52 protein-coding genes (2 of these 52 running past the window's edge) are annotated in these 56379 nt (G+C 69.0%); 25 read left to right on the forward strand and 27 right to left on the reverse strand.

What is annotated here, in order from left to right; all coding sequences use genetic code 11:
• Positions 1-1738, reverse strand: the beginning of a protein-coding gene (locus ACMGEZ_RS04825) for a hypothetical protein (RefSeq protein WP_436821107.1). It extends 2054 nt beyond the left edge of the window; the window shows 1738 of its 3792 coding nt (coding positions 1-1738); the start codon lies at positions 1736-1738; its stop codon lies beyond the left edge, outside the window.
• Positions 1739-2000: 262 nt separating this feature from the next.
• On the opposite strand from ACMGEZ_RS04825, the gene ACMGEZ_RS04830 reads away from it, so the two are divergent.
• Positions 2001-2675 carry a protein-L-isoaspartate(D-aspartate) O-methyltransferase gene (locus ACMGEZ_RS04830; RefSeq protein ID WP_436821108.1) on the forward strand — a complete coding sequence of 225 codons (675 nt, stop codon included), beginning with the start codon at positions 2001-2003 and terminating at the stop codon, positions 2673-2675.
• 19 nt (positions 2676-2694) lie between these two features.
• Here ACMGEZ_RS04830 and ACMGEZ_RS04835 read toward each other — a convergent pair whose 3' ends face one another.
• Genes ACMGEZ_RS04835 through ACMGEZ_RS04870 form a run of 8 tightly spaced genes read right to left on the reverse strand, consistent with a single transcriptional unit; the run spans position 2695 to position 12371 of the window.
• Positions 2695-4158, reverse strand: coding sequence for an N-acyl-D-amino-acid deacylase family protein (locus tag ACMGEZ_RS04835; protein ID WP_436821109.1), 1464 nt, complete (start codon positions 4156-4158; stop codon positions 2695-2697).
• Between the two features lie 40 nt (positions 4159-4198).
• Positions 4199-5239 (reverse strand): ABC transporter ATP-binding protein, encoded by a 1041-nt coding sequence (locus ACMGEZ_RS04840; RefSeq protein ID WP_436821110.1) that lies wholly within the window; start codon positions 5237-5239, stop codon positions 4199-4201.
• Positions 5236-6264 (reverse strand): ABC transporter ATP-binding protein, encoded by a 1029-nt coding sequence (locus tag ACMGEZ_RS04845; RefSeq protein ID WP_436821111.1) that lies wholly within the window; start codon positions 6262-6264, stop codon positions 5236-5238. Before ACMGEZ_RS04845 ends, ACMGEZ_RS04840 begins: the two co-directional genes overlap by 4 nt.
• A gap of 10 nt (positions 6265-6274) precedes the next feature.
• Complete coding sequence (locus tag ACMGEZ_RS04850) at positions 6275-7162, reverse strand: ABC transporter permease (protein WP_436821112.1); 888 nt, start codon at positions 7160-7162, stop codon at positions 6275-6277.
• A gap of 2 nt (positions 7163-7164) precedes the next feature.
• Positions 7165-8100, reverse strand: a complete 936-nt coding sequence (locus ACMGEZ_RS04855) for an ABC transporter permease (protein ID WP_436821113.1) — start codon at positions 8098-8100, stop codon at positions 7165-7167.
• 22 nt (positions 8101-8122) lie between these two features.
• Positions 8123-9709 carry an ABC transporter substrate-binding protein gene (locus tag ACMGEZ_RS04860; RefSeq protein ID WP_436821114.1) on the reverse strand — a complete coding sequence of 529 codons (1587 nt, stop codon included), beginning with the start codon at positions 9707-9709 and terminating at the stop codon, positions 8123-8125.
• Positions 9710-9733: 24 nt separating this feature from the next.
• A complete protein-coding gene (locus ACMGEZ_RS04865) occupies positions 9734-11185 on the reverse strand; it encodes a M81 family metallopeptidase (protein WP_436821115.1) in 1452 nt (483 codons plus the stop codon).
• Between the two features lie 31 nt (positions 11186-11216).
• Positions 11217-12371: an NAD(P)/FAD-dependent oxidoreductase gene (locus ACMGEZ_RS04870; protein ID WP_436821116.1), complete on the reverse strand. Its 1155-nt coding sequence runs from the start codon at positions 12369-12371 to the stop codon at positions 11217-11219.
• 199 nt (positions 12372-12570) lie between these two features.
• Between ACMGEZ_RS04870 and ACMGEZ_RS04875 the strand changes: the two genes are divergently transcribed.
• Complete coding sequence (locus ACMGEZ_RS04875) at positions 12571-13296, forward strand: helix-turn-helix domain-containing protein (RefSeq protein WP_436821117.1); 726 nt, start codon at positions 12571-12573, stop codon at positions 13294-13296.
• Between the two features lie 78 nt (positions 13297-13374).
• On the forward strand, positions 13375-13839 hold the full coding sequence (locus ACMGEZ_RS04880; protein WP_436821118.1) for a JAB domain-containing protein: 465 nt from the start codon (positions 13375-13377) through the stop codon (positions 13837-13839).
• On the opposite strand, the gene ACMGEZ_RS04885 is transcribed toward ACMGEZ_RS04880, so the two are convergent.
• The 10 genes from ACMGEZ_RS04885 to cyoA form a co-directional block, all read right to left on the reverse strand.
• Positions 13834-14682 carry a carotenoid oxygenase family protein gene (locus ACMGEZ_RS04885; protein ID WP_436821119.1) on the reverse strand — a complete coding sequence of 283 codons (849 nt, stop codon included), beginning with the start codon at positions 14680-14682 and terminating at the stop codon, positions 13834-13836. The two genes, ACMGEZ_RS04880 and ACMGEZ_RS04885, sit on opposite strands and share 6 nt — an antisense overlap.
• Entirely contained in the window at positions 14676-15281 is a 606-nt protein-coding gene (locus tag ACMGEZ_RS04890) for a carotenoid oxygenase family protein (RefSeq protein WP_436821120.1), read from the reverse strand. The genes ACMGEZ_RS04885 and ACMGEZ_RS04890 overlap by 7 nt, the downstream gene beginning before the upstream one ends.
• Positions 15282-15299: 18 nt before the next feature.
• Entirely contained in the window at positions 15300-15575 is a 276-nt protein-coding gene (locus ACMGEZ_RS04895; protein WP_496084674.1) for a sensor histidine kinase, read from the reverse strand.
• Between the two features lie 334 nt (positions 15576-15909).
• Positions 15910-16449: a response regulator transcription factor gene (locus ACMGEZ_RS04900; RefSeq protein WP_436821122.1), complete on the reverse strand. Its 540-nt coding sequence runs from the start codon at positions 16447-16449 to the stop codon at positions 15910-15912.
• Positions 16439-17734, reverse strand: coding sequence for an ATP-binding protein (locus tag ACMGEZ_RS04905; RefSeq protein ID WP_436821123.1), 1296 nt, complete (start codon positions 17732-17734; stop codon positions 16439-16441). The genes ACMGEZ_RS04900 and ACMGEZ_RS04905 overlap by 11 nt, the downstream gene beginning before the upstream one ends.
• Entirely contained in the window at positions 17718-18539 is an 822-nt protein-coding gene (locus ACMGEZ_RS04910) for an SURF1 family protein (protein WP_436821124.1), read from the reverse strand. Before ACMGEZ_RS04910 ends, ACMGEZ_RS04905 begins: the two co-directional genes overlap by 17 nt.
• Positions 18536-18943 carry a cytochrome o ubiquinol oxidase subunit IV gene (gene cyoD / locus ACMGEZ_RS04915; protein ID WP_436821125.1) on the reverse strand — a complete coding sequence of 136 codons (408 nt, stop codon included), beginning with the start codon at positions 18941-18943 and terminating at the stop codon, positions 18536-18538. Before cyoD ends, ACMGEZ_RS04910 begins: the two co-directional genes overlap by 4 nt.
• Positions 18940-19581, reverse strand: a complete 642-nt coding sequence (gene cyoC, locus ACMGEZ_RS04920) for a cytochrome o ubiquinol oxidase subunit III (protein WP_436821126.1) — start codon at positions 19579-19581, stop codon at positions 18940-18942. Before cyoC ends, cyoD begins: the two co-directional genes overlap by 4 nt.
• Complete coding sequence (gene cyoB, locus ACMGEZ_RS04925; protein WP_436821127.1) at positions 19574-21577, reverse strand: cytochrome o ubiquinol oxidase subunit I; 2004 nt, start codon at positions 21575-21577, stop codon at positions 19574-19576. The genes cyoC and cyoB overlap by 8 nt, the downstream gene beginning before the upstream one ends.
• Before the next feature lie 13 nt (positions 21578-21590).
• Positions 21591-22649: a ubiquinol oxidase subunit II gene (gene cyoA, locus ACMGEZ_RS04930; protein ID WP_436821128.1), complete on the reverse strand. Its 1059-nt coding sequence runs from the start codon at positions 22647-22649 to the stop codon at positions 21591-21593.
• 172 nt (positions 22650-22821) lie between these two features.
• Between cyoA and ACMGEZ_RS04935 the strand changes: the two genes are divergently transcribed.
• Both ACMGEZ_RS04935 and ACMGEZ_RS04940 read left to right on the forward strand, forming a co-directional pair.
• Positions 22822-24168, forward strand: coding sequence for an MFS transporter (locus tag ACMGEZ_RS04935; protein WP_436821129.1), 1347 nt, complete (start codon positions 22822-22824; stop codon positions 24166-24168).
• Positions 24165-24767: a 2'-5' RNA ligase family protein gene (locus tag ACMGEZ_RS04940; protein ID WP_436821130.1), complete on the forward strand. Its 603-nt coding sequence runs from the start codon at positions 24165-24167 to the stop codon at positions 24765-24767. The genes ACMGEZ_RS04935 and ACMGEZ_RS04940 overlap by 4 nt, the downstream gene beginning before the upstream one ends.
• A gap of 24 nt (positions 24768-24791) precedes the next feature.
• Here ACMGEZ_RS04940 and ACMGEZ_RS04945 read toward each other — a convergent pair whose 3' ends face one another.
• From ACMGEZ_RS04945 to ACMGEZ_RS04960, 4 genes are all read right to left on the reverse strand, one after another.
• A complete protein-coding gene (locus ACMGEZ_RS04945) occupies positions 24792-25307 on the reverse strand; it encodes a tetratricopeptide repeat protein (protein ID WP_436821131.1) in 516 nt (171 codons plus the stop codon).
• 98 nt (positions 25308-25405) lie between these two features.
• Positions 25406-26512 carry an alpha/beta fold hydrolase gene (locus ACMGEZ_RS04950; RefSeq protein ID WP_436821132.1) on the reverse strand — a complete coding sequence of 369 codons (1107 nt, stop codon included), beginning with the start codon at positions 26510-26512 and terminating at the stop codon, positions 25406-25408.
• Positions 26513-26571: 59 nt separating this feature from the next.
• Positions 26572-29913 carry an acetate--CoA ligase family protein gene (locus ACMGEZ_RS04955; RefSeq protein WP_436821133.1) on the reverse strand — a complete coding sequence of 1114 codons (3342 nt, stop codon included), beginning with the start codon at positions 29911-29913 and terminating at the stop codon, positions 26572-26574.
• Between the two features lie 135 nt (positions 29914-30048).
• A complete protein-coding gene (locus tag ACMGEZ_RS04960) occupies positions 30049-30972 on the reverse strand; it encodes a LysR family transcriptional regulator (RefSeq protein WP_436821134.1) in 924 nt (307 codons plus the stop codon).
• Positions 30973-31196: 224 nt separating this feature from the next.
• Between ACMGEZ_RS04960 and ACMGEZ_RS04965 the strand changes: the two genes are divergently transcribed.
• Both ACMGEZ_RS04965 and ACMGEZ_RS04970 read left to right on the forward strand, forming a co-directional pair.
• Positions 31197-32177, forward strand: a complete 981-nt coding sequence (locus ACMGEZ_RS04965; RefSeq protein WP_436821135.1) for a Bug family tripartite tricarboxylate transporter substrate binding protein — start codon at positions 31197-31199, stop codon at positions 32175-32177.
• Positions 32178-32272: 95 nt separating this feature from the next.
• The gene (locus ACMGEZ_RS04970) at positions 32273-33934 is read left to right on the forward strand and encodes a carboxylesterase/lipase family protein (RefSeq protein WP_436821370.1); all 1662 of its coding nucleotides are present in this window, start codon (positions 32273-32275) and stop codon (positions 33932-33934) included.
• Positions 33935-33955: 21 nt separating this feature from the next.
• On the opposite strand, the gene ACMGEZ_RS04975 is transcribed toward ACMGEZ_RS04970, so the two are convergent.
• Positions 33956-35911, reverse strand: a complete 1956-nt coding sequence (locus ACMGEZ_RS04975) for a helix-turn-helix domain-containing protein (protein ID WP_436821136.1) — start codon at positions 35909-35911, stop codon at positions 33956-33958.
• Positions 35912-36129: 218 nt separating this feature from the next.
• Between ACMGEZ_RS04975 and ACMGEZ_RS04980 the strand changes: the two genes are divergently transcribed.
• From ACMGEZ_RS04980 to ACMGEZ_RS05020, 9 genes are all read left to right on the forward strand, one after another.
• Positions 36130-36921, forward strand: coding sequence for an SDR family oxidoreductase (locus ACMGEZ_RS04980; RefSeq protein ID WP_436821137.1), 792 nt, complete (start codon positions 36130-36132; stop codon positions 36919-36921).
• A gap of 54 nt (positions 36922-36975) precedes the next feature.
• Entirely contained in the window at positions 36976-38217 is a 1242-nt protein-coding gene (locus ACMGEZ_RS04985) for a branched-chain amino acid ABC transporter substrate-binding protein (RefSeq protein ID WP_436821138.1), read from the forward strand.
• 49 nt (positions 38218-38266) lie between these two features.
• Positions 38267-39208: a branched-chain amino acid ABC transporter permease gene (locus tag ACMGEZ_RS04990; protein ID WP_436821139.1), complete on the forward strand. Its 942-nt coding sequence runs from the start codon at positions 38267-38269 to the stop codon at positions 39206-39208.
• A gap of 4 nt (positions 39209-39212) precedes the next feature.
• Entirely contained in the window at positions 39213-40496 is a 1284-nt protein-coding gene (locus tag ACMGEZ_RS04995) for a branched-chain amino acid ABC transporter permease (protein ID WP_436821140.1), read from the forward strand.
• Positions 40493-41248, forward strand: a complete 756-nt coding sequence (locus ACMGEZ_RS05000) for an ABC transporter ATP-binding protein (RefSeq protein ID WP_436821141.1) — start codon at positions 40493-40495, stop codon at positions 41246-41248. The genes ACMGEZ_RS04995 and ACMGEZ_RS05000 overlap by 4 nt, the downstream gene beginning before the upstream one ends.
• A 56-nt stretch (positions 41249-41304) precedes the next feature.
• The gene (locus ACMGEZ_RS05005) at positions 41305-42012 is read left to right on the forward strand and encodes an ABC transporter ATP-binding protein (RefSeq protein ID WP_436821142.1); all 708 of its coding nucleotides are present in this window, start codon (positions 41305-41307) and stop codon (positions 42010-42012) included.
• Positions 42013-42032: 20 nt separating this feature from the next.
• Positions 42033-42971 carry a 3,5-dioxohexanoate:acetyl-CoA acetone transferase gene (gene kce / locus ACMGEZ_RS05010; protein ID WP_436821143.1) on the forward strand — a complete coding sequence of 313 codons (939 nt, stop codon included), beginning with the start codon at positions 42033-42035 and terminating at the stop codon, positions 42969-42971.
• Between the two features lie 26 nt (positions 42972-42997).
• A complete protein-coding gene (locus ACMGEZ_RS05015) occupies positions 42998-43906 on the forward strand; it encodes an SDR family NAD(P)-dependent oxidoreductase (RefSeq protein WP_436821144.1) in 909 nt (302 codons plus the stop codon).
• Between the two features lie 187 nt (positions 43907-44093).
• On the forward strand, positions 44094-45815 hold the full coding sequence (locus tag ACMGEZ_RS05020) for a tannase/feruloyl esterase family alpha/beta hydrolase (protein ID WP_436821145.1): 1722 nt from the start codon (positions 44094-44096) through the stop codon (positions 45813-45815).
• On the opposite strand, the gene ACMGEZ_RS05025 is transcribed toward ACMGEZ_RS05020, so the two are convergent.
• Positions 45796-46869: a DUF72 domain-containing protein gene (locus ACMGEZ_RS05025; protein WP_436821146.1), complete on the reverse strand. Its 1074-nt coding sequence runs from the start codon at positions 46867-46869 to the stop codon at positions 45796-45798. The genes ACMGEZ_RS05020 and ACMGEZ_RS05025 overlap by 20 nt on opposite strands.
• 33 nt (positions 46870-46902) lie before the next feature.
• Positions 46903-48813, reverse strand: a complete 1911-nt coding sequence (locus ACMGEZ_RS05030) for a glycoside hydrolase family 3 N-terminal domain-containing protein (protein WP_436821147.1) — start codon at positions 48811-48813, stop codon at positions 46903-46905.
• Positions 48814-49280: 467 nt separating this feature from the next.
• On the opposite strand from ACMGEZ_RS05030, the gene ACMGEZ_RS05035 reads away from it, so the two are divergent.
• From ACMGEZ_RS05035 to ACMGEZ_RS05070, 8 genes are all read left to right on the forward strand, one after another.
• A complete protein-coding gene (locus ACMGEZ_RS05035; protein ID WP_436821148.1) occupies positions 49281-50741 on the forward strand; it encodes a sensor histidine kinase in 1461 nt (486 codons plus the stop codon).
• Positions 50738-51367, forward strand: a complete 630-nt coding sequence (locus tag ACMGEZ_RS05040; RefSeq protein ID WP_436821149.1) for a response regulator transcription factor — start codon at positions 50738-50740, stop codon at positions 51365-51367. The genes ACMGEZ_RS05035 and ACMGEZ_RS05040 overlap by 4 nt, the downstream gene beginning before the upstream one ends.
• 119 nt (positions 51368-51486) lie before the next feature.
• Positions 51487-52005 carry a GlcG/HbpS family heme-binding protein gene (locus ACMGEZ_RS05045; RefSeq protein ID WP_436821150.1) on the forward strand — a complete coding sequence of 173 codons (519 nt, stop codon included), beginning with the start codon at positions 51487-51489 and terminating at the stop codon, positions 52003-52005.
• A 14-nt stretch (positions 52006-52019) separates the two neighbouring features.
• The gene (locus tag ACMGEZ_RS05050) at positions 52020-52712 is read left to right on the forward strand and encodes an ankyrin repeat domain-containing protein (RefSeq protein ID WP_436821151.1); all 693 of its coding nucleotides are present in this window, start codon (positions 52020-52022) and stop codon (positions 52710-52712) included.
• A gap of 42 nt (positions 52713-52754) precedes the next feature.
• Complete coding sequence (locus tag ACMGEZ_RS05055; protein ID WP_436821152.1) at positions 52755-53402, forward strand: FMN-binding negative transcriptional regulator; 648 nt, start codon at positions 52755-52757, stop codon at positions 53400-53402.
• A 3-nt stretch (positions 53403-53405) separates the two neighbouring features.
• A complete protein-coding gene (locus ACMGEZ_RS05060) occupies positions 53406-53621 on the forward strand; it encodes a hypothetical protein (protein WP_436821153.1) in 216 nt (71 codons plus the stop codon).
• A 21-nt stretch (positions 53622-53642) separates the two neighbouring features.
• Positions 53643-54722 carry a tRNA adenosine(34) deaminase TadA gene (gene tadA, locus ACMGEZ_RS05065; protein WP_436821154.1) on the forward strand — a complete coding sequence of 360 codons (1080 nt, stop codon included), beginning with the start codon at positions 53643-53645 and terminating at the stop codon, positions 54720-54722.
• The gene (locus ACMGEZ_RS05070; RefSeq protein ID WP_436821155.1) at positions 54719-55657 is read left to right on the forward strand and encodes an LD-carboxypeptidase; all 939 of its coding nucleotides are present in this window, start codon (positions 54719-54721) and stop codon (positions 55655-55657) included. The genes tadA and ACMGEZ_RS05070 overlap by 4 nt, the downstream gene beginning before the upstream one ends.
• Before the next feature lie 73 nt (positions 55658-55730).
• Here ACMGEZ_RS05070 and ACMGEZ_RS05075 read toward each other — a convergent pair whose 3' ends face one another.
• Positions 55731-55967 carry a hypothetical protein gene (locus tag ACMGEZ_RS05075; RefSeq protein WP_436821156.1) on the reverse strand — a complete coding sequence of 79 codons (237 nt, stop codon included), beginning with the start codon at positions 55965-55967 and terminating at the stop codon, positions 55731-55733.
• 394 nt (positions 55968-56361) lie between these two features.
• On the opposite strand from ACMGEZ_RS05075, the gene ACMGEZ_RS05080 reads away from it, so the two are divergent.
• Positions 56362-56379 carry the 5' portion of an adenylate/guanylate cyclase domain-containing protein gene (locus ACMGEZ_RS05080; RefSeq protein WP_436821157.1) on the forward strand. Its footprint extends 930 nt past the window's final position, so 18 of the gene's 948 nt are visible here — the first part of the coding sequence; the start codon lies at positions 56362-56364; the stop codon falls past the right edge of the window.

A 56379-nucleotide genomic window follows, 5' to 3' on the forward strand; every position in this document is an offset into this window, starting at 1 on the left:
CCTGCCGCACGCTCTCGTAGAGCGCGGCCACGTCCTGCCGCAGCTTGCGCACGACCAGGAAGCTGCCGTTGTGGAAGAAGCGGATGCGTTCGCGCTCCGCGTCGCTGTCGCCCTGCGGGGCGGGGTCCGCCTCGTTCGGGTAGCCGAGCAGCAGCTCGCCCAGGTGCACCTGGTTGCGGTACACGGCGCCCTCGGGCACGGCGTCGAGCACCGGCTGGCCGTCGCCGTCGGCGAAGCCGAAGTGCTCCTGGATGCGCTCCCTGTCGTTGAGGTAGCGGCGCAGCGGCTCGATCGCCAGCAACCGCACGCCGGGACGCGTGCCGCCCTGGCCGAGGTTGCCGAAGAGCTTCCCGATGGTGCCGTGCAAGGGGTGGTTCCGGTCGGCCGGATCGCTCACGTCGTTGCCCGGCGTGCCGATGCGCAGCTGGATCACGAGGTGGACGGCCGTCATCTCGACGGCGGTGTCGTGCGCGGGCGCGCCGGCTGGCGCGAAGCGCTGCGGCAGGCGCCAGCGGCGCGGATGATTGACGCGGAAGTCCCCGAGCATGCTGGCCCGCGCCTCCATGCCCTCGCGGAATTCCTGCGGGAACCAGGCCAGCTGCTCCTCCGGCATGCCGAGGAAGCGAAGGCCCTCGTAGGTGAGCGCGACGTTGACGATCGGCCGCCCAGCCGGCGGCTGGCCGGTGGCGGTCGTCAACGATTTGCGCAGCTCGTCCAGCAGTCCCGCGGCGGCGCCGCGCGCGTCGAAGGCAACCAGCAGCAGGCAGCCGTGCGTGATGCTCTCGTAGGGCCGCAGGATGCCGCCCTGCACGTCGCCGGGGTCGTCCACCACCGCCCTCGGCGGCAGCTTGGGCACCTCGCGCGGCCGGGTCACCTCGGGTTCGTCCTGAGGCAGCAGCCAGCGCAGCTGGCGATCGAAGCGTACGCGCATCGCCTGCTTCAGCTCGGGCGGCAGGTCGCCGTCCTCCATGAGCGACACGAACTCACGCAGGATGTCGCGCCCGGCCCGCTGCAGGACCCGGCCGTCGCCCGTGCCGGGCAGGTACAGGTCGGTGAGCCGGAACAGCACGGCCAGCGACTGCAGCCCCTGGCGGCTGGCGTCGAGGGCGTGCGCGGGACTCGCGCTCGCGGTCTCCCACGCGATCTCCTCGGGCGTGCGCACGCGCAGGCGCGTTACCGCGAGCGCCTCGGCCGCCTGGGCGTCCGGCGAGGCGGGCGCCGGCGGCTGGCGATGCAGCCGCTCCTCGTCCCGGAGGTAGCGCGCGTCCTCGACCGTCAGCCCGTGCGTGTTGTAGTAGAAGGCGGTCTCGACCTGCACCCTGCGCACCCAGCCCGCCCAGGCCTCGAAGTCGGCGTCGTGCGAGACGACGTAGCCCTCGGAGTTGCAGAAGATCACGTCCAGCAGGCTGCCGACCTTCTGCCACAGCACGCGGATGTAGGCCTCCCAGGTGCCGTCGAAGGTGACGGCCAGCAGGATCTTGTCCTCCGGCTCGAGCACCGCCACGCGGAAGGAATGGATCTTGGCCACGCGCTCCACCGCGTCGGAGATCGGGCGCAGCAGCGTGTGCTCGTGCAGCGCGGCGCGGCCGCCCTGCAGCGTCTTGAGCAGGCGCTTGACGCGCGTCTTGTAGGTGACGGCGTCCAGCGACGGCACCAGGCCCGGCTTGATCGGTGCCAGGAGCGTCAGGTCGCTCGAGCCCGTCAAGCTCTTGCCCTTGATCACCAGTTCTGCTCGCATGCTGCCTCCCTGTGGGTCGGCCGCGCGAGGCGCCGCGGCAAGCGCGATGCGAGGCCCTTGATGTGGGTTCAAATTGTCGTGCGCGGCCGGCGTCCGATGCAAGGGTGGTTGCGCCCGGGCCCCGTTGTGACAGCCGGACGCACGATATCGCCGGCCCGCCCGAATCGCATCCTCTCGAAAGGGGAGAGGTGTCTCCCCGGTGTCACGCGTCCGCGCGCAGGCGTAGGATGGAATTTCCGCACCGCTTCCTCGAGGAGGCACCATGAGCGAACCGGATTTCACGACCCTGCACCAGCGCATGCTCGCGGAGATCGCGGCCAAGACGATTTTCTCGACCACGCACCTGGGCAAGGCGGCGCTCGACCCGCGGGTGATGGAGGCGCTGGGCAAGGTGCCGCGCCACCTCTTCGTGCCGATCGAGCTGCGGCCCTATGCCTACGTCGACACGCCGCTGCCGATCGGCTACGGCAAGACCATCTCTCAGCCCTTCATCGTCGCGGTGATGACCGACCTGCTGCGCGTGCGCCCGACCGACACCGTGCTGGAGATCGGCACCGGCCTGGGCTACCAGTCGGCGATCCTTTCGGAGCTGGCGCAGCAGGTCTACAGCGTCGAGCTCATCGAGGAGCTGGCCCGGCAGGCGCGGCAGCGGCTCGCCCGTCTGGGCCATGCCAACGTCGAGGTCAAGATCGGCAACGGCTGCCACGGCTGGCCCGAGCACGCGCCCTTCGACCGGGTGATCGTGACCGCGGCGCCGGAGCTGATCCCGCCGGCGCTCATCTACCAGCTCAAGCCCGGCGGGCGGATGGTGATTCCGGCCGGCCTGCCGGAGTCGCAGCAGCTGCTGCTGGTGGAGAAGGGCGCGGACGGCTCCATCTCGACGCGCGAGATCTTCCAGGTGCTGTTCTCGACGCTGGAGGACACGGAGGCCGATTGAGCGTGGTCGGCCGTGCGACTCAGGCGGCCTCCTTGTCCGTGCGCAAGATCACCTGCCCGTTGCGTGCACCGCTGTGCCCGCCGTGCTGCCAGGTGATCGCACCGTTGACGATCACCGCGTCGATGCCTTCGGCAGGCCGCGTCGGTGTCTCGTAGTTCGCGGCATCGCGCACCGTGGCGGCGTCGAAGATCACGATGTCGGCATGGTGGCCCGGCTTGAGCGTGCCGCGCTCGTGCAGCCCGAAGTTGCGCGCGGTCAGCCCGGTCATCTTCCACACCGCCGTTTCCAGTGGGAACAGGCCGACATCGCGCGCATAGTGGCCCAGCACGCGCGGAAAGGTGCCCCACAGCCGCGGGTGCGGCTTCTCGCCGACCGGAATGCCGTCGGAGCCGATCATGGTCTCGTCGAAGGCAAGAACACGCTGCACGTCGTCCTCGTCCATCATGAAATAGATCGCGCTGCCCGGCTGGAGCCGGATGGCTGCTTCTTCGCCCGAGACGCCCCATTCGGCGGCGATGTCCTTCAGGTCGCGGCCCGCGCACTCGGGGTGCGGTACGCTGGATGCGATCAGCACGCGGCCTTCCATCATTCCGCGGTCGGTGCGGATCATGGTCGACCCCGCCGTGTAGGGGTAGCAGTCGAGCGAGATGCACTGGTGCTGCATCGACTCCTTGATGAAGGGCAGCGTGACCCGGGTGCGGCCGTAGTTCTTCGCGTTCTGCACCTTGTGGTGCGAGACCACCACCGGGACACCGAGCGCGCGGCCGATGTGGAAGGTTTCTTCCAGCGACTCCATCACGTGGTCGCCCTCGTCGCGCATGTGGGTCACGTAGAGCGCCTTGCGCGCCGCGAGCGGGCGGGCGACCTCGATGATCTCCTCGGTCGTCGCCTTCACGGCAGGCGGGTAGAAGGTGCCGGTCGACAGGCCGATCGCGCCCGCCTGCATGGCTTCCTCGACCAGCGACTGCATCGCGGCAATCTCGGCCTCGTTGGCCGGCCGGTCGAGGTCGGACATGGTCACGGCACGCAGCGTCGAGTGGCCCACCATCGCCGCGACGTTGACCGACGACGGCGTGGCGCGCAGCGCATCGAGGTAGGCCGCGAAGGTGGTGAAGCGGCCCTCTGCCGGCGATTCGAGCAGGCTCAGCGGCATCGGCAAATCCATGCCGGCGCGCAGCGGCGCTGCGCTGATGCCGCAGTTGCCCGCGACCACCGTGGTCACGCCCTGCGAGACCTTGAACGGCATCTGCGCCTGCGAGAGCACGGCCTGGTCGTCGTGCGTGTGCGAGTCGATGAAGCCCGGCGCGACGATGCGGCCGGTGGCGTCGAGCGTCTGCCCTGCGGTCGAGCCGGAGAGATCGCCGATCGCTGCGATGCGGCCGTCGGTGACGCCGACGTCGGCTTCGAAGCGCGGCGCCTTCGTGCCGTCGATCACCGTACCGCCGCGGATCAGCAGGTCGAAGTGGGAGGAATCGATGCTCACGGCGGTCCTTTGTCTTTTGGTTTCAGGTGATGAATCCGTGTCAGCGGAAGTGGCAGGCAACCCAGTGGCCGCCGACGGAAGTCGAGGGCCGTTCGCTGAGCTCGGGCACCTTCTCCTTGCACACCGCCTGGGCCAGCGGACAGCGCGTATGAAAGCGGCAGCCCGAAGGCGGGTTGGCCGGGCTGGGCGGATCGCCCTGCAGAAGAATGCGCTTGCGCGGCGTGCGCGGGTTGGGCACCGGCACCGCCGACAGCAGGATCTCGGTATAGGGATGGCGAGGCGCCGAGAACAGCGTGTCCCGGTCGGCCACCTCGACGATGTGGCCGAGGTACATCACGGCCACGCGATGGCTGATGTGGCGCACCACGGCGAGGTCGTGCGCGACGAAGAGGTAGGCAATCCCGAACTCGGCCTGCAGGTCCATCAGCAGGTTGACCACCTGCGCCTGCACCGACACGTCGAGCGCCGAGACCGGCTCGTCGCACACGATCAGCTTGGGATTGAGCGCGAGTGCCCGCGCGATCCCGAGGCGCTGTCGCTGGCCGCCTGAAAACTCGTGCGGATACTTCTTCGTTGCTTCGGGCCGCAAGCCGACCTTGCCGAACAGCCACTGCACGCGTTCCCTGCGTTCCGCGCCCGAGCCCATGCCGAAGTTCTTCAGCGGCTCGGCCACGATGTCGCCGGCCGAGAGGCGCGGGTTCAGCGAGGCGTACGGGTCCTGGAAGATGATCTGCAGCTCGCGCCGGCGCAAGCGCATCTCGTGCGCCGACAGCGTGGTCAGCTCCTCGCCGTCGAGCCGCACCGAACCCGAGCTCGGCTCGACCAGGCGCATCACCGACTTCGCCGTCGTGGTCTTGCCGCAACCCGATTCGCCGACCAGCGCCAGCGTCTCGCCGCGCGCGACGGTGAAGGAGACGCCGTCCACCGCCTGGATCGGCGGCCGGGCCTTGGCGAGCCAGCGTTGCCGCGCCACGTAGTGCTTGGTGAGCTTCTGCACCTCGAGCAGCACGGGCGCATTCACTGAAGTACCTTCGCCTTCGGCTGCGGTGCTATTCGCCTTCGGGGCGGCCGCGCGTCTCATGCAGCCACCTCCTGCGCCCATTCGACGCGGCCTTCCTCGACCGCGAAGCAGGCGACGGCGTGGCCGGCATCCTGTTCGACGAGCGACGGCGTCTCGGCCGTGCAGCGCGCGTTGGCATGCGGGCAGCGCGCCGCGAAGGCGCAGCCGCGGCCCAGTTCGTCCGGCGCGGGCACCATGCCCGGAATCTCCGCCAGGCGCGCGCCGCTGCTGTTCATCGAGGGCATCGACGCCATCAGCGCGCGCGTGTACGGGTGCAGCGGGCGGTCGAAGAGGTCGAGCACGTCGGCTTCCTCGACCTTGCGCCCGGCATACATCACGACCACGCGGTCGCAGCTTTCGGCCACCACGCCGAGGTCGTGCGTGATCATGACCACGCCCATCCCCAGCTCCTTCTGCAGGCGCTTGATGAGGTCGAGGATCTGTGCCTGGATCGTCACGTCGAGCGCGGTGGTGGGCTCGTCCGCGATCAGGACTTCGGGGTTGCAGGCCAGGGCCAGCGCGATCATCACGCGCTGGCGCATGCCGCCCGACAGCTGGTGCGGGTATTCGTTCACGCGGCGCTCGGGCTCGGGGATCTGCACCACGCGCAGCATCTCCACCGCACGCTCGAGTGCCTCGGCACGGCCGAGCTTCTGGTGCAGCTGCACCGTCTCGGCGATCTGGCGGCCCACGCTCAGCACGGGGTTGAGCGAGGTCATCGGCTCCTGGAAGATCATCGAGATGCGATTGCCGCGGATCTGCCGCATCTCCTTTTCGCTCAGCTGAAGCAGGTCGGTGCCGCGAAGGCGCACCGCCCCGCTCATGCGCGCCGGCGGCATCGGCACCAGGCGCAGCACCGACAATGCCGTCACGCTCTTGCCGCAGCCGGATTCGCCGACCACGCCAAGCGTGCGGCCGGCGCGCACCGTGAAGGAGACGCCGTCGACCGAGCGCACCGTGCCGGCGAGCGTGTCGAAGTGCGTCCGCAGGTCTTGGACCTCGAGCACCGGCTCGCCGTCGGCAATGGAAATGCGGGACATCTTCATGGCGGGCGCCTCACAGCTGTCGCGCCAGGCGAGGGTCGAGCGCACCGCGCAGGCCGTCGCCGAGCAGGTTGATGGCGAGCACCGTCGCGGCCAGGAGCATCCCCGGGTACAGGATGATGTGGAACGCCACGGCCACGAAGTTGCGCCCCTCGGCCATCATGTTGCCCCAGCTCGGCGTCTGCGCGGGCACGCCGACGCCGAGGAAGGAGAGCACCGCCTCCGTCAGCACAGCGGCCGCGGCGACGAAGGTGGCCTGCACGATCAGCGGCGCCACCATGTTGGGCAGCACGTGCCGCAACAGGATCAGCGGCAGCCGCGTGCCGACGGCATGCGCCGCCTCGACGAAGAGCTGCTCGCGCAGCGTGAGCGCGAGCGAGCGCACCAGCCGCGCCACGCGCGGGACTTCTGGAATTGTGATGGCCACGATCACGGTCGTGAGGCTGGCCTGCGTGACCGCCATCAGCGCGATGGCGAGCAGGATGCCGGGGATCGCCATCAGCCCGTCCATCACGCGCATGATGAAAGGATCGGTCCAGCGCACGAAGCCCGCCAGCAGGCCGAGCAGCACGCCGAACACGGTCGCCAGGCACGCCACCGTGAGCCCGACCACCATGGAGACCCTGCCGCCCCACACCGCGCGGCTGAAGACATCGCGCCCCAGCGCGTCGGTGCCGAACCAGTGTTCGGCCGAGGCCGGCTGCATGCGCGCGAGCGGGTCGATGTCCTGCGGATGATGGGTGGCGATCCAGGGCGCCGCGATCGACAGCAGCGCCATCGCGATCAGCAGCAGCGCGCCGAGGACGAGCGTCGGATGCTTGCGCAACCAGCGCCAGCGCTTGGGCGCGGCAGGCGCGTCGTCCGCCGGCAGCGCCTCGTGCAAGGGAAGGGTGCTGGACATGCTCAGTACTGGATGCGGGGATCGAAGAGTCGGTAGCTCAGGTCGATCAACAGGTTGATCAGCACGTACACGCCCGCCGAGATCAGGAGCACGCTCTGGATCACCGGATAGTCGTGGCGCTGCACGGAATCGATCACCAGGCGTCCGACTCCCGGGATGGCGAACACGGTTTCGGTGACCACGACGCCGCCGATCAGGAGCGCGATGCCGACGCCGACCGTGGTCGCGATCGGGATCGCGGCGTTGCGCAGCGCATGGCCCAGCACGGGCAGCACGCCGAGGCCCTTGGCACGCGCGGTGCGGATGTAGTCCTCGTGCAGCACCTCGAGCACCGTGGCGCGCGTCATGCGCGTCACCAGCGCGATATAGACCAGTGCGAGGTTCACGCAGGGCAGCACCAGCGAGCGCAGCCAGCCCACGGGGTCTTCGGCGAGGCGCACATAGCCTTGCACCGGGAACCACGGCAGCTGGATGGCAAAGGTGTAGATCAGCAGGTAGCCGACCAGGAACACCGGCACCGAGAAGGCAAGCACCGCGAAGAGCATCACCAGCCGGTCGATCCAGCTGCCTGCGCGATGCGCGGCCAGCGTGCCCAGCGGCACCGCGACCACGAGCGTGATGCCCATCGTGAGCACCGCGATCGACAGCGTCGGCTCCAGCCGTTGCGCGAGCAGTTGCGCCACCGGCACCTGCGTGAAGATCGAGGTGCCGAGGTCGCCGGTGGCGAGCTTGCCGAGCCAGATCAGGAACTGCTGCGCGAGCGGCTGGTCCAGGCCGAGCGCGGTGCGCAGCTTGGCGATGTCGTCGGCCGTGGCGAGGTCGCCCGCGATCAGCGCCGCAGGATCGCCCGGAGACAGGTGGATCAGCAGGAACACGACCACCGCCACCACCGCCATCACGGGCAGGGTGGACGCGAGGCGCCGGAGAAAGTAGCCCATGGCTGCCAGTCGCCGCAGCGGCTTACTTGTCGAGCACCCAGACCGTGGGCATGCCGGCCCACAGCTTGTCGACGCCCTTGAGGCTGGCGCGTGCGGCGAAGGCGGCCGAGTACTGGCCCGCGCTCACGTACGGCACGGCTTCATACGCCCGCTTCTGGAAGGCGTCGAGCAGTTCCTTGCGCTTGGCCGGCACCGTCTCCCGGATCCATGCGGTGCGCAGCTCGTCGAGCTGCTTGTCGCAAGGCCAGCCGGGCAGGCTGTTGCCGCACGCGGGGCTCAGGTAGGCGTTGGTGATCGGCGAGTTGACGTCGAACTCGCCGGCCACGGTGACGTACATGTTCCAGCCGCCGGCCTCGGGCGCATCGCGCTTGGCGCGGCGCGCGCCGATCGAGGCCCAGTCCATGTTCTGCATGTCGACGTTCATGCCGATGCTGCGCATCGTCTGCGCGGCCATCAGCGCCTCCGCGTTGAGGTACGTGACGTCGCTGGGCACCAGCAGCACGACCTTCTCGCCCTTGTAGCCCGCTTCGGCAAGCAACTGCTTGGCCTTGGCGATATCGGGCTTGCGGAAGGGCTCGGCGCCGGCATGCGTCTCGTTGGGGCCGCCGCAGATGAAGTAGCTCGCGCAGTAGGTCACGCGCATGTCCAGCGGGTAGCCCATGGCGGCGGTGAAGCGCTCCTGGTTCACCGCGTGCAGCAGGGCCTGGCGTGCCTTCGGGTTGTTGAAGGGCGGATGCAGCTGGTTCAGCACCAGGAAGCCTTGCCAGGCGCCCGCCGCGCCGACCTTGATGCTCTTGTCGGTGCGAAGCGGCGCGATGTAGTCCGGCGGCAACTGCTCGACCAGGTCGACCTCGCCCGCCTTGAGCGCCGCGATGGCGCTGTTGGCATCGGGCAGGTAGAGCCACTCGACCCGCTCGAAGCTGGTCTTCTTGCTGCCCGCCAGGCCGCTGGGCGGCTCGCTGCGCGCCACGTAGTTGGGGTTGCGCACGAACACGGCCTTGTTGCCCGGCACCCATTCGTCGCGTTTGAAGATGAAGGGCCCCGAGCCCAGCACCTCGGTCAGTGGCGAGGTGGCGGGCATCCTGGCCAGGCGCTCCGGCAGGATCACCGGGGGAAAGCCGGAGGGCTTCGCCAGGGCATCGAGCACCATGCCGAAGGGCTCGTTCAAAGTGAGGCTGAAGCTCTGCGCGTCGACCGCCTTCCATTGGGCACCGGCCGCGCCCATCGCGCGGCCCAGGCTGTCGCGCGCACCCCAGCGCTGCAGCGAAGCGATGACGTCGGCCGAGGTGACGGGGCTGCCATCGGAGAACTTGAGGCCCGGGCGCAGCGTGAAGCTCCACTCCTTGCCGTCCTTGGAGCTGGTGTACTTGTCGACCATCTGCGGCTTGGGCGCGCCGGTCGCGTCCTGCGCGAACAGCGTGTCGTACACCATGTAGCCGAAGTTGCGCGAGATGTAGGCGGTGGTGAAGGTCGGGTCGAGGATCTTCAGGTCGGCATGCGCCACGACCTTCAGCGTCTTGGTCTGTGCCTGCGCCTGTGCCGGCAGGCTGGTTGCCGCCAGGGTCATCGCTCCAACGGCAGCGAGGGCTGCAAGGGTGCATCGTGTCATCGTCGGTTCTCCGGTCGGTTGGATTCAGGCAGCGACGTCGAGCGGCCACTTGGGCCGCCGGACCTTGCGGTAGGGAAGGGTCGTGAGGTCCAGCGTCACGGCGCCGGGCGCGCCGGCGTAGATCACGTGCTTTGCAACCTTCGAGAAGGAGGCATAGAAGTGCTGGGACGACTTGACCAGGATGATCTTCTTCGCCGCGAGATCGCAGCCGAGCTGGGTGAAGAGGTCGGTCCCCATGGCCTGGTTGCGCAGCGTGATCAGCACGATCTCGATGCCGTTGGCCTCGACCAGTGCGCTGTCGCCCATCAGCGTGGGCGTGTTGGACAGGCCGGTCATCACCAGGTCGGGCTGCAGCGCCTTGACCGTGCAGTCGAGGTCGATCGGATCCCCCGAGAGCGGGCTGATCTTGCCGCCGATGCGCATCGGCAGCCTCGCGCCGACGCCCGCATCGAAGGCGATGCGCACGGCGATCGGGTCCCACATCGGTCCGACCGCCGCATTGCCGATGCCGCGCTCGACCAGGCGCCGCAGGATGAAGGTCGCGTCGCTCGCCGCGCCGCCGCCCGGGTTGTCGGCGCCATCGGCCAGCACCACCGGCGCGCCGTCGAAGGCGAGCGCCTCGTCGAGCGAGGCGTCGATCCCGGGGTAGTGCACGCCGAGCGCTTCGCGCATGCCGATCAGCTCGTCGCCCAGCCGGCGCGCGAGCGCATCGGCCTTCGCGCGGTCGCCGTCGGTGTAGACCAGCACCTTGGTCCCCATCTCCGGCACGTCGCCCCAGGCGAAGCCATGCGCGACGGAGATCGAGAGCACGCCGTCCTTGCCTTCCATCGACTGCACGCGGTCGACGAAGCTGCGTGCCGGCTCGCGCGATGTGTGGACGGTCACGATCATCTCGCAATCGACCATCGAGGCGACCGGCCGGATCTTGCCCTCGACCTTGGCGGCGCACAGGTCCACCAGCTCGATCGCGCGCTCGAGCACGTCGGTGTGCGGGTATTCCTTGAAGGCGATGAGCAGGTCGGCGCTGTCCACCATCTCGCGTGTCAGATGGCTGTGCGGATCGAGTTCGGCTCCGACCACGACATCGGGGCCGACGATCGCGCGCACGCGCTGCAGCAAGTCGCCTTCGCAGTCGTCGTAGCCGTCGGCCACCATGGCGCCATGCAGGCCGAGCACCACCATGTCGACCGGCAGCGCGGCGCGCAGGTCGGCGAGCAGTTCCTCGCGCAGGGTCTCGTAGGCGTGCCGGGTCGTGGTGCCGCTGGGCTGCGCGCCGGCCACCATGCCTTCGACCAGGTCCCAGCCGCGCTCCTTGCCGCGCAGCCGCGCCGCCCACAGCGGGCCGGAGAAGAAGGTCATCTGCTCCGGATGTTTTCCTGCCGGAAAGTAGCCGCGGTCCTTGAAGGATGCAAGCCCGGTGGGCATGGGTCCGAAGGTGTTGGTTTCGGTGGCGAGGGATCCGCTGAAGACACGCACGAATGGACTCCTTGTGAAGGTGGAACGAGGTTCAGGCGGCGCGGCGCCGCAGGCGTTGCGGCCCCAGCATCTCGGCCGTGAGCCCGAAGGAAGCGACATGCGCCGGCACCGGCAGCCCGCGCGCAAGCGCAGCGCAGGTCTCTCCCATGGCGGCCGAGGTCTGGATGCCGTAGCCGCCCTGCGCCGCGATCCAGAAGAAGCCGGGCGCCGCGTCGTCGAAGCCGCCGACGAGGTCGCCGTCGGCGACGAAGGACCGCAGCCCGGCCCAGGTGCGCGCGGGCCGGCGGATCGCGAGCGTGGTCGCTTCCTCGATGCGGTGGATCGCGAGCGCGATGTCCATCTCCTCCGGTTGCACGTCCTGCGGCTCGACCAGGTCGGCATTGGCGGGCGAGCCCAGCAGCATGCCGGCGTCGGGCTTGATGTACCAGTCCTCGTCGGCCCCGTAGGCCATGGGCCAGCGGCCGATGTCCGTGTCCGGCGGCGGCGCGAAGGTGAAGGCCGAGCGCCGCCGCGGCTCGATGCCGATCGGCTGCACGCCGGCGAGCCGCGCGATGGCATCGACCCAGGCCCCGGCGGCGTTGAGCACCACGGGCGCCTCGTACACGCTGCCGCCCGCTTCGACACGCCAGTGCTCGCCCGTGCGTTCGATCGCGGTCACCTCGGCATCGCAAACCAGCTTGCCGCCCGCGTGGCGCATGCCGTGCAGGTAGCCCTGGTGGATGGCATGCACGTCCATGTCGGCGGCATCGGGCTCGTAGACCGCGGCTTGCACCTGGTCGGGGCGAAGCGCCGGGATGAGCCTGCGCGCTGCGTCCCCGTCGAGGCGCTGGGCGCCGCGGGCCGTTGCCTGCAGCACTCGCCAGTGCGCTTCGAGCTGCGGCATCTGCTCGGCGTTGGCGACCATCATCGCCCCGCGTGGCGTGAGCAGCGGGTAAGCGCCGAAGCACGGCGGCGGTGCCGAGAGGAAGGCGCGGCTTGCCATCGTGAGCGCGCGCACCTGCGCCGTGCCGTAGCTTTCCATGAACAGCGCGGCCGAGCGGCCGGTGGAGTGATAGCCGGGCTGCGCCTCGCGCTCCAGCACCACGGTGCGGCCATGCGGCGCGAGCCAGTGCGCGACCGACGCGCCGGCGATGCCGCAGCCGATGACGAGGTAGTCGACTTGCACCGGGGGAGCGAGGGAAGTCATCGGATGAGGCCGTGTGGAGAGCTCGGATGCGGCGCAGTTTAGTCAGGAATTTGCGGATACGAAAAAAATTTCACCACGTCTAGGGGAAAATACCTGCACCTGTTCCCCCCGAGATTTGCGTTCACGCAATTTGCGAATACGCAACTTTCGTGCCAGAAAAAGCGGCAGAATCCGGGCACAGCCACCAGAACTTCCCGCCTTGAAAGCACACCCCGCCCACCGGCATGACGCCGAATCCAACACGCTCGACCGGGAGGCCTTCGGCAAGCGCCTGCGCACCGCGCGCAAGGCCTTCGGCTGGACCCTGGCGCAGCTGGCGGAGCTTTCGGGTGTCTCGATCACCACCATCTCGCGTGCCGAGCGCGGCCAACTCGCGCTCGGGTACGAGAACTTCGCGGCACTCGGGCGTGCACTGCAGATGGACATGAATGCGATGTTCGCGGGCGAGGGTGTCAAGCCGGCGCAGCTCGACGGACCCGTCGTCACGCGCGCGGGCGAGGGCGTGGTCTACCGCGGCCTGTCCTTCGCCTATGAATTCCTGGGCACCACGGCGGCCGGCAAGAAGATGAGCCCGGTGGTCGGCACGGTGCATGCGCGCCGCATCCACGGCCCGGAGGATTTCGCGCGCCATGCGGGCGAGGAGTTCGCCTATGTGCTCGTGGGCGAGATGGACGTGCATTTCGAGAACGGCAACGTCGTTCACCTGGCGCGCGGCGACTCGATCTACTTCGACAGCCGCATCGGCCACGCCTACGTCAGCGTCAGCCGCCAGCTCGCGAAGATCGTCGGCGTGACCTCCACGGAGAGCAGCTTCATGCAGTGGGCGCGCGCCGGCGAGCAGCGCATGGCGGATGCGCCGGCAGCGACTCCAGCGCCGGCGAGGAAGGTTGCGAGGGCGAAGCGCGGCGCTGGGCGGGCGCGGTAAGGATCGTGGACTGGAATCAGGGGCCTCCGTGAGGAACTGCATATTTGCACTGCGGGCCCGAGATGCTGCAATGCGCCGATGGACCCATGCAATCGACACGAGGATACGGAAGACGAACGCTGCATTCGACGCGCGCTCCAGATTCTGGAAGGACGGATACGAAGCGGCCCCTGTTTCGGAAATCCCGCCGCCATCCGGGACTTCCTTCGAATCCGGCTTGCGCACCGCGGCTATGAAGTCTTCGCGGTTCTATGGCTCGACGCACACCACCGGTTGATCGAATTCGACGAGATGTTTCGCGGGACCGTTTCGCAGGCGTCCGTCTATCCACGCGAGATGGTGCGGGAAGCGATCAGGCACAACGCCTGCGCGTGCATCCTCAGCCACAACCATCCGAGCGGATGCTGCCAGCCTTCGCCCGCCGACATGCTTCTGACCCACATCCTGCGGGACGCCCTGGCCATGCTGGACGTCCGCGTTCTCGACCACATCATCGTGTCGGCGACCGGCGCATTCTCGATGGCGGAGCATGACCTGTCATGAGCCCGCGCGAAACGTCCCATGGAGGCCGATTGGCAACGCATAGGGCAGCATGGCTTGCGCCACAGGCCCCTCCTGGAGTGCGCCCGCGGCGAACACCGACAGCGCTGTCTGCGCCGTCCGCAGGTTGAGTGCCGTGCCAACGATCCATCGGGCCTCTGCAGTCGGTCTTGCCGCATCCGGCGCATACACATGCTCCTCGACCATCCAGTCGTCGCCGAAGCAGTAGGACTGCGCGCTGCCATCCTCGACGTCAACGGCGGTCAACCTGTCCCAGCCCGGCAGATCGACCGGTCGTCCAGGGCTGCGGCTGACGCATAGGAGTTCTCGGTATCGGTGCCCCACCACCCGCGGGTCGACGACGGGGAACTCGGCTTCGAGCGATGCATCCATCCTGGCCGCGCAGCTTCCGTTCGGATGCAACTCGATCCAGGTCAACGACGACCCTCGCACATGCGAATACAGGCCCCGCATCACGGACCAACCATGTAGCGCCCATTGGGCGTCGTGCCCGGACATGCAGTCGAACCGGATCACGCCGTCGTCGTCCTCCCAGGCGTTGCCGATATGGGAGAAGACGGCGGGCGGCAACTCGTACCATCGCAGTGCCCATGATCGTTTGTCGACGACGAGCACGCGCGCAGGACGCCCAGGCATCCAGACGATCGACGTACCGAAGGGGCGACCCGCCTCGAGCCGCTCGACAGCCATCTCCAAAGGTGGCAGCACGAACACCAGGTGGTGGCGAGTGACAGCGAAGTCGTGGACAGGCGGCAACCGGGGAATGTCGAAGCGGCGCTGCTGCTCGACCACGCCGGTCGCCGATATTGCGTAGATGCTCAGCACGCCCGCCACCGGGTCGCAGCCGAAGTCCAGAGCCGTCCATCCGGCTCCACCTTCGGATGTGCGGAAAAGGGGCGAAGCTGCGTGGGCGCATTCCATTGCTTCAAGCCCATCGTCTCCAGCGTGTCCGGATCCAGCGCATAGGCTGAGCCGGGCTCCCACAAGGCCAGCAGTTCCTGGCCATGAGCACAAACGCTGATGTTCGCGGCGTTCATCGCGTCGACATCGATCGTGAGCTCGCTTTGAGAGGCTATGGCGGAGCCGTAAGCGCTAAACAGGACGCGGCCCGCCTCGGATTCCATCTGGTACTTCGCGGTGGCGACGTAGCGCCCCTTGTGCGACACCATTCCATCGCCGAAGGCGAAGGCCTGAATCATGCCGTCGCCGTCCCATTTGTGGGCGTAGCGCGCTTCTGCGCGCTCGTGCCGCGCCGGCCCATTGCGATAGAAGGTGCCGCGCAGTTCGCGGGGGAGCGACCCTTCCACGTTTAGCGGGCCCGAGCACAGCTGGTCCTCGTTCATGGACGCATAGGCCAGAGTCCAAGGTTTGTCGCGCGCAGCCGCGAATTTCTTCCTCAGCGCACCATTCAACCAATCCACCATGCGCCTGGCTCCTCTTGATCATTCGTTGGGCAACACCAGCAGCGCCGGTACTTGAATTCGGAACACGGATCCCAGCCCGGGCCGGCTCGACACCGCCACCGTCAACCCGAGTAGATCCGCGAAGCGCTTGACCACAGCAAGGCCCAAGCCGACGCCGCGCCCATCTTGGAACGCGGCGTCCGGCGCCTGGTGAAAGGCTTCGAAAATTCGAGCCTGCTGTTCGGGATCGATGCCGATGCCCTGGTCCCACACCTCGATGGCGATGCCGCCCGCTCGCCGGCGCGCAGCCACCACGACGCGGGCGCCGCCGCATCGCACACTCTGGCACTCAGCTCAGGATGGATCTTGGCGATCAATGCCTTCGTCGCTTCCGCGACAAAAGGATGATCCTCGACGATCAATACCTCTTTCATGTCCGTTCCCTGTCGCGCGCTGTTGCGCGTCTGTTGATGTTCTTGCGAGGCCAGGAAGTCCGCTGCAGCCTGGAGGGTCATCGAGCGGAATCTGGCGGCGCAATGTAGCAAATGCCTTGGGCCGTGTCATCCGGCTTCGTTCGCCACACGCTTGCCTTGGCGTGTCTACCGCCCCAGTCTTCACCGAAGGGATGAGAGGGCATTGCGCCCACCCGCTACTTGACCTGCCGCTTCCCCAGCTTCCGCGCCAGCGTCCGCCGATGCATGCCCAGTCTCCGCGCCGCCTCGGAGATGTTGAAGCCCGTCTCGGCCAGCACCTCGTGGATGCGCTCCCATTCCAGCGTCTTGATCGAGGTGGAGCGCTCGGTGAGCGCGACCTCGGCATCGCCCTGCGCCCGGCCGAACGCAGCCTCGATGTCGTCGGTGTTGGAGGGCTTGGCCAAATAGTGGCAGGCACCCAGCTTGATGGCCTCGACGGCAGTGGCGATGCTGGCGTAGCCGGTGAGCACGACGATCAGCATCGTGGCGTCGTGCTGGTGCAGCATCTGCACGCAGGCCAGGCCCGAGGCGCCGCCGGCGAGTTTGAGGTCCACCACCGCATAGCCGGGGGAATGGTCCTGCAGCAGCGCCGTCACCTGCTCGGCGCTGGCAGCCACGAGCACCTGGTAGCCGCGGCGCTCGAAGGAGCGGCTCAGCGTGCGTGCGAAGGCGGCGTCGTCCTCGACGATCAGCAGCAGCCGTTGCTCAGCTTCCATGGCGCGGCATCTCCTCCAGGGTCAGTGCGGCCAGCGGCAGGCGCAGGGTCACGGCCGCGCCGCCTTCGGGGCGGTTCTCGGCCGACACGCTGCCGCCCAGCGTGCGCGCGACGTTGACGACCAGGAACAGGCCCAGCCCGCCGCCGGGCCGGCCCTTGCTCGACTGGTAGGGCTTGCCGAGCTGCGCCAGCATCTCGGGGGCGAAGCCGGGGCCGGTGTCGCTCACGGTCAGGCGCAGCCAGTCGCCTTCGCGCGCGGCCTCCAGGCCGACCCAGCGGGGCGAGGCCTCCAGCGCGTTGTCGAGCACGTTGTAGAGGGTCTGCTTCAAGGCCGAATCCGACACGATGGCGACATCGTCGCCGAACACGTTGGAATAGGCCAGCGCATCGGCCGAGCGCGTGGCGCGCCATTCGGCCACCAGCTCGTCGAGGAAGGCGTTGACGGTGGTGTGCGCCGGCGCCTCGCCGCGCGCCTCGCCGGCCGACAGCAGGATGCCGCTGACGATGGCCTTGCAGCGCGCAACCTGCGCCTGCATCTCCTCGATCTCCTGCCGCAGCTCGGGCTCGGCGGCGAAGGGCTGCATGCGCTGCCAGTCGCCCAGGATCACTGCCAGCGTGGCCAGCGGCGTGCCGAGCTCGTGCGCCGCGCCGGTGGCCAGCAGGCCCATGCGCACGATGTGCTCCTCCTCGGCGGCGCGCTGGCGCAGGCCGGCCAGGCGGGCGTCGCGCGCGCGCAGGTTGCGGTTGATGCGGGCGATGAAGATGGACAGCAGGGCGGCATTCAGCGCGAAGCAGACCAGCAGGCCCTGGATGTAGGGGCTGGCGAGGCCGCGGCCGTTTTCCGGCGGGATCTCCAGCGGCCGATGGAACAGGATCAATCCGACGAAGCAGGCCACCGTGACGCCGATCAGCGTGCGCGAGTAACCCGGCCCCAGCAGCACCGCGCCCAGGCAGACCTGCAGCAGGAAGAGAAAGATGAAGGGGTTGGTGACGCCGCCGCTCAGGTAGAGCTGCACGGTGAGCGTGCCGACGTCGGCCAGCAGCGCGACGAAGAGCTCCAGGTCGGTCACGTCCTCGTTGCGGTCCCAGCGCCACAGGCTGACCAGGTTGAAGATGGTGAGGAAGCCCAGCGCCCCGAGCATCGGTCCCAGCGGCAGCCGGATGCCCAAGCCGAAGTGCACGACCAGGATGGTCGCGACCTGGCCGACCACCGCGATCCAGCGCAGCTGGATCAGCTGCTGCATGTTCTTCAGGCCGGTGCCGTCGGCTTCAGTCCGCGGCTGCATCGTGCGTTGCGTCTGCGGCGCCGGTCGCGCCGGGTGCCTGCGCCCGGCGCAGGCGGGGCTCGGCGCGTGCCACCAGCCAGGCGGCCAGCGCGACCCCCAGGGCCAGGCCGAACCAGGTGAGGGCGTAGACCAGGTGGTTGTTGTGGAAGGCGATCACCGTCAGGCCGCCCACCGGCCATTGCGGCTCGGCGCCCGGGGGCTGCGGCGGGGCGGCATCCTCGTCCACGAAGAAAGGGGCGACCTCCGCCAGCCCGCGTGCCGCCGCGATGGCTTGCACGTCGCGCGAGAACCAGCGGTCGGCCGCTGGATCGTTGCGGCGCAGGAAGCCGCCGCCGGGTTCGCTGATGCGCAGCAGCCCGGTGAGGCGGACAACGCCCGCGGGCTCGTTGCCGCTGCGCGTGGCGCGCTCGCGGCGCTCGTGCGGCACGTAGCCGCGATTGACAAGTACCACGCCTTGCGCGGTGCGCAGCGGCGCCAGCACCCAGTAGCCGGGACCCAGCCGGGTCGAGGCCTGCACCAGGGCCTCGCGCTCATGGAGGAAAACACCTTCGAGCCGCACGTGCCGGTATTCGTGTTCGGCCGCGTTGATGCGCGGCCACTCGGCGGGCGGCGGGGCGTCCGCCGGCGGGGCATGCACGCGCGCCTCGACGCGCTCGATCAGTGCCAGCTTCCATGTCCGCCGCTCGAGCTGCCAGGCACCCAGCGCCGCGAACAGTGCGAAAAGAAGAACGCCGGCGAAGGCGAGCAGCGCCAGCGCCGGCGTGGAACGCGGTCCCCGGGTCAGGTCGGGCGGCGTGTCGCTCAAGGCATGTTGCGCATCTCGTGCATGGATGCCGGCATCATGTTGTGGTTGAGGTGGAACATCACCCACAGCGAGCCGCTGAGCGTGATCACCACCAGCACGATGGTGAAGATCAGCGCCAGCATGTTCCAGCCGCCTTCGGAGCGCGCATTGAGGTGCAGGAAGTAGATCATGTGGACCACAATCTGCACGGCCGCGAACCCCAGGATCACGAAGGCGGTGGTGCCCGGGCTTTCGAAGACCTTGCCCATCACCAGCCAGAAGGGGATGGCCGTGAGGATCACCGACAGGACGAAGCCCGTGAGGTAGCCCTTGGCGCTGATGTGCAGGCCGTGGTCGTCGTCATCGTCGTGACCGTGACCATGGGCGTGACCGTGGTGCTCGTCGTGATGCTGCGGCGCGCTCATCGCAGGCTCCCCATCAGGTAGACAAAGGTGAAGACGCCGATCCACACGACGTCCAGGAAGTGCCAGAACATCGAAAGGCAGAAGAGGCGCCGCTTGTTCTCGGCGATCAGGCCGTGCTTGCCGACCTGGATCATCAGCGTGATGAGCCAGATGATGCCGAAGGTGACGTGCAGGCCGTGCGTGCCCACCAGCGTGAAGAAGGCCGACAGGAAGGCGCTGCGCTGCGGCCCCGCACCCTGGTGCAGCAGGTGGGAAAACTCGTAGAGCTCGATGCCGATGAAGCCCGCGCCCAAGAGGCCGGTGACGGCCAGCCAGAGCAGCGTGCCGCCCTTGCGCTTCTTCAGCATCTCCAGCATCGCGAAGCCGTAGGTGATGGAGGACAGCAGCAGCAGCGCGGTGTTGACCGCCACCAGCGGCAGGTCGAACAGATCGGCGCCCGAAGGACCCGCCGCGTAGCTGCGGCCCAGCACGCCGTACATGGCGAACAGGCAGGCGAACACCAGGCAGTCGCTCATCAGGTAGAGCCAGAAGCCCAGCAGCGTGCCGTTCTGCGGGTGGTGCTCCTCGGTCACGAGGAACACCGGACGGTCCGCCAAGCGGGCCGCGACAGGGGTGGAGGGAGCGGTGATCTCAGGCATGGCCGGCCAGCAGTCGGGTGCGCGCCGCTTCCGTGCGGATGACTTCGTCCGCGGGGATGTGGTAGTCGCGCTTGTAGTTGAAGGTGTGGACGATGGTCGCGAGGATGAGCACGACGAAGGACACGCCGGCGATCAGCCACATGTGCCAGATCAGCGCAAAACCCATCACCGCGCTGATCACCGACAGCACGAAGCCCGCGGCGGTGTTCTTCGGCATGTGGATGGGCGCGAAGCCCTCCACCGGCCGCTGGTAGCCACGCTGCTTCATGTCCCACCAGGCATCGTTGTCATGGATGCGCGGGGTGAAGGCGAAGTTGTAGGCCGGCGGCGGCGAGGAGGTCGACCACTCCAGCGTGCGGCCGTTCCACGGGTCGCCGGTGGTGTCGCGCAGCGACTCGCGGCGCATGAAGCTCACCACCAGCTGGATGAGGAAGCTCAGGATGCCCAGCGCGATCAGGAAGGCGCCGAAGGCCGCGATCTGGAACCAGATCTGCAGCGAAGGGTCTTCGATGTAGCTGAGGCGCCGCGTCACGCCCATCAGCCCCAGCGCGTACAGCGGCATGAAGGCGAAGTAGAAGCCCACCAGCCAGAACCAGAAGGCGCACTTGCCCCAGAACGGGTCGAGCTTGAAGCCGAAGGCCTTGGGGAACCAGTAGGTGATCGCGGCGAAGGCGCCGAACACCACGCCGCCGATGATCACGTTGTGGAAGTGCGCGATCAGGAACAGGCTGTTGTGCAGCACGAAGTCGGCCGGCGGCACGGCCAGCAGCACGCCCGTCATCCCGCCGATCACGAAGGTCACCATGAAGCCGATGGTCCACAGCATCGGCACCTCGTACTTGATGCGGCCGTGATACATCGTGAACAGCCAGTTGAAGATCTTGGCCCCCGTCGGGATCGAGATGATCATCGTGGTGATGCCGAAGAAGGAGTTGACGCTCGCGCCCGAACCCATCGTGAAGAAGTGGTGCAGCCACACCAGGTACGACAGGATGGTGATCACCACCGTCGCGTACACCATCGAGGCATAGCCGAACAGGCGCTTGCGGCTGAAGGTCGACACGATCTCGGAGAAGGCCCCGAAGATCGGCAGGATCAGGATGTACACCTCCGGATGGCCCCAGATCCAGATGAGGTTGACGTACATCATCGGGTTGCCGCCGAGCTCGTTGGTGAAGAAGTTCGTGCCGACGTAGCGGTCCATCGACAGCAGTGCCAGCACGGCGGTCAGTACCGGGAAGGCGGCGACGATCAGCACGTTGGTGCACAGCGCGGTCCAGGTGAAGACCGGCATCTTCATCAGGCTCATGCCGGGAGCGCGCATCTTGACGATGGTCGCGATCAGGTTCACCCCCGAGAGCAAGGTCCCGACCCCCGCGATCTGCAATGACCATATGTAGTAATCCACCCCCACGTCCGGGCTGTAGAGGATGCCCGACAGCGGCGGATAGGCCAGCCAGCCGGTCTTGGCGAACTCGCCGATGAACAGCGACGCCATCACCAGCATCGCGCCCATGGTCGTCATCCAGAAGCTGAAGTTGTTGAGGAAGGGGAAGGCCACGTCGCGCGCGCCGATCTGCAGCGGCACCACGTAGTTCATGAGGCCGGTGACCAGCGGCATGGCGACGAAGAAGATCATGATCACGCCGTGCGCCGTGAAGATCTGGTCGTAGTGGTGCGGCGGCAGGTAGCCCGCGTTGTCGCCGAAGGCGATGGCCTGCTGCAGCCGCATCATGATCGCGTCGGCGAAGCCGCGCAGCAGCATCACCAGCCCCAGCACGATGTACATCACGCCGATCTTCTTGTGGTCGATGCTGGTGATCCAGTCGCGCCAGAGCGTGCCCCAGGCGCGGTAGTAGCTCATCGCGCCCACGATGCCGAGGCCGCCCAGCACCACGGCAGCGAAGGTCGCCACCAGGATGGGCTCGTGGTAGGGGAAGGCCTCCCAGGTGAGGCGGCCGAAGATCAACTTCGTCAGGTCGGGGGTGTCGGGCATCGCGGTTGCGGGGTTACTGGATCGTGATGCGCGCGGGCAGCGGCGCGCCGGTCGGGTTGTCGGCCGTGCAGAGCTCGGTGGCGACGGTGCGCATCGGCAGCCCCTGCTCGCCGCGCGGCACTGCGGTGAGGGCCTGGGGCGAGAGGCCGGCCTTGCCGGCGCCGCCGGTGGCATCGACGGCCATCATCTGCCGCATGCACATCTTGCCGGGCTCCACGCAGCGGTTGAGGATGGCGTCGTACAGCCCCGGCGCGACGCTCGCGTAGCGGCGTACCGGCTCGCGCTCGCTCGGGCGCTCGAGCTTCAGGTAGTCGTCGCGGCTGAGCGTCTTGCCTTCGGCCTTGGCCTTCTGCACCCAGCTCTCGAACTCGGCACCCTGCACGCCGTGGAACTTGAAGCGCATGCCCGAGAAGCCGGCGCCGCTGTAGTTGGCCGAGAAACCGTCGTACACGCCGGGCTGGTTGATGACCGCGTGCAGCTTGGTTTCCATGCCGGGCATCGCATAGATCTGGCCGGCCAGCGCGGGCACGTAGAAGGAGTTCATGACCGAGGAGGCGGTGATCTTGAACTGGATCGGCCGGTCCACCGGCGCGGCCATTTCGTTCACGGTCGCGATGCCCTGTTCAGGGTAGAAGAAGAGCCACTTCCAGTCGAGCGCGACCACCTCGACCACCAGCGGCTGCGCGCCCTCGGGCACCTTGCGGCCTTCGGCGATGCGGTCCAGCGGGCGGTAGGGGTCCAGCGTGTGGGTGCTGATCCAGGTCAGCGCGCCGAGCGCGATGATGATCAGCAGCGGGGCGGCCCAGATCACCAGCTCGAGCTGGGTGGAATGGTCCCAGTCGGGCTTGTAGGTCGCCTCGGTGTTGGACTGGCGGTAGCGCCATGCGAACAGCAGCGTCAGCGCGATCACCGGCACGATGATCAGCAGCATCAGCAGGGTGGAGATCACGACCAGCCGGCCCTGCTGGGCGGCGATGTCCCCCGACGGATTCAGCACCACCATGTTGCAGCCCGCCAGCAGCAGGGCGAGAACGAGCAGGGCCGACCGGCGGAGGATGGGTAGGAGTGACATGCCAGGATGGGATGAGAAGCACGCAGCGCGGGAAAACGCGGATGGCCAATGCGCGCAAAATGTATCCCCATCGGGGGCGCTTGGCGATTGGACGTTTTGTCCTATGGCGCAAAACTGCATCTGATGCGACCCTGAAGGCTCTTGCAAGGCTCCCTGAATCCATAGCACCGCGATGTCCAGCATCAGTCACACCCATCCCGAACCCTCGTCCGACGCCCTCGAGAGGGACGCCCGGCTCATCACCGCCGACCATTCCAAGGTCGCGCCCGGCGAGATCGCCGTCGGCGTGGTCATCGGCCGCGCGTCCGAGTATTTCGACTTCTTCGTCTACGGCATCGCTTCGGTGCTGGTCTTCCCGGCCCTGTTCTTTCCCTTCGAGCAGCGGCTGGAGGGCACACTTTACGCCTTCGTCATCTTCTCGTTCGCATTCATCGCGCGGCCCATCGGCACGGTGATCTCGATGCACGTGCAGCGCCGCTGGGGGCGCGCCACCAAGCTCACCATGGCGCTGTTCCTGCTGGGCACTTCCACGGTCGGCATCGCCTTCCTGCCGGGCTACGAGAGCGCGGGGGCGCTGTCCATCGTGCTGCTGTCGATCTTCCGCGTCGGCCAGGGCCTGGCGCTCGGCGGCTCGTGGGACGGCCTGCCTTCGCTGCTCGCGATGAACGCGCCGCCGAACCGGCGCGGCTGGTACTCGATGCTGGGCCAGCTCGGCGCGCCGCTGGGCTTCGTGGTGGCCAGCGGCCTGTTCGCGTTCCTGTGGGCCAGCCTGTCCTTCGACGATTTCCTCGCATGGGGCTGGCGCTATGCCTTCTTCGTGGCCTTCGCGATCAACGTCGTGGCGCTGTTCGCGCGCCTTCGGCTGGTGGTCACGCACGAGTACGAGCAGCTGATGGAAGAGGGCGAGCTCGAGCCCACCAGCGTGATCGAACTGGTGCGCACCCAGGGCGGCAACCTGCTGATCGGCGCCTTCGCAGCCCTCGCGAGCTACGCGCTGTTTCATCTGGTCACGGTGTTCCCGCTGTCGTGGATCCGGCTCTACTCGGACCAGTCCATCACCGAGTTCCTCATGATCCAGATTGCCGGTGCCTTCCTCGCGGCGGGCGGCATCGTCGCTTCGGGCTGGATCGCCGACCGCGTGGGCCGGCGCCGCACCCTGGGCACCCTGGCCGTGATGATCGCCGTCTTCAGCGGCTTCGCGCCGACGCTGCTGGGCGGCGGCACCCTGGGCCAGGACGTGTTCATGCTGGTCGGCTTCGTGCTGCTGGGCCTTTCCTACGGCCAGGCCTCCGGCACCGTGACCGCCAATTTCGCCCGCAAGTACCGCTACACCGGCGCCGCGCTGACCGCGGATCTGGCCTGGCTCATCGGCGCGGCTTTCGCGCCGCTGGTGGCGCTGGGCCTGTCGGCCAATTTCGGGCTGGCCTACGTCAGCGTCTACCTGCTGTCGGGTGCCGCCTGCACGCTGGCGGCGCTGAGCATCAACCGTGCGCTGGAGGCGCGCGGCGACGAGTCGTGACACCTGGGCGCGGCGCGCAGCAGCCCTCGCTGGAGGGCGTCGCGCCCGCGCCGCCGAACACCGACCGGCTGTTCTTCGCGCTGCTGCCGGATGCACCGGCCATCGCCCGCATCGAGCGCTTGATCGCGGACCTGCGCCACGACCATGGACTGAAGGGCAGGGCCCTCGGCACCTCGCGCTTCCACGTCACGCTGCTCCACCTGGGCGCCTTCCCGGGCCTGCCCCGGGAGCTGATCGATGCGGCCTGCGCGGCGGCCCAGGCGCTCGCGGTCATCCCCACGTTCAAGGTCGGCTTCGACCGCGTGGGCAGTTTCTCCCGCAGGCCGAGCAACATGCCGCTGGTGCTGCTGGGCGAGGAAGGCGTGATCGCCGCAAAGGCATTCCGGCAGACCCTGTGCAAGGCGATGGCGCGGGCCGGGGAAGACGACGGCGGTGCCGCCCAATACACGCCGCACCTGACGCTGCTGTACGACGACACCCATGTGGCCCGGCGCGCGATCGAGCCGATCACCTGGACCGTGAACGAGTTCGTGCTGGTGCGAAGCCTGATCGGCCAGGGCCGGCACGAGGTGCTGGCGCGCTGGCCCCTGCACGGCTGAGCGGAGCCTTTGCGCGAGATCCGTTCACTGCGCAGCGCGCGCGCTGCCTTGCGCGGACTCCCCGGGGTCCGGCACGTACTTGCCGGCGGCCTTGTAGCGCGCGATCGCCTGGGCCAGCCGGTCCTGCTCGAGGCAGGCGTTGTTGCAGACCAGCTTCAATGTCGTCAGCCGCTGCTCGGCTTTCGGCAGATTACCCAGCACCAGGTAGAGCTCGCCTGAATACGAGAGGGCGCCCCGGTGGCTCGGCTCGATGCGCAGGGCGGCGTCGTAGAAGCGCTCGGCCGCCACGTAGTCCGGCTTCTTCGCCTTGCGGTGGCTGAAGCCCATCAGGTTGTTCCAGTCGGCATCGTTGGGGGCATCCACGCCCTGCAGCTCGGCGATGGCACCTTTCCAGTCCTTGGCCTCGATCAGCGCCCGGGCATTGGCAAGGCGGATCGAGGAGGGCAGGGAGGCCGAATCGATGGCCTGCGCCGGCGGCGTCTGCAGCGCGAGCGTGACGAGAACGGCGACGGCGGCGAGGTGGATGATCCTGGTGAACATGGCGTGATCCGATCGAGGGCGAGGAAGGCGTTGAGGCCGAGGATAGGCAGCGCCGCCCGCGTGGTATTGAAGATTTGCGCCACGCGCCGAGGCTGCGCTCAGGCGTTCAGCTTGCCGAAGCCCGATTCGCGCGCCAGCACGATCGCGCGGCCGCGGCTGTCGACTTCCAGCTTGGCGAACACGCTGGTCAGGCGGTTGCGCACGGTCTTCTCCGACAGCCCGAGCGTCGCCGCGATCTGGGCGTTGTCGCGGCCCTGGGCCAGCAGTTCGAGCATCGCGCGTTCGCGGGCGGTCAGGGTCTCGAACATCGGGTCGCGCGCAGGCGCCGTCTCGCCCAGGAAGCGCCGCACCTCGGCCAGCCAGTGGGCCCAGGCCGGCTCGTGCGCGAGGATCAGGTGGTTGCCGCTGTCGATCGGCACGAAGCGCGCGTCGGGAATCGCGCTCGCGATCAGCCGCCCCTCGGCGAAGGGCACGCGGACGTCTCGCGTGCTGTGCAGCACCAGCGTGGGGCAGCGCACCTCGGCCAAACGGGCTACGACATCGATGTGGTCGAACTCGCGCATGAAGCGCGCGGCGTTGGCCGGCGAGGTGGAGATGCGCTCCAGCTCGTTGAACCAGCGATGCTGCTCGGGCGTGCCGCCGGGGATGAACTGGCTCGTGAAGAACTGGCGGAAGGCGGTGTCCTGCTTGCCCCAGCCCAGCTGGGCGAGCTTGCGCATCATCTCGGCCTCCTCGCGCTGCTCGGGCGTGGGGTTGCGCACCAGGCGCCCGCGCGCATAGCCGCCGTGCAGCACCAGGTGGCTTACCCGATCGGGATGCCGGGCGGCATAGGCGATGGCGATGGACGCGCCCTGCGAGATGCCCAGCAGGCCGAAGCGCTCGGCCCCCAGCGCGTCGACCAGCGTTTCGAGATCGCGCAGCCAGCTCTCGAAGCTCAGGTCCTCGACGTCCCAGTCCGACAGGCCGCAGCCGCGTTCGTCGTAGCGCACGAAGGTGGCGTTGGCGGACAGCCCGTCGAGCACGTGGCGCCACACCGGGCTTTCCCAGTCGAACTCGAGGTGCGACAGCCAGGTGGCCGCCTTGATCAGCAGCGGACCCTGGCCGCACACGGCGTAGGCCAGCCGCACGCCGTCGTGGCCGCGCGCGAAACGGATCTGCTGCCTGGCAGGCGGATGTGCCAGGGGAGGCGGGGGCGATTTCTGCACAACTGTTAGTGGAGAACCTTTGCCCCCGCAGGTCAATAAACCAGATGGCCGGCCATGCCTCAATCCACGCGCTGCACCGGTGGATAGCTGAAGGTGCCCTCCAGGTGGGCCCGGCGCGGCTGGTAGAGCCGCAAGGTCAGGTAGAAGCTCTCTCCCGCCGGCGCGGGCAGCCAGTTCTTTCCCGGGCCGGGATCGTCCGCCTGGATCGCAAGCGTCAAGCCGCCGTCGGCATCGCGAAGCAGGCCGCGTGTGCGGTCGCCGATGGAATGCCGGTTGATCGGGTTGCGTGCCAGCAGGCAGTCTTCACGGCGATAGAGCGTGATCGACCAGAAGGTGTCGACCTCCGGCATGCCCGTCCCCGGAAACCTCAGCGTGTAACGGTGTGCTCCATCCAGCACGCGGCCTTGCGCATCGACCTCGGCCATCACGTACATGGCTTCCTCGATGCCCAATGTGCCGATCCAGTTGCGGGCGACGCGGGCGCGGGTGGCGAAGTCCTCGCCGAAATGCGTGCGCACGTGCACGGCCGTGGTCCAGCCGCCGCCCAGTTCGGAACGTGCGTCCGCCTCGCGCAGTTCGGCGTAGACGCGGGGAAGCGCCTCCTCGAGCGCCGCGGCGGCAGGCGGCCAGCCGGGGACGGGCCGCGGGGGAGGGTTGCGCTCCAGCATGCGCTCGATGACGCGCAGGTAATCGTCGGCGTCCGGCACGCCCGGACGCCGACCGTCGAGCAGCACATCGAGCCGAGTCAGCGCGGATGACCCATCCGGCCGGGAGATGCCGAAACGGTCCTGGAGCGCATGAACGCGCGCCAGGTCCTCGTCGTCGTGATCGACCAGGATGCGCCCGATGACCCACACGTCGTGGCCCGGCGCGCTGATGCGATGCATCCCGTCCGGCACCGGCCCCTTCCAATCGGGGCCGTGCACGAACAGGCGCTGCTGCGCACCGCCGGTCGTGCGCCGGCCGGCATAGGCCCAGGGGTTGGTCCATGCGTCCAGGAAGCCGAGCACCCAGTAGCGCTCCCCCATCTCCGGCACCTGGATGACCAGGGGTCCCGCGGAGAGATCGAGCCAGGCGTTGGTGAACAAGGTGTCGTTGTTCGGCGTCACGACTTCCTTGTCGTCGGGCGAGATCAGCTTGCGCGTGTGCGTGAACTGGTTGACCCACCGCATCGTGGAGCCCGGGCCGTCGCCTGCGAAGCCTTCCAACGCATGCCGGCGGGCGGTGTTCGCGGACCGCATCCGGGCCATCTCGAAGAGCGGCAGCGTCTCGATCACCTGATCGCGCACGGTGGGGGAGCCTTGCTCAGGGCAGCGCCCCACGACGACTGCATCCAGCGCAAGCGCCCCTTCGCCTTGCGGCAGCACGGCGAAGGGATTCACGTCCACGGATTCGAGGGCATCGCCTGCGGCGATGGCGAACTCCGACAGCCGGACGATCGCTTGCGCGAGCGCCTCGACGTCGGCCTTGGGCGCGCCCCGGAAGCCCTGCAGCAGGGCCACCGTCTTGAGCTCGCCGACCATGCGGCGCGCCTGCTCGAGGTCCACCGGCGCGATGCGGAAGCTGACGTCCCGCAGCAGCTCCACGTTCACCCCGCCGGCGCCGAGCATCACGACATGGCCGAGGACCGGATCGCGGTGCACGCCGAGGATGCATTCGACGCCGCGCACCATCTTCGCGGCAAGGACGCCGTCGATCCGGGCCTCGGGCGCGGCGATGCGGGCCGCATCCACGATCCGGCCGTATGCGGCGCCGGCACTCGCGGCATCGGCCACGCCTAGTGCGACTCCGCCGACATCGCTCTTGTGGGTGATGTCGGCGGACAGGATCTTCATCGCCACGGGATAGCCGAGTTCCTCCGCGGCGGCGACGGCTTCGTCGTGCGTGCGCGCGCGGCGCATCGGCACCGCGGGCACGCCGTGGCTTTGCAGCAGTTCCAGTGCATCGGCCTCGTTGTACGTGCCTGGCCGCAGCGCGATGAATCCGGCGGCGGCGCAGGCGGGAGCAGTGCTCGCGTGCTCGCCTTGCTCCCGGAAGAAGTTCATGGCCGCGAGCACGCGGATGGCGCGGCTCGGGTCCGTGAAGGTGAGGCAGCCGAGTTGTTCCAGCGCGCGCTGCTGCGCCGGGTCGGCCAGGGTGCTGAACATCACCAGGCGGCCCGGAAAATCGCGGCGCAGGTCGCGGGCAAGCTTCAGCTGGATCTCCTGCATCGCAGGCGTGAGACCCGCGGCCGCGAGGAACACGAGCAGGCTGCCGTAGCCGCCATCGCCGAGCATGGCGTTGGCAGCAACTTCGAGAAGGTCGATCTCGGAGGTGACCTGGCCCGTCACGTCGACCGGATTGCGGGTGGCGGCAAAGGGTACGCGATCGAGGATCCGTTGCTGTGCCTGTTCCGGCAGCGGCGCCACGTCGAGTCCGGCCTCCGCCGCAGCGTCGGCGAGCAGCACGCCCACCCCGCCGGAGACGGTGAGCAAGCCGACCTTGCCGTTCGCCGGCATGCCCGACACCGCCAGGCAATGCGCGACATCGAAGAACTCGTCGATCGTGCGGGCCCGCCAGACACCGTACTGCCGGAAGAGCGCGTCGAAGGCGGCGTCGTCGCCGGCCAACGCCGCCGTGTGCGAGGCCGCCGCCATGGCGCCGAGCGGCGTCCGGCCGACCTTGACGATGACGACCGGCTTGCCGGCCGAGCGTGCCAGGCCGAGCGCGCGCTTGAGCCTGGCGCCGTCGTTGCAGCCTTCCATGTAGGCCATGATGACGCGCGTCGCGGGGTCCTGCGCCATCCAGGCGATGCATTCGGCCACGTCGATGTCGCCTTCGTTGCCGGTGGCAATCCAGGTCGAGAGTCCCACGTTGCGCTCGCGTGCCATGCCGTAGGCGTAGGCGCCGAATGCGCCGCTCTGCGTGACGATGCCGACCGTCCCGGCCGGTGCCAATCCCGTCGCCAGCACCGGCGAAAAAGTCGCGTACACAGAACGGCTTGCATTCATGAAGCCGAGGCAGTTGGGCCCCAGCACCCGGATGCCGTTGGCACGCGCGCGCGCCATGATGCGGCGCTGCGCCTCGGCGCCTTCGGGCCGGGCCTCAGCGAAGCCGCCGGTGAAGATCACGATGTTCCTGACGCCTGCGGCGATCGCGTCCTCCAAGGCGGCTTCCGTCAGCTGGGCGGGAATGGCGAAGATCGCGAGATCCATCGGCTGGCCCACGTCGCGCAGGTTGCGGTAGGCGCGCAGTCCCTGTACCTCCGGCGCGCTCGGGTTGATCGGGTAGATCTCTCCCGCGTAGCCCTGGTCGATGAGGTAGCGAAGCGGCGCCGCGCCGATCTTGCGGGGCGTGGCGGAGGCGCCCAAGATGGCGATGGAGCGGGGCGTGAAGAAGGAGTCCAGGTTTGACGTGGCCACGGGGTGCTTCAGTTTGGAGGAGGGTGAAGCTGCGAAAGGTAGCGGCCGATGAACTATCGGACAAACTGAGATTTCCGACCGATTGATAAGCACAGCCGATTTATCACGGCGGTGTGGAGGCGGGTCGCCGAAGATCTAGCGACCGCGGCCGACGGCGCTGCCGGTCGCCTTCTCGCGCGTGAATTCGCGCGCGAAGAGCAGGAAGCTCTCGACCGCCGGCGAGACCGACAGTCCGCGGCGCACGAACATGGCCACGCGCCAGCTCACCTGGGGCTGCAGCAGCGGCAGAAAGGCAAGCCCGAAGCCTCGCACGAAGGGCTCCGTGATGAAGGGGCAGACGACCGCGCCGCGTGTGACCTGCAGCATCGACAGCGCGGTGTTCACCCGGTGCACGGGCACGATCTTGCGCGGATGATTGCGCACCGGCACCTGGCTCAGCACGTGCGGAGCGAAGTTCGGCATGTAGTTGATCACCGGCGTGGCGCGCAGGTCCTTCCAGCTCACCGAAGCGGCGTCCGCCAGCGGATCACCCGGCGCCAGCGCCACCCACAGCGGGTCGGCCCAGAGCACGTGCGCCTCGATGGCGTCGTCCGCCGCCACGCCTGCCGGTCCGAAGCCCACATCCGTGCTGCCGTTCTGCAGCCCGGCCAGGACGAGTTCGATCGGCACGTCCTCGAAGCGCACGTCGATGCCCGGATGGCTGGCCGTGTAGCTGGCAATCAGCTCTGGCAGCAAGGTGCAGGACAAGGGCTCCGGTGCGGCCAGCCGGACCACGCCGCGCCGCAGGTCCTTGAGGTTGCTCAGGCTGTCGAGCGCTTCGTCCAGGCTGGCCAGCACGCGGCGCACCATGGGCTCGAAGGCTTCGCCGACGGCGGACGGCGACACGCTGCGCGTGGTGCGGTCCAGCAGGCGCACGCCGACGCGGCTTTCGAGCTCGCGGATGAGGCCGCTGAGCGCCGCCTGCGAGAGGTGCATCGCCGCGGCGGCTTCCGAAAAGCTGCCGGCCTCCATCACGGCCACGAAGGCCTGCAACTGGCGCAGCGTCACATGCATCGTCATCCCGAAGCCTCCGTCGCACCCGGCGACAGTTATCGGCGCAGATGATAGGTGAGCGGCAATGACAACTTGCCCTTTCATGCTGCAGCAGCAGCGGCGTCGCTCGGCGCGGTGGGCACTTATAAGGTCATCCGATAGATTGCTCGGAAAAAGCGTCTTGCCCGATAGCCCCGCCACGCCTTAGCGTTGCTGCCCGGGCTGCCGTGACGGCCCGATCAGGAGACACCATGAAGTTCACACGCCGGTCCCTGCTGGGCACTGCCGCAGCCTGCCTCTCGGCCGGCCCCGCATCGTTCGCCTACGCTCAGGATGCGTGGCCTTCGCGCCCGATCCGGCTCATTTCGCCCTACGGTGCCGGCGGCGCGAACGACATCTCGGCCCGCATCCTGGCGGACTACCTGGGCAAGAACCTGGGCCAGCAGGTCGTGGTCGAGAACAAGCCGGGCGCGGGCACGCGCCTGGCCAATGAACTCGTGGCGCATGCCCCCGGCGACGGCTACACCGTGCTCTATGCCGCGGCACCGTACGCGACCGCCGAAGCGCTGTACGGCAAGCAGAAGTTCGACACGCGCAAGGATCTGCAGCCGGTCGCGCTGGTCGCCATGGCGCCGCTGTTCCTGGTCGTCAATGCGCAGTCCGGCTTCAGGACTGCGCAGGACCTCATCGCCCACGGAAAGACCAAACCCAGCGGCCTCGACATCGGCTCGCCGGGCGCAGGCTCCCAGCCCAATCTGGCGGCTGAGCTGCTTTTGAGGGACGCCGGCATCAAGGGCGTCATCGTCCATTTCCGCGGCGATGCGCCGGCCTATGCCGAGCTGCTGGCGGGCCGGGTGGATGCGACTCTCACGGCGATCACCACCGCCTTGCCGCACATACAGGCCGGCAAGCTGCGCGTGCTCGGCGTGGCCGCGACGGCGCGCAGCGCGTTGTACCCCGACGCGCCGCCCTTGCGCGAGCAAGGCCTCCCGAGCGTGGTGGCGTCCGGCTGGTACGGCTTCATGGTGCCGGGCACCACGCCGCGCCCGGTGGTCGATCGCCTGCAGGCCGCAACGGCCAAGGCGCTGGCGGACCCGGACATCAAGCAGAAGCTGCTGGCGCAAGGCCTGGAGCCCAGCGGCAGCACCGCCGCGGAGTTCCGCAAGTTCATCGACGACGAGTCCCGCAAGTGGGGCGACCTGATCGCCAAGGTGGGCATCAAGGGCGAATAGCCGTGCAGACGCGCTTTGCAATCTGCCTTGTCCGCGGCCTGCTGGCGGGCGTCGCGCTCCTGCTGCTGCAGGCCTGTTCCCATACTGCGGGCACGATGTCCGCGACCCAGCGCAGCACGGCCTTCGGCCCGGTGAGCGGCACCGACGATCGCGCGACCACGGGCACCTACAGCTGGAAGGGCGTGCCCTTCGCGAAGGCACCCGTGGGGCCGCTGCGGTGGAGGGCGCCCGTCGATCCCGAGCCCTGGACCACGGCGCGGCGCGCAACGGACTTCGGTCCCGCCTGCGTGCAGACCGGGCGCCTCTACGGCCCCGGCCTGAACAACCGGTACGACGCCACGATCGGCGCGACGCTCGGGCAGACGCTGGGCTCCGAAGACTGCCTGACCCTCAACATCTGGGAACCGGCCGCGCGCTCGGCCGCGCCGCGCCCGGTCATCGTGTGGGTGTACGGCGGCAGCAACATCACCGGGTACACCGCCGACCCGGTGTACGACGGAGCCCATCTCGCGCGCACTGCCGACGCGGTGGTGGTCTCGGTCAACTACCGTCTGGGCATCTTCGGCTTCCTCAATCTCGCCCAGCTCAAGCCCGGCGTCCCCGCGGACGACTCCGGCAACTTCGCATTGCTGGACCTGGTGAAAGCGCTGGAGTTCGTGCAGAAGAACATCGCCAGCTTCGGCGGCGACCCGGGCCGCGTCACCTTGATGGGTGAATCGGCGGGGGCGGTCAACGTGTACGCGTTGATGACCTCGCCGATGCTCAGCGGCAGATCGCCCCAGCTCTTCCACCGCGTAGTGGCGCTCAGCGGCGGGCTCTCCACGGCCGCCACGCTTCCGCCCGGCTCGATACCGGGCGTGCTCCCGGCATCCGTGTGGGCCACGCGCGGCCAGGCCCTGCTGGCGCACTCGCTGATCGCCGACGGCATGGTGCCGGACGAAGCCGCGGCCAGGGCCTACCTGGCCAGCCGCACGCCGCAGCAGATCGCCGAGTACCTCCGCGGCAAGTCGCCCGATGCGTTGCTGACCACCGTCCGCACCCGGCTGGCGCCGTTGGGCATGTCCGCGTCCAACCCGATCCCGGATGGAACGGTGGTGGCGACCGACCCGATCGCCAGCGTCCGCGCCGGCCGCTATGTGAAAGTGCCGGTGCTCGCCGGCAGCACGCGCGACGAGACCAAGCTGTTCCCGGGCCTGTTCGCGCTGCGACCCAGCCTCGGCGGCGTGAGCGGGCGGCTCATCGACGATGCCCGCGTCTTCTCCATCGCACAAAGCCACGACCCGGAAGGGCCGCCCACGACGCGCACCGAAGACTGGATTCCGGCGCAGTACCTGCCGGTCGACACGCCGGGGACGGGCTTCAACGCACGTGCGCAGGAACTCAACCGCATCTGGTTCATGGCGATTCGCGACGACATGCTGAATGCGCTGCAGAGCCAGCAGTCGTCGATCTGGCTCTACCAATTCGACTGGGACGAACTGCCCAAGCCCTTCGACGACATCTTCGGCGCCGCGCACGCGTTCGACCTGCCTTTCGTCTTCGGCAACTTCGGTCCCTCGCTGTTCGCCAACATCTCGTTCACCAAGGCCAATCGGCCCGGGCGCATGGCCTTGTCGGAGGCCATGATGAAGAGCCTGGGTGCGTTCGCGCAGAGCGGCGATCCGAACCACCCGGCGCTCGGGACGGCATGGCGCCCCTGGCCCTCGCGCATCGTGTTCGACGCGACGCCGGAGGCGGCGCGCATTTCAACCCGTTGAGCAGCGCGCGCGGACGACACACTAGGCGCTCAGGCTCCACAGCCGCAGCGCCATGTGGATCTCCAGCGCGCGGGTGGCGTTGCCCCAGTGGCCGATCAGGTCCTCGATGGTGGCCAGGCGCTGGCGCACCGTGTTGACGTGGATGCCCAGGCGCTGCGCCGTCAGCTTCGCGTTCTGGTTGCTGTCGAAGTAGTTGAGCAAGGTCGACGCGAGCTCCGAGCCGCGCTTCTGGTCGTGGGCCGTCAGCGCGCCGATGGTCGCCTCCAGGAACGCCGCAAGGCTCACCTGGTCGTGCGTCTCGAACAGCGTGGAGTACAGCGCCATTTCGTTCTGCGCGACCACGTGGCCTTGAATGCCGATGCGGCGCAGCACGGGCAACGCGCGCCGCAGCGTCACGTACACGGCGGGGATTTCCGCGGGCCCGGAAAGCGGCCTGGAAAGAATGCCGCGGTGGTCGGCCGGGAACTCGGCCCTGGCATGCTCGGCCACGATGCGGCGCACGTCCTCGGCCCTCGTCGTCGCGCAAAGAACGGTGAGCACGCCATCGATGTCGTCGAACAAGGCATGGGGCAGGAGGTTCGCGGCACGCAGGCGGCGTGCGGCGTGGCCCGCGTGAGGCTCGCCGATATCCACCAGCATCAGCGAGCTGGGCTGCGAGAGGTCCACGCCGAACCGTGCCGCGCGTTCGCAGAGGATGGCCAGGTCGTCCTGCCGCGGCGACAGCAGCGAGCGCAGCAGCGTCGAGAGATCGCGCGTCTTGGTCGCCTCCATCCGATCCCGGGAGAGCAGGACGATGCCCACGATGCTGGTGCTGCGCTCGAAGGTGCGGACCGACATCTCGTCGAGCTCGCCGCGGCGGAACAGCAGGACGGAACCGAGCACGTCATCGCCGCCGATCACCGCGTTGACCCTGCAGGACTCGCCGTCCGCCTCGTAGGCCACCACGGAGCGGCCCAGCTGGCGGCTGTGGCGCAGCGCGCTCGCGAGTGCGCTGCTGTTGTCGCCGTGCGGCGCATAGTGCTCCGCGCCCGATCCGGCGTAGCCAGGCGCGGTGCCGCCGGCGATGACCTGCGCCGCTTCGTCCAGCACCAGCACGCTGCCTTCCATCAAGCCGGCGACCGACTCACACAGCGTCCCGAGGGACGCTCCCTTGGCGAGCAGCGTCGTCATCTGCTCGTGTGCCTCGGCGGCGGCCTGCACCTTGCGTGCGTGCCGCTCGAGTTCCGCCCGCGCGGCCTCGGCGCTCTTCACGGCCGCGCTGGCCTGCTCGAACGCTCTGGCGTTCTTGACGGCCACAGCCGCATGCGTCGCCAGGGTGGACAGGATGGAGATGCTCTGCGCCGTGTGCGTGCGGTGGTAGCGGTCCGCAACGAAGAGCAGGCCGATGACCTCGTCCTCCCACAGCATCGGCACCCCGACCACGGCGGCGATGCCTTCGTCGCGGAAGGTGGCGTCCAACTGCGGGTCGTGCGGGAAGCGCGTGTCGTGCAGGTAGTCCGGCGTCGTGAAGGGCAGGCGCGTGGCCAGCACGACGCTGACAATGCCGAGGCCGCGGCCGGCCACCATGGCCCCGGTGCTCTGCGCCAGCGCGCCGTCGGTGGCCAGCACGTGGAAGGCGGCGAGTTCGGGGTCGTACGTCGATAGCCACGCCACCTGCGAGCCCAGCATGTTGCGCGCGCGAGAGACGATGGCGCGCAGCAGCTCCTTCAGGTCGAGCCGGCTGGAGAGCTCGCGCGCCGATTCGATCACGGTCAGCATGCCGCTCTCGCGTTGCTGCCACAGGTCCAGCCGGTTGCGCACGCCCATCGCCATGCGCACCACCTCGCTCCAGCCCGAGCGGCCCGGGCCCTGCGCGGCCAGTGCCTCGACCTGCGCGAGCCGTGCCGCGAATTCGTCGGCCGACGCGCCCTGGTGCAGCATCCTGATGAGGTCGCAGCCGATCTCTTCGATGCCCTCCGAACCCACCTCGCTTGCCATTCGTTTGCTCCTTGCGCCGCCTGAAGTTCCAGCGGCGGGGGCAGAGGCTAGCAGAGCCTTGCGCTTAGAGCGCGGCTCGTCGGCGAGGCGGCACGTGAGCGAATGGGCTGTGGCGGCCCACTAGGGTTTTCGCGAAGTCTTCCGGGCACACCGGAAGCGGCGAGGCAGTGTGGCGGCGAGACATTGGTTGCTGCCGGCCTGTCCGCGAAAGTCACCCCATGACCATTCTTGATTCGCTCAGGCCCGAACCCGGCCTGAGAGTGCTCGTGACGGCCGGTGCCAGCGGCATCGGTGCGGTGGTGGCCCGCGCCTTCAGCGAAGCCGGCGCGCACGTGCACGTGTGCGACATCGACCGCGCGGCCCTGGACCGCCTGTCCAGCGAGATCCCCGGCATTACCAGCAGCATGGCCGACGCCGCCGTCGAAAGCGAAGTCGACCTCGTCTTCGACGACGTCCGCGGCACGCTCGGCGGCCTGGACGTGCTCGTCAACAACGCCGGCATCGCCGGGCCCACGGCCACCATCGAAAGCATCGATGCCGTGATGTGGGAGCGGACGGTAGCGGTCAACCTGAACAGCCAGTTTCTCTTTGCGCGGCGGGCGATCCCGCTGCTGAAGGCATCGAAGGCCAATCCCTGCGTCATCGCGATGAGCTCGGTGGCGGGGCGGCTGGGCTACGCCTACCGCACGCCCTACGCATCCACCAAGTGGGCGGTGGTCGGCCTCATGAAGTCGCTGGCGATCGAGCTGGGGCCGCACGGCGTGCGCGTCAACGCCATCCTGCCCGGAACGGTGGAGGGCGATCGCATGAACGCCGTCATCGCGGCGCGCGCGGCGGCGTCCGGCCTCAGCACGCACGCCGTGCGCGAGCAGTACATCCAGAAGATGTCGCTGCGCCGCATGGTGACGGCCGAGGACGTGGCTGCCATGGCGCTGTTCCTCTGCGCCCCGGCGGCACGCAACGTCACCGGCCAGGCGGTAAGCGTCGACGCGAACGTCGAATACCTGTGAGTGAGGTTGCCCGCGGGCGCCGCTTCGACCCATTCAGTTCAAAAGGAGACCTTGATGCAATCGCTTCGCCATTTTTCCCTCGCCGCCATCGCCGCCTGCATGGCCTCGGGTGCGGCCTATGCCGACCCCGTGAAGATCGGCGTCATCGAAACGCTTTCAGGGCCGCAGGCCGCGTCCGGGCAGACGTACCGTGCGGCGGCCCGGTATGCGGTCGAGCGGATGAACGCCGAAGGAGGCTGGAACGGCCAGCCGGTGCAACTGCTCGAGTACGACAACCAGGGCGGCCCGGCGGGTGCGGCCGACAAGCTGAAGGCCGCCATCGCAGACGGCGTCCACGTCGTGGTGCAGGGCGCATCGTCGGCCGTCGGCGGGCAGATCACGGAGGACGTGCGCAAGCACAACCTGCGCAACCCCGGCAAGGAGATGATCTACGTGAACGTCGGCGCCGAGGCGCTGGAGCTGACCGGCGACAAGTGCCACTTCCATCATTTCCGCTTCAGCGGCAACGCCCAGGTCCGCACCAAGGCGTTGGTGCTGGCGATGAAGCAGGCCAACGCGCTGGGTTCGCGCGTGTACGCGATCAACCAGAACTACTCCTGGGGCCAGGACATGGAGCAGGCCATTTCAGACAACGCCGCGCTCAGCGGCTACCAGGTGGTGGAGAAGACGCTGCACGACGTGAACAAGATCCAGGACTTCGCGCCGTACGTGGCGAAGATCGGCGCGGCGAAGGCCGACACGGTAATGACGGGCAACTGGTCGAACGACCTGCTGCTGCTGATGAAGGCCACCAAGGCCGCGGGCCTGAAGGCGCGCTTCGGCACCATCTTCCTGGACCAGCCGGGCAACATCGCCAACGCGGGCGAGCTGGCGATCGGGCACTTCGTCGCCCACACCTTCAATGCCGAGTCCGGCGGCGCCGAGGGCGAGCGCTTTGTCGCCGACTACAAGGCCAGGAGCGGGCACCTGCCCGCCGCGACCGAGCCGCAGACCGTCTTCGGCCTGGCCATGGTGGCCGATGCGCTCAAGCGCGTGAAGGCCGAAGGCGGCAAGCTGAACGTCAACGCGCTGGCCGCCGCCATCGAAACCGCGAAGATCAAGACGCCCATGGGCGAGATGAGCATGCGCGCAGCCGACCACCAGGTGCTGCTGCCGATGGTCGTCTCCACGGTGGCGAAGGACGCCAAGTACAAGGCCGACGACACGGACATGGGCTTCAAGCCGGTGAAGCTGTTCTCGGCGGCCGAAGCGGCGACGCCCGCGCAGGCCAGCTGCAAGATGCAGCGGCCCGCCTGATCCACCGGCAGCCGGCCCGCGCGGCCGGCCCACTCGCAGTCAAAGGCACATGGACACCCTCATCGTTTCGCTGCTGAACGGGATCATCTACGGCTTGCTGCTGTTCATGGTCTCGGCCGGCCTCACGCTCATCTTCGGGATGATGGGCATCCTCAATTTCGCGCATGCCTCGTTCTACATGCTCGGCGCCTACTTCGCCTACGCATTGCAGGACGTGCTGGGCTTCTTCGGCGCACTGGCGGTGGCGCCGCTGCTCGTGGGCCTGGTCGGCACGGTGGTGGAGCGCTTCTTCCTGCGGCGCGTGCATCACCACGGCCACGCGCACGAGCTGCTGCTGACCTTCGGGCTGTCGTTCATCATCGCCGAGCTGGTCAAGCTGTTCTTCGGCAACTACCCGGTCAACTACCGCGTCCCGAAGTCGCTGGACCTTGCCGCCTTCACGCTCGGCCACGCGGACTATCCGGTGTACCGGCTGCTGATGGGCGCGGTGGCGGTCGCGATGTTCGTCGCCATCTACCTGCTGCTCACGCGCACGCGCGTCGGCATCGTCGTGCGTTCGGCCATCTACCGGCCCCGCATGGCCGAGGCGCTGGGGCACAACGTACCGCTGGTGTTCATGGGCGTGTTCGGCGTCGGCGCGGCGCTGGCCGGGCTGGCGGGTGCCGTCGCGGGTGCGTTCTACACCACCAATCCGAACATGGCGCTGGAGCTGGGCGTGATGGTCTTCGTGGTGGTGGTGGTCGGTGGCCTCGGCTCGCTGGAAGGCGCCATGCTGGCCTCGCTGCTCATCGGGGTCATCACTTCGCTGGCCGTCGCGGTCGACGCGACGCTGGCTGACGCCTTCGCGCTGGTGGGGGCGCGCGCGTGGGCCGAAGGCGTGGGCGGGCTGCTGACGCTGAAGGTGTCGAGCCTGGCCGCGACGATCCCCTTCGCGCTGATGCTGCTGATCCTGCTGGTGCGGCCCGGCGGCCTGCTCGGCGAGAAGGGCTGACACCATGACGTCCTTCTCGCGTGTCTTCGGCATTGGCCTGGCCGTGCTGCTGCTGGCCTGCGTGCCGCTGCTGCTGTCGCAGGGGCTGGTGAATGCCGCCATCCAGATGCTGATCGCCGCGCTGTTCGCCAGCGCCTACAACGTGCTGTGCGGTCAGGCGGGCATGCTGTCCTTCGGCCATGCGGCGTACTTCGGCGTGGGCGCGTTCGCGACCGTCCATGCCATGAACGCCGTCGGCGGGACCGGGCTGCTGCCGACCCCGCTGCTGCCGCTGGCAGGCGCACTGGGCGGGCTGGCGATCGGCGCCATCGCCGGCTGGTTTGCCACGCAGCGCACCGGCACCTACTTCGCGATGATCACGCTGGCCATCGCGGAACTGCTGCATGCGCTGGCACCGCACCTCAAGGGCCTGTTCGGCGGCGAGGCGGGCATCTCGTCGATGCGCATGCCCTCGATGGGGATCACCTTCGGCTCGACCACGCAGGTCTACTACCTGACGCTCGCATGGGTGCTGGTGTCGCTGGCGCTCCTCTACGTGTACACGTTGACGCCGGTCGGCCGGCTCGCGCTCGGCCTGCGCGAGAACGGGCACCGGCTGCGCTTTCTTGGCTACGACGTGCACCGGCTCGGTGTGCTGGTGTTCTCCATCTCCGCCATGTTCTCCGGCATCGCGGGCGGCCTGCAGGTGATCAACAACGAGGCGGCCAACTACGTCGTCCTCGATGCGCAGCTGTCGGCCGCCGTTGTGCTGAACACCTACATCGGCGGGGTCAAGGTGTTCCTCGGGCCGGCGCTGGGCGCCTCGCTGATGACCTTCTTCGGCTACGCCGTGTCGGACCTGACGCAGTCGTGGCTGCTCTACCAGGGCACGCTCTTCGTGCTGGTGATGCTGTTCATGCCGGAGGGGCTTGCCGGCTTGTTCCGCGCCTCCTCGCAGCTGCGCCGGCAGATCGGCGTGGCGCGGCTGGTGCCGATGCTGCTCGCGTGGATGGTTGCCGCGGCATTGCTGACGGCAGGGACCGCCTTCGCGGTGGAGCTGCTGCAGCGCATGTTCTCGCAGGACTACCGTGCGCTGGCCGGCGCCAACCCCGGCGCGGCGTGGCCCGCCATCGCGCTGTTCGGCCGCTCGTGGTTGCCGTCCGATGTATCGACGTGGGCGGTCCCGGCGGCGCTTCTTGCCTGCGGCGGGGCACTCGTCTACGCCGTGCGACGGGGCGTGGAAACGCTCCAGGGCGCGGGCGGGCGCGGCATGGGCACCGCGGCGCGCGGCGCGGAGGTGGCCCTGTGACCGAGGCCATCCTGAGCCTGCGCGGCGTGCGCAAATCGTTCGGCCAGACGGAGATCATCCGCGGCGTCGATCTCGAGCTGCGCCCGGACGAGCGCCATGCACTGATCGGGCCCAACGGCGCTGGCAAGTCCACCGTGTTCCATCTCATCTCGGGCCACTTCGCGCCGAGCGCGGGCCAGATCGTGTTCGACGGCCGCCGCATCGACGGCAAGCCCCCGCAGGAGGTCAACCGGCTGGGCCTGTCGCGCTCGTTCCAGATCACCAACATCTTTCCGAAGCTGACGGTGTTCGAAAACCTGCGGCTCGCGGTGATGCGCCCGCACGGCCTGCAGCACAACCTGTGGAAGCTGATTGCCCGCGATGCGCGCATCCGCGAAGAGACCGAACAGCTGCTGGAGCAGGTGCGGCTCCAGCACCGCGCCGCCACCATCGCGGGGGAGATGTCCTACTCGGAGCAGCGCTCGCTGGAGATCGCGATGACACTCGCCTCCGATCCGAAGGCCATCCTGCTGGACGAGCCGATGGCCGGCATGTCCAACGAGGAGACGGCGTACACCGCGGAGCTGATCCGCTCCGTGACGCGCGGCCGCGCACTGCTCATCGTCGAGCACGACATGCAGGTGGTGTTCGCCATCAGCGACCGCATCAGCGTGCTGGTGTACGGCGAGGTGATCGCCACCGGCACGCCCGAGGAAATCCGCCGCAACGCCGCCGTGAAGGAAGCGTACCTGGGCGAGGAGGTGTCGGCATGAGTCGCACGGCCGCTCCGAAGACGAATAGCACCGTAGCCAGAGGCGAAGGTACTCCAATGACTCTGCTGGCACTCGATACAGTGCACGCCCACTACGGCAAGAGCCACATCCTGCATGGGGTGAGCTTCAGCGTGGGCCGCAACGAGGTGGTCAGCCTGCTCGGGCGCAACGGCTCGGGCCGCTCGACCACGATGAAAGCGATCATGGGTTTGGTGACACCCACCGGCGGGCAGATTCGGCTGCGCGACCGCGACATCACCGGCGCGCGGCCGTATGCCATCTGCCGCGCGGGCATCGCCTACGTGCCCGAGGAGCGGGAGGTCTTCGCCAACCTCACGGTCGACGAGAACCTGCGCATGGGCGAGCAGCCGCCCACCGAAGGCGCCACGCGCTGGACCGTGGAGGACATGTTCGCCTACTTCCCCCGCCTGAAGGAGCGCCGCAACACCAGGGCCGGCAGCCTGTCCGGTGGCGAGCAGCAGATGCTGACGATCTGCCGCTCGCTGCTGGGCAACCCGCAGCTCATCCTCATCGACGAGCCGACGGAAGGGCTCGCGCCCAAGATCGTCGTCGCGGTCGGCGAATGCATCAAGGACATGCACCGCAGGGGCGTGGCCGTGGTGCTGGTGGAACAGAAGCTGGCGATTGCCTTGAAGGTCTCCACGCGCGTGTGCGTGATGGGGCACGGGCAGATCGTCTTCGAAGGAACACCCCAGCAGCTCGCCGCCGACGAGAAGCTGCTGGCGGACTGGCTGGCCGTTTGAAACAGCCCAAGGAGCATTCAATGGCAAGTCCACAGGACAAGGTCATCATTTCATGTGCGGTCACCGGTTCGGTGCACACCCCCTCGATGTCGCCGTACCTGCCGCTGTCGCCGCAGGAGATCGCCCAGCAGGCCATCGAAGCGGCCGAGGCGGGCGCGGCGATCCTGCACCTGCATGCGCGAGATCCGGTCGATGGGCGGCCGACGGCCGACCCGGCGGTGTTCGACCAGTTCGTGCCGCACATCAAGGCGGCCACCAGCGCCGTCATCAATATCACCACGGGCGGCAGTACGCGCATGACGCTGGAGGAGCGCCTGGCGTACCCGCTGCAGGCGAAGCCCGAGATGTGCTCGCTCAACATGGGCTCGATGAATTTCTCCATCCATCCGGCCGCCCGCAAGATCCACGAGTGGCGTTACGACTGGGAGAAGCCCTACGTGGAAGGCATGGAGGACCTGATCTTCCGCAACACCTTCCGGGACATCAAGCGCATCCTGAAGGTGCTGGGCGACGACTGCGGAACGCGCTTCGAGTTCGAGTGCTACGACGTCGGTCACCTCTACAACCTGGCGCATTTCATGGACGAGGGGCTCGTCGAGGGACCGCTGTTCATCCAGTGCATCCTCGGCATCCTGGGCGGCATCGGCCCCGACCCCGAGAACCTCGTCGTCATGAAGTCGACGGCCGACCGGCTGTTCGGCGACCGCTACCGCTTCTCCGTGCTCGGCGCCGGCCGGCACCAGATGCCCCTGCTCACCATGGGCGCAGTGCTGGGTGGAAACGTGCGCGTGGGGCTGGAGGACAGCCTGTACCTCGCCAAGGGGCAACTCGCCCGATCGTGCGCCGAGCAGGTGCGCAAGATCCGTCGCATCCTGGAGGAGCTGTCGCTGCAGATCGCCACGCCGCGGGAGGCGAGGGCGATGCTCGGCCTCAAGGGGCAGGATGCAGTCGCCTTCTGATCGATCCATTTTTTTTGAAAGAGGCCATGAGCAAATATCTTCAGGACAAGGTAGCGGTGGTGACCGGCGCAGGCGGCGGCCTCGGGCGCGCGCATGCGTTCGAGCTGGCGCGGCAGGGCGCCCGCGTGGTGGTCAACGACCTCGGGGGTGAGCGCGAAGGATCGTCCGTCGCGCAGGTGGCCGACGACATCCGGCGCCGCGGCGGCGAGGCCATCGTGGATGGCGGCGACGTCAGGGACTTCGCCCAGATGGAGGCGATGGTTGCCAGCGCCGTCGAGCAGTGGGGGCGCGTCGACATCCTCGTGAACAACGCCGGCATCCTGCGCGACAGGTCCTTCGCCAAGATGCCGCTGGACGATTTCCGGCTGGTGCTGGACGTGCACGTGATGGGCGCCGTGAACTGCACCAAGGCCGTGTGGGACCACATGCGCGCGCAGAACCACGGCCGCATTGTGATGACGACGTCCTCGTCGGGGCTCTACGGCAACTTCGGCCAGGCCAACTATGGCGCCGCGAAGATGGCTTTGGTGGGGCTGATGCAGACGCTGGCGCTGGAAGGCGCCAGGCACGACATCCGCGTCAACTGCCTCGCGCCCAGCGCGGCCACCGGCATGACCGAGAACATCCTGCCCGAGGACGCCTTGGCAGGCCTGGCCCCCGGGAAGGTCAGCCCCGGCCTCATCGCGCTGGTGGGCGATGATGCGCCGACGCGGATGATCCTGCTGGCCGGCGCGGGCAGTTTCGAGTGCGCGCACGTGACGATGACGCGCGGCATCTTCGTCGACGATGAAGAAGACGCGGCCGGGCAGGTTCGCGCGCGGCTGGACGAGATCCGCGCCCGTGGCGGCGAGATGGTTCCGGCCTCGGGTTGGGAGCAGTACAGGCTCGAGCTTTCCAAGGCCGGGCTCGCGACGGAACTCGCCGGCGCGGACTGACCACGCCGACTGACGCGGATCCCAGGGTTGTGCCGCGTTGGCACCGCCGCCATGACCTGCGCGCACATCGAAGAGGGGCGGCATGTGTTGCGGGACGACATTGGCCGAGGGTCCGTCGGCGACCAGACTTCTTGACGCGCCGTCGCACCTGCGCGCGGCGCTCCAAACCTACAAGTCGGAGACAAAGATGAACGCGATGAATGTGCTGGTGCGCAGCCGCCTTCCATTGAGCTGCATGGCCGCCGTGCTGTTGACCGCCTGCGGCGGCGGCGGTGATGGCGGCGGTGGCTTGCCCTTCCTGGTGTATCTCCCGCGCAGTTGCGCGCAGCTCGCCGGCATGGAGATCCCCGCCTCCGCGATCGGCCTGCCCACCGCCGGGGGCACGGTGACCGCGGCCAATGTCGTCGCCGCAAGCGGCACGGGCGCCGCGGCGGTGCCCGAGCATTGCCTGGTGTCCGGGAGCATCTCGCCCGTCGATGCCGCGGCACCGAAGATCCTGTTCCGCGTGGCGCTGCCCACGAACTGGAACACCAAGGCGCTGATGTACGGCGGCGGCGGCTTCGACGGCTCCATTCCCAGCGTCGCGGGCAATGTCCCCAACGGCCCGACGGACCGCCCGCTGCCGCTCGCCCGCGGCTACGCCGTGTTCGCGAGCGATTCCGGGCACCAGGCAGGGGCCCGGGGTTCTTTGGACGGCTCGTTCGGGCTGAACGACGAGGCCCTGCGCAACTGGGGCGGCGACGCACTCAAGAAGACGCGCGACGCCGCCGTGTTCCTGATCAAGGCCCGCTACGCGGCCGCGCCCGCCAAGTCCTACTTCGCAGGCGGCTCCACGGGCGGGCGCGAAGCGCTGCAGAGCATCCAGCGCTGGCCCGCCGACTGGGACGGCGCCATCGCCTGGTACCCGGCGTGGAACCAGGCGTCCGCGATGCTGGGCGGCCAGAAGGCCACGCTCGCGCTGTCGAGGCCGGGCGCGTACCCGAGTTCTGCCAAGCGGCTGGCGCTTTTCCAGGCCGCCATGCAGGCCTGCGATGCACTGGACGGCGTTGCCGACGGACTCGTCAGCAACCAGAACGCCTGCAACGCGAGCTTCGATCCCGCCACCGCCACCCTGAACGGCGCGCCGCTGCGCTGCCCGGACGGCGCGGCCACCGCCGACACCTGCCTCTCGGATGCGCAGATCGACGCACTCAAGGCGATGAACGGGCCGGCGAGGTTCGGCTTCGCGCTGGCGAGCGGCGAGACCGGCTACCCCGGCTACAACGTCTGGGGCGCGGACCTGGGCATCGCGTCCATCACGACGGCCGTCCAGCCGACGGTGACCTTCCTCAACCTGGGCAGCAGCCCGCCGGCCAACCCGATGCCGACCACGGCGCCGTACATCAGCCAGCAGCTCGACCAGGTGCTCAAGAACATCATCACCCGCGACCTCGCCTTCAACCCGCTGAGCTTCGACCCCGAGGGCCCGAGCCCGCTGGCCGAGCGCTGGGGCGTGTTGAGCCGGATGATCGACCAGTCCACGGACATCTCGGGCTTCGTTGGGCGCGGCGGCAAGCTGCTGCTCGCACACGGCCTGCATGATGTGCTGGTCAGCTCGCGCGCCACCGCCGACTACTACACGCGGCTCGTGCGGCAGTTCGGGCAGGACAGGGTGGACGGCTTCGCGCGCTACTACGAAGTCCCGGGGCTCGGGCATGCGGTCAGCAGCCAGTTCAACGGCACCTGGGATTCGCTCACTGCGCTGGAGCAATGGGCCGAGGCAGGTGTCGCGCCCAAGGCGCAGGTGACCCGGGACACGGTCGGCGTGCCGGGCCGCACGCGCCCCCTGTGCGACTACCCGACGTGGCCGCGGTACGGCGGCTCGGGCGATGTGAACGCTGCATCCTCCTTCACCTGCGCGAGCCAGTAGAAGAGCCATCCATCGCGGCCACCGCCTGCGCCAGCGCGCGCACCGACAGCGGCGCCGAGCCCTCGGCCTTGTTGTTGATCGCCACGTAGGCCGCATGTCCCGCGCCGGTGGTGCCGGCGATCACGCGGGCCAGCGTCTCGCGGGTCTCGGGGTCGGGATCGGCAAGCTTGTCGAAGGGCTCGTAGAGCTTCTTCGCCTCCTCGTAGCCGTAGGCGCCGTGCAGGCGGTTCAGGTTCCAGCGGCACACCAGCGGCCCCGGCCACAGCGCGCGCAGCAGCGGCAACTGTGCGGCGATGGGCGGCATCTTGGGGTGCAGGCCCAGGCAGTAGGTGGCACCGCATTCGCGCAGCACGTCGGCCAATACGGGCGTGAGCAGCTCGGGGTTGCGCAGCTCGACGGCGATCACGCCGTCCGGCGCGGCAGGGCGCAACGAGGGGAGCGCCTCCAGCATGCGGCGCAGCCGCATCAGCAAGGTCGGCAGGTCGGCCCGCATCGGCGCGGGGATCGGGCTGAGCTGGAATACCAGCACGCCGAGCTTCGCGCCCAGGCCGTCCAGCGCCGGCTGCACGAATTCCTGCACCGCGAGCGCCGGATCGAGGAAGGCCGGGTTGGGCTGCATGCCACGGCCATCTTCGTCGCGCACCAGCGCATCGGCGAGCAGGCCGGGCGCCTTCACGATGAAGCGGAAGTCCTCCGGCACCACCGCCGCATAGGCAGCGTACTGGCTGGCCGATAGCGGCCGGTAGAAGCTGCGGTCCAGGCTCACGGTGCGAAAGAGCGGATGCTGCGCATAGGCGGCCAGGCCGTGCTTGGACAGCACCGACTGTTCGTAGTCGCCCTCCCAGACCATGCCGGCCCAGCCGGGAAAGAACCACGACGAGGTGCCCATGCGCAGCGCAGTCGGCAGGGTGCGCGCGAGCGCCTGCTGCCCTGGGTCCGCAGGCGCGGGCCGGACCTTCGGGCCGCCGGCAGGCGCGCGCTTTCTCGTGGTGGAGGGCTCGCTCGCGGCAGGCGGATCGGCTTCGTTCGGATCGTCGAAAAGGGAGTCTTGCATCGTCGGGCGCTTCGGCACGCTGACCGATGCCGATCAGCTGCCGCTGAAAAAGAAATAGCGCCGGCTTTCCGGCAGCAGCGTCATGCCGCCGCGCAAGCCTCCTGCGGCCGAGGGCCCGATCCACAGGTCGAACTGCCCCGGCTCCACCGTCGGCGCCATGTCCTGCCCGATGAACATCAGGTCGGCCCGCGTGAGCGTGAACTCGACCGTGGCCGATTGCCCCGCCGGGATGCGCAGCTTGCGGAAGCCCTTCAACTCGCGCACCGGCCGGGTGACGCTGGCCGCGCGGTTGCCGACGTAGAGCTGCGCCACCTCCTCGGCATCGCGCTGGCCGGTGTTGGTGATGCGCGCGCGAATGGTGGTCGTGCCGTCCCAGGCCATGCGCGCGGGGCTGACCTCGAGCGCGTCGTAGCGCACACGCGCGTAGCCCATGCCGTGGCCGAAGGCGAAGGCCGGGTCGTTGGTCGCGTCGAGGTAGCGTGCCTTGTAGAAGGTGGCGGGGGCATCGGCCAGCTGCGGCCGGCCGGTGCGCTTGTGGGCGTAGTAGTAGGGCACCTGGCCCGGCGTCTGCGGAAAGCTCACCGGCAGCCGGCCCGAGGGGTTGATGTCGCCGAACAGCACGTCGGCAATGGCGGGGCCGGTCTGCGAGCCGAGGAACCAGGTCACCAGGATGGCGTTTGCATTGCGCACCGCGCCGCGCAGTGCGAGGGCGCGGCCGTTGCGCAGCAGCACGACCACCGGCTTGCCGGTGGCGGCCACGGCCTCGGCCAGCGCCTGCTGCGCGCGCGGGATCTCGATGTCGCTGCGCGAGCGCGCCTCGCCCGACATCTGGTCGTTCTCGCCGATGGACAGCAGCACCACGTCGGCCTCGCGCGCGGCCGCGACGGCCGCATCGATGCCGCCGGGGATCGGCGTCTCCACGTTGGCGCCGCGCACCACCGTGAGCAGCTCGGGCGCGGCGAGCGATTGGCGGATCGCCTGCTCGATGCCCACGGGCGGCTGCTGGCCGGGGAAGATGCGCCACGGGCCGAACAGGTCGTCGGTGCCCGCGAAAGGGCCGATCAGCGCGATGCGCCTGCCCGATCTCGGCAGGGGCAGCACGTCGTTCTCGTTGCGCAGCATCACGATCGAGCGGCCCGCCGCCTCGCGCGCCAGCGCCTGGTGCGCGGCGACATCGAAGCGTGGACCCGGCGTGTCCTCGAGGCCGCGGAAGGGGTGGTCGAAGAGCCCGAGCCGCTGCTTGATCCGCAGCACGCGGCGCACCGCATCGTCGAGCCGCGACATCGGCACCTCGCCCTCGGCGATCAGGCCGGGCAGGTACTTCATGTACAGGCCGCTCTGCATGCTGACGTCGGTGCCCGCCAGGAAGGCGCGCTTGGCCGCCTCGCGCCCGTCGGCCGCGAAGCCGTGCGCGATCAGCTCCTCGTCGGCGGTGTAGTCGGAGACCACGAAGCCCTGGAAGCCCCATTCCTCGCGCAGCACGCCGGTCAGCAGCGCGCGGTTCGCGTTGGAGGGGATGCCGCCGATCTCGTTGAAGGCGCTCATGATCGAGAGCGCGCCGGCGTCGATGGCGGCGCGGAAGGGCGGCAGGTAGACCTCGCGCAGCGTGCGCTCGGAGAGATCGACCGCGTTGTAGTCCAGCCCGCCTTCGGCCGCGCCATAGCCGGCGAAGTGCTTGGGCGTGGACAGCATCGCGTCGGCGCGCCCGAGCTCGGGGCCCTGGAAGCCGCGCACCCGCGCTGCGGCGAACTGGCGGCCGAGATAGACGTCCTCGCCCGCGCCTTCGATGCCGCGGCCCCAGCGGGCGTCGCGCGCGATGTCCACCATCGGCGCGAAGGTCCAGCGGAAGCCGTCGGCCGTGGCTTCCACCGCGGAGGCATGCGCGGTGCGCTCGGCCAGCGCCGGCTCCCAGCTTGCGGCCTCCGCCAGCGGCACCGGGAACACGGTGCGGAAGCCATGGATGATGTCGGCGCCGAAGATGAGCGGGATGCCAGGCGCGACTCGTTCACCGCGGCCCGCTGCGCGCGGCGCTTGCCTTCGAGGCCCTCGTTGTTGAAGAGGCCGGTCACGCGGCCGGCGCGGATCTGGGTCAGCTGCTCTTCCTCGCTCTGGCGCGCGCCCTGCGGGTTGGCGACGGTGTCGACGGCGGCGGGGGCGTAGAGGCTCAGCTGGCCCACCTTCTCTTCCACGGTCATGCGTGCAATCAGCGACTCGATGCGCGCCAGCGACGCGCGGTCGAGCCCGCCGGGCGAGGGGCTGGTGGCACAGGCGCCGAGGAGAGCAAGGGGAAGGAGGGCGAGGACGAGGCGAAGGAAGCTGCTGCGAACGCTCATCGGTGACATTGTGGCGGCCTGCGCAATACACCCCCGCTTGCGTCGGGCTTCCGGATCGGCGCGGGCACAATCCGCGCCATGAGGCAATGGTTGCGCACGCAGGTTGGCTGGTGGCTCGCATGGCTGCTGCTCGCCGGCGCCGGCGCGACGTGGATCGCGCGCGCCGAGCTGGCGCAGCTGCATGAGGACTTCGAGGTCAACGGCCGCATCGCGCACCGGCTCATGAGCCAGCAGGCGGTGCAGTACGACGCCGTGCTGGCCACGCTGGCGCTGCTGGCGCCTGCGGCCGATGCCGATCGGCCCGAGCAGCGGCTGTCGGCGGTCTACCCCTCGATCCTTCGCGTCGAACGGCGCGAGGCCGGCGCAAGCTGGTCCGACCGCGTGCTGGCAGATGCCGAAGCGAAGTCACGCGAGCTTCGGCGCCCCGAACTGGCCGGCCAGGACCTGGCGACGGGCCGCTATCGGCTGGTGATCGGCGCCACGCCCATCAGCTACGCCCTCGACATCGACCTCGCGGGCACCGCGCCCGCACGCGACTGGCCGATGGACCCGAAGACCAGCCCGGTGCGCGTGGTGCTGGAGCGCGCGGGCCAGCAGTTCGTGGTGCAGCCGGGGCGGCCCGCCTTGCCGCAGGGCTGGTCCTTCTCCTTCCGAAAGGTGCTGGCTTCGGACAGCCAGCCCTTCGACCTGGTGGCCGAGCGCCATGTGTCCTGGGGCGAACTGCCCTGGGCCTGGATGCTGGCATGGGCCGGTGCCATCGGCATGGTGCTGTGGGGCGCCCGCGCGCTGCGGCGCCAGCGCATCGAGCGGCGCCGTGCCGAGGAACTGCTGCGGCTCGGCCAGGTCGCGCGCCTCAATGCGCTGGGCGAGCTCGCGGCCGGCATGGCGCACGAGCTCAACCAGCCGCTCACTGCGGTGCTCGCCAATACCCAGGCGGCGCGCCGGCTGCTCGACGAGGACCCGCCCGAGCTCGCGACCGCGCGCGGTGCGATGCAGCAGGCGGCCGAGCAGGCCAGGCGCGCGGCCGATGTCGTGGGCCGCCTGCGCAGGGTGATCGAGCGGCCGGGCCAGGCAGGCGCCGCCAGGCCGGTGCCGCTGCAGGACGCGGTGCGCAGCGCGTTGCACCTGCTGGCGCCGGAGTTCGACAAGCGCGCGATCGCGCCGGTGCTCGAAGGCGCCGCGCAGGCGCCGGTCAGCGTGCAGGCCGAGCCGGTGGCGCTGGAGCAGATCGTCCACAACCTGCTGATGAACGCGCTGCAGGCGCTCGACGAGCTGCCGGTGGGCGAGCGGCAGTTGCGGCTCGCTGTCGAGCGCCAGGACGGGCAGGGCGTGCTGCGCGTGAGCGACAACGGCCGCGGCATCGCGCCCGAGCTGCTCGCGCGCATCTTCGAGCCCTTCTTCAGCACGCGCGAGGGGGGGTTGGGCCTGGGGCTGAGCCTTTGCGAGACGCTGGCCGGCGCGATGGGCGGCTCGCTGGCCGCCGAGCCCGAGCAGCCGCGCGGCGCGCGCTTCACGCTGCGCCTGCCGTTGGCCCAATGACGAACGAGCCGCAGTCGCCGCTGGTCCACCTGATCGACGACGATCAGGCGGTGCGCGAAAGCCTGGCCCTCTTGATCGGCACGGTCGGCCTGCGCACCCAGGCCTGGTCGGATCCGCAGGCCTTCCTCGCGGGCTTCGACCGCAGCGGCATCGGCGCCATCGTGCTCGATGTGCGCATGCCCGGCATCAGCGGCCTCGCGGTGCTCGACACGCTGGTCGCGCAGGGCGTGGACCAGCCGGTGATCATGCTGACCGGCCACGGCACGGTGGAGATGTGCCGGCGCGCCTTCAAGGCCGGCGCGGCGGAGTTCCTCGAGAAGCCGGTCGACGACGAGCAACTGCTCGAAGCCCTTCAGCACGCGGTGCGCCAGCATGTGCGCTCGCGCGAGCGGGCCCAGGCCGACCAGGCGGCGCGCGAGCGGCACGCGCAGCTTTCCGAGCGCGAGCGCGAAGTGCTGCGCTTCATCGTCGAGGGGCTGACCAACAAGGAGATCGCGCGCACGCTGGCGCTGTCGCCGCGCACGGTCGAGACGCATCGCGCCAACCTGTTCGCGAAGCTGGGCTGCGAATCGCTGGCGCAATTGATCCGGCGCTACGCCGCGCTGGCGGGCGACGACGCTCCGTAGTTCTACGGAGGGCGGGCGTAGCCGTACGAATGGCGGCGCGGGGCGGCGATTCCTACAGTGGCGCTGCGGCCGGCAAGGTGCCGGCGCGTCGTCATTCAAACCATTTCGGAGAACCCTGCATGCATTCGTCCCTTCGCCTCGGCGCGCTCGCCGTCCCTCTCGCCCTCTGTGCATGGAGCGCGCAGGCCCAGCAAGCCCCTGCCAGTGCGCCTGCCGTGCGCACCGAGCGCAACATCTCGCTGGAGCTCGCGAACCAGATCGCAGCGGCCACCGTGGCGGCCTGCACGGCCAACGGCTACGCGGTCGCGGCGACCGTGGTCGACCGCGCCGGCGTGGTGCGCGCGGTGCAGCGCGCCGACACCGCGGGCGCGCACACGGTGGCCGCGAGCGAGCGCAAGGCCTGGACCTCGGCTTCGGCCAAGGCACCCACGCTGGCGATGATGGAGAACGCCCAGAAGAACCCGGGCGCGGCCAACCTCGTGAACATTCCCGGCTTCCTGCTGCTGGGCGGCGGCGTGCCGGTCAAGGTCGGCAACGAGGTCATCGGCGCGGTCGGCGTGGGCGGCGCGCCGGGCGGACACCTCGACGAGCAATGCGCCAACGCAGGCATCGAGAAGGTCAAGGCGCAGCTGGGCTGAGCACGATGAAGGCCATGCATCGCGCAAGCCTCGCCCTGTTCCTGGCCGCGCTGGCGATCGGCAGCCTGGAGCCGGCGGCGGCCCAGGTGCCACCCACCGCGACCGAGGCGCTCGCCTACGAGGGCGTGCACCAGGCGGCCTGGCGGGGCGACCTCGCTCGCCTCAAGGCGCTGATCGCGGCCGGTGCCGATCTGGAGGCACGCGACGGGCGCGGCCGCACCGCGCTGCATGTGGCGACGCATGGACGCCAGCGCGAGGCGATCCGCCTGCTGGCCCAGGCCGGCGCGAAGCTCGATGTGCTCGAGGACGACCGCTACGACGCGGTCACCATCGCTGCCGTGGCGGACGACCCGGCCACGCTCTCGCTGCTGCTGTCGCTGGGCGCCAGCCCGCGCCAGACCACCAGCCGCTATGACGGCACCGCGCTGATCGCCGCGGCGCATCTCGGGCATGACGAGGTGGTGCGGCGGCTGATCGCGGCGGGCGCGCCGCTGGACCATGTCAACAACCTGCACTGGACGGCGCTGATCGAATCGATCGTGCTCGGCGACGGCGGGCCGCGGCACCAGCGCACGCTGGAGGCGCTGGTCGATGCGGGGGCCGATCTTCAACTGACCGATCGGCAGGGCAACACACCTTTGCAGCTGGCACGTGCGCGCGGCTACGCCGCGATGGTCGCCAAGCTCAAGGCGGCGGGCGCGAAGTAGAACGCCTCGGGGACAATGGCGGTTCCACGAGGAGGACCGTCCATGTACATGCCGCCCCAGTTCAACAGCCAGGACCGCGCCATCGCAGCGCAGTTGATGCGACAGCATCCCTTCGCCAGCCTGATCTCGACCGACGACGAGGGCCTGCCTTTCGTCACGCACCTGCCGCTGGTGCTCGACGACCGCGGGGAGGAGGGCGGATTCGCGCTGCTGGGCCATTGCGCCAAGCCCAATCCGCAGTGGCGCTACCTGCAGGCGCGGCCGCGGGCGGTCGCCACCTTCCTCGGGCCGCATGCCTACATGTCGCCCTCGGTCTACCCGGACCTCGCGCGCGTGCCGACCTGGAACTACCTGGCGGTGCACTGCACCGTCGAAGCCCGCCTCATCGAGACGCCGGCCGAGAAGGACGCGCTGCTCAAGCGCTTGATCGGGGAGCACGAGCCGGCCTATGCGCAGCAATGGCGCGACCTGGGCGAGGACTTCCAGCTCAAGATGCTCAACGGCATCGTCGGCTTCGAGCTGCGGGTGACGGCGCTGCAATGCAAGCTCAAGCTCAACCAGCACCGGCGCGAGTCGCACCCGGCGATGTACGCGCGCTACAGCGCAGGCACCCCGGACGAGCAGGCGCTCGCGGCCTGGATGCAGCGACTGGGCATGCAGACCGATGCGGCACAGGCACAGGAGAGCTGAAGAATGCGCGCGCTCGGATTGATCGGACTGGTGCTCGCGCTGGCGATCGTCGGCGTGCTGGTCAAGCGGCAGATGGGCAGCATGGCCGGCACGCCGGCAGCCGATGCACGCCCGCAGCTGTCGCAACCCGGGCAGGCAGTGCAGGTCCGGCAGCAGTTCAAGCAGTCGCTCGACGAGGCGATGCAGCAGGCGCGCCCCATCCCGGAAGACGCCCGATGACGCCCGACGATGATTCCCCCGATGACGCCCGATGACGAACACTGGATGCGCCTCGCGCTGGCCGAGGCGCGCCGGGCGGCCGAGGCCGGCGAGGTGCCGGTCGGCGCCGTGCTGGTGAAGGGGGGACGGCTGATCGCTGCCGGGCGCAATGCCCCGGTCGCGCTGCACGACCCCAGTGCGCATGCCGAGATGAATGCGCTGCGCGCGGGCGGCGCGGCCCTGGGCAACTATCGCCTCGATGGCTGCGAGCTCTACGTGACGCTGGAGCCGTGCGCCATGTGCGCCGGCGCCATGCTTCACGCGCGGTTGGCACGCGTGGTGTTCGGCGCGGCCGATCCCAAGACCGGCGCGGCGGGCTCGGTGCTGGACCTGTTCACCCGGCGCGAGCTCAATCACCACACGCAGGTGCAGGGCGGGGTGCTGGCGGCGGACTGCCAGCAACTGCTGCAGGACTTCTTCAAGAGCCGCCGCAGCGCGGCGCGCGAAGCAGCAGAGCCGCTGCGCGACGATGCGCTGCGCACCCCCGACGAGCGCTTCGAGGGCTTGGCCGGCTACGGCTTCGAGCCGCGCTACGTCAGCGATCTCCCGAGCCAGCGAGGCTGGCGCATGCACTACCTCGACGAGGCGCAGGCGGCCACGTCGTTGGCCTGCCTCTGCCTGCACGGGCCGGGCGAGTGGAGCTACTTCTTCAGGCACCTCGCGCGCGTGCCGGGATGGCGCGTGCTGGCGCCGGACCTGATCGGCTTCGGCCGCAGCGACAAGCCCAAGCGCGAGACGGTGCACACCTGGTCCTGGCACCGCGACCTGCTGCTCGAATGGCTGGAGCGGCTGCAGCCCGGCCCGCTCGCGCTGGTGCACAGCGCCGACGCTGCGCCGCTCGCATCCCTGCTCGCGAGCGCCGCACCCGGGCGCTTCGCGCTGGTGCGGATGGCGCCCGATGCAGGCGAGGCCGCGATCGATGCCTGGCGCGCGCCCTTCCCCGATCGCGGCTACGAGGCGGCGCTGCGTGCCCTGGGCCCGATTCCGTCGGTCGCTTCCGGTCCCGATGCGGTGCAGGCAGCGCAGCTCGCGCAGGAGGCGATGGGATACTTCCGCCCGTGAAGAAGAAACACATCTATATCTATTCCCCCTCCAGCGCCGTGCGCGACAAGGCCGCTTTCCGGCGCGGCATCAAGCGATTGCAGGCGCTGGGCCACGAGGTCGAGATCGACGAGGCCGCACTCGCCACCCACCAGCGTTTTGCCGGCGACGATGCCACCCGCCTCGCGGCCATTGCCCGCGCCGCCGCCAGCCGCGCCGACGTGGCCTTGATCTCGCGCGGCGGCTATGGCCTCACGCGCATCCTCGATGCCATTCCCTACAAGGCGGTCGGCAAGGCGATCGAGCGTGGCACCGAGTTCGTGGGCCTGAGCGACTTCACCGCGCTGCAGGCCGCGCTGCTGGCAAAGACGGGCGCGGTGACTTGGCAAGGCCCGGCGGTGGGCGAAGACTTCGGTGCCGAGGACGGTGCCGACGAGATCATGGAAGCGTGCTTCGACGACCTGCTGCACGGCCAGGGCGAAGGCACCGGCTGGCGCGTGCCGAAGCGCGACGCCGAGGCCATGGACGGTTTCCGCGGGCTGCACGGCGCAACGCTCTGGGGCGGCAACCTCTGCGTGCTCGTGAGCCTGCTGGGCACGCCGTACTTTCCGGCGGTCGACAAGGGCGTGCTCTTCTTCGAGGACGTGAACGAGCATCCCTTCCGGGTGGAGCGCATGCTCGACCAGCTGCGCCATGCCGGCGTGCTGGCACGGCAGAAGGCGGTGCTCTTCGGCCAGTTCACCGGCGGGCGCACGGTGCCGCACGATCGCGGCTTCAGCCTGGAGACGGTGATCGCGCGCCTGCGCACCTCGATCAAGGCGCCGGTGCTCACGGGGCTGCCTTTCGGCCATGTCCCGACCAAGGTGCTGCTGCCCGTCGGCGCCAAGGTGGAGGTGGCGGCCGACGGCCGCGACGTCTTCATGGTGTGGGGCCACCGGCACCCGCACGCGCACTGACGCACTGCGCGAGGCCCAAAAGCAAAAGCCGCTGCAGGGCAGCGGCTTTGCGCGAGGCGAGGAGAGCGACGCCTCAGGTGGTGATGCGGTGATGCGGCCGGGGCACCATCGCGCCGGGCAGGCCACCCTTGAACAGGCGGTTGATCTGCCGCATCTGGCGACGGGCTGCCGCCTCGCCGTCCACCGCGCTCAGGGCGGTCAGTACATCCTGGCGAAGGTACCAGAGCGCTTCCATGTCGCCGGCAAAGCGCACGCGCTGGGCGACGCGCTGAGCGGAATGGCCGCCATGTGTCTGCAGCAGCGACAGCATCGCACTGCGAATCTGGCCCATCTGACGGTCCGCCGAACGGCGCAAGCCGAGGGCCGGGAACGACAGCAGGCGAAAGAAACTTTGTAGTGCCATGGTATTAAGAAGGCGGTGCCAAGAGCCTAGAGGATTACAACGTTAAGCCTGTCGGTGCTGTCTTACAAGGCAGAGCGCATAATTTCATGTTCAAAAACAACATACTTCACGAATTACTTCAAGCAGTAGACGAGCATTTGATGCTTAAGTTGTACTTCTCGCCGGCAATCTGATGTTTTGCTTTGTTTCCTAATGAAAAAGCAACAGCTTTGCGTGCAAACCGTCAGATTTGATGCCCCCTCGGGGCGTTTGTGCCCCGCTTTGCCATAATCGTCCGGCGCGAGCACCAACAATTGCACAAATGACCGGCCATCCCACT

It is taken from the genome of Variovorax stachyos (assembly GCF_051400855.1).
In the GTDB taxonomy this organism is placed as follows: domain Bacteria; phylum Pseudomonadota; class Gammaproteobacteria; order Burkholderiales; family Burkholderiaceae_C; genus Variovorax.

Excerpts from the sequence above, each read along its gene's own strand:
- ACMGEZ_RS05045 (WP_436821150.1), top strand. The coding sequence starts at position 51,487 with ATGCATTCGTCCCTTCGCCTCGGCGCGCTCGCCGTCCCTCTCGCCCTC.
- ACMGEZ_RS05035 (WP_436821148.1), top strand. The coding sequence starts at position 49,281 with ATGAGGCAATGGTTGCGCACGCAGGTTGGCTGGTGGCTCGCATGGCTG.
- ACMGEZ_RS04975 (WP_436821136.1), bottom strand. The coding sequence starts at position 35,911 with ATGGCAAGCGAGGTGGGTTCGGAGGGCATCGAAGAGATCGGCTGCGAC.
- ACMGEZ_RS05040 (WP_436821149.1), top strand. The coding sequence starts at position 50,738 with ATGACGAACGAGCCGCAGTCGCCGCTGGTCCACCTGATCGACGACGAT.
- ACMGEZ_RS05075 (WP_436821156.1), bottom strand. The coding sequence starts at position 55,967 with ATGCTGTCGCTGCTGCAGACACATGGCGGCCATTCCGCTCAGCGCGTC.
- ACMGEZ_RS04905 (WP_436821123.1), bottom strand. The coding sequence starts at position 17,734 with ATGCAGCCGCGGACTGAAGCCGACGGCACCGGCCTGAAGAACATGCAG.
- ACMGEZ_RS05060 (WP_436821153.1), top strand. The coding sequence starts at position 53,406 with ATGCGCGCGCTCGGATTGATCGGACTGGTGCTCGCGCTGGCGATCGTC.
- ACMGEZ_RS04900 (WP_436821122.1), bottom strand. The coding sequence starts at position 16,449 with ATGGAAGCTGAGCAACGGCTGCTGCTGATCGTCGAGGACGACGCCGCC.
- cyoC (WP_436821126.1), bottom strand. The coding sequence starts at position 19,581 with ATGCCTGAGATCACCGCTCCCTCCACCCCTGTCGCGGCCCGCTTGGCG.
- ACMGEZ_RS04960 (WP_436821134.1), bottom strand. The coding sequence starts at position 30,972 with ATGACGATGCATGTGACGCTGCGCCAGTTGCAGGCCTTCGTGGCCGTG.
- ACMGEZ_RS04840 (WP_436821110.1), bottom strand. The coding sequence starts at position 5,239 with ATGAGACGCGCGGCCGCCCCGAAGGCGAATAGCACCGCAGCCGAAGGC.
- ACMGEZ_RS04980 (WP_436821137.1), top strand. The coding sequence starts at position 36,130 with ATGACCATTCTTGATTCGCTCAGGCCCGAACCCGGCCTGAGAGTGCTC.
- ACMGEZ_RS04990 (WP_436821139.1), top strand. The coding sequence starts at position 38,267 with ATGGACACCCTCATCGTTTCGCTGCTGAACGGGATCATCTACGGCTTG.
- ACMGEZ_RS05015 (WP_436821144.1), top strand. The coding sequence starts at position 42,998 with ATGAGCAAATATCTTCAGGACAAGGTAGCGGTGGTGACCGGCGCAGGC.
- ACMGEZ_RS04880 (WP_436821118.1), top strand. The coding sequence starts at position 13,375 with ATGGACCCATGCAATCGACACGAGGATACGGAAGACGAACGCTGCATT.
- cyoD (WP_436821125.1), bottom strand. The coding sequence starts at position 18,943 with ATGAGCGCGCCGCAGCATCACGACGAGCACCACGGTCACGCCCATGGT.
- ACMGEZ_RS04845 (WP_436821111.1), bottom strand. The coding sequence starts at position 6,264 with ATGAAGATGTCCCGCATTTCCATTGCCGACGGCGAGCCGGTGCTCGAG.
- ACMGEZ_RS04995 (WP_436821140.1), top strand. The coding sequence starts at position 39,213 with ATGACGTCCTTCTCGCGTGTCTTCGGCATTGGCCTGGCCGTGCTGCTG.
- ACMGEZ_RS04850 (WP_436821112.1), bottom strand. The coding sequence starts at position 7,162 with ATGTCCAGCACCCTTCCCTTGCACGAGGCGCTGCCGGCGGACGACGCG.
- ACMGEZ_RS05055 (WP_436821152.1), top strand. The coding sequence starts at position 52,755 with ATGTACATGCCGCCCCAGTTCAACAGCCAGGACCGCGCCATCGCAGCG.
- cyoA (WP_436821128.1), bottom strand. The coding sequence starts at position 22,649 with ATGTCACTCCTACCCATCCTCCGCCGGTCGGCCCTGCTCGTTCTCGCC.
- ACMGEZ_RS04945 (WP_436821131.1), bottom strand. The coding sequence starts at position 25,307 with ATGTTCACCAGGATCATCCACCTCGCCGCCGTCGCCGTTCTCGTCACG.
- ACMGEZ_RS05050 (WP_436821151.1), top strand. The coding sequence starts at position 52,020 with ATGCATCGCGCAAGCCTCGCCCTGTTCCTGGCCGCGCTGGCGATCGGC.
- ACMGEZ_RS05020 (WP_436821145.1), top strand. The coding sequence starts at position 44,094 with ATGAACGCGATGAATGTGCTGGTGCGCAGCCGCCTTCCATTGAGCTGC.
- ACMGEZ_RS04855 (WP_436821113.1), bottom strand. The coding sequence starts at position 8,100 with ATGGGCTACTTTCTCCGGCGCCTCGCGTCCACCCTGCCCGTGATGGCG.
- ACMGEZ_RS04935 (WP_436821129.1), top strand. The coding sequence starts at position 22,822 with ATGTCCAGCATCAGTCACACCCATCCCGAACCCTCGTCCGACGCCCTC.
- kce (WP_436821143.1), top strand. The coding sequence starts at position 42,033 with ATGGCAAGTCCACAGGACAAGGTCATCATTTCATGTGCGGTCACCGGT.
- ACMGEZ_RS04830 (WP_436821108.1), top strand. The coding sequence starts at position 2,001 with ATGAGCGAACCGGATTTCACGACCCTGCACCAGCGCATGCTCGCGGAG.
- ACMGEZ_RS04965 (WP_436821135.1), top strand. The coding sequence starts at position 31,197 with ATGAAGTTCACACGCCGGTCCCTGCTGGGCACTGCCGCAGCCTGCCTC.
- cyoB (WP_436821127.1), bottom strand. The coding sequence starts at position 21,577 with ATGCCCGACACCCCCGACCTGACGAAGTTGATCTTCGGCCGCCTCACC.
- tadA (WP_436821154.1), top strand. The coding sequence starts at position 53,643 with ATGACGCCCGATGACGAACACTGGATGCGCCTCGCGCTGGCCGAGGCG.
- ACMGEZ_RS04870 (WP_436821116.1), bottom strand. The coding sequence starts at position 12,371 with ATGACTTCCCTCGCTCCCCCGGTGCAAGTCGACTACCTCGTCATCGGC.
- ACMGEZ_RS04860 (WP_436821114.1), bottom strand. The coding sequence starts at position 9,709 with ATGACACGATGCACCCTTGCAGCCCTCGCTGCCGTTGGAGCGATGACC.
- ACMGEZ_RS05025 (WP_436821146.1), bottom strand. The coding sequence starts at position 46,869 with ATGCAAGACTCCCTTTTCGACGATCCGAACGAAGCCGATCCGCCTGCC.
- ACMGEZ_RS05005 (WP_436821142.1), top strand. The coding sequence starts at position 41,305 with ATGACTCTGCTGGCACTCGATACAGTGCACGCCCACTACGGCAAGAGC.
- ACMGEZ_RS04970 (WP_436821370.1), top strand. The coding sequence starts at position 32,273 with ATGTCCGCGACCCAGCGCAGCACGGCCTTCGGCCCGGTGAGCGGCACC.
- ACMGEZ_RS04890 (WP_436821120.1), bottom strand. The coding sequence starts at position 15,281 with ATGGTGGATTGGTTGAATGGTGCGCTGAGGAAGAAATTCGCGGCTGCG.
- ACMGEZ_RS04985 (WP_436821138.1), top strand. The coding sequence starts at position 36,976 with ATGCAATCGCTTCGCCATTTTTCCCTCGCCGCCATCGCCGCCTGCATG.